The sequence below is a fragment of the Flavobacterium laiguense genome (genome assembly GCF_003097655.1).
GTDB classification, from domain to species: Bacteria; Bacteroidota; Bacteroidia; order Flavobacteriales; family Flavobacteriaceae; genus Flavobacterium; species Flavobacterium laiguense.
This window is the reverse complement of record NZ_QCZH01000011.1, coordinates 1-57671: the sequence shown is the minus strand read 5'-3', so window position 1 is coordinate 57671 and position 57671 is coordinate 1. Positions and strand designations below refer to the sequence as shown.

47 protein-coding genes and 1 other RNA gene are annotated in these 57671 nt (G+C 35.0%); 30 read left to right on the top strand and 18 right to left on the bottom strand.

Annotated elements, in window-relative coordinates; genetic code table 11:
• Positions 1 to 93: 93 nt before the first annotated feature.
• From DB891_RS10840 to DB891_RS10805, 8 genes are all read left to right on the top strand, one after another.
• Entirely contained in the window at positions 94 to 399 is a 306-nt protein-coding gene (locus tag DB891_RS10840) for a rhodanese-like domain-containing protein (protein WP_116763413.1), read from the top strand.
• Between the two features lie 85 nt (positions 400 to 484).
• Positions 485 to 2065, top strand: coding sequence for an NADP-dependent glyceraldehyde-3-phosphate dehydrogenase (locus DB891_RS10835; RefSeq protein WP_116763411.1), 1581 nt, complete (start codon positions 485 to 487; stop codon positions 2063 to 2065).
• Positions 2066 to 2545: 480 nt separating this feature from the next.
• Positions 2546 to 3103 carry a hypothetical protein gene (locus DB891_RS10830; RefSeq protein ID WP_116763409.1) on the top strand — a complete coding sequence of 186 codons (558 nt, stop codon included), beginning with the start codon at positions 2546 to 2548 and terminating at the stop codon, positions 3101 to 3103.
• Positions 3104 to 4289: 1186 nt separating this feature from the next.
• Positions 4290 to 4691: a c-type cytochrome gene (locus DB891_RS10825; protein WP_116763407.1), complete on the top strand. Its 402-nt coding sequence runs from the start codon at positions 4290 to 4292 to the stop codon at positions 4689 to 4691.
• Positions 4692 to 5078: 387 nt separating this feature from the next.
• The gene (locus DB891_RS10820; protein ID WP_116763405.1) at positions 5079 to 8399 is read left to right on the top strand and encodes a sensor histidine kinase; all 3321 of its coding nucleotides are present in this window, start codon (positions 5079 to 5081) and stop codon (positions 8397 to 8399) included.
• A 415-nt stretch (positions 8400 to 8814) separates the two neighbouring features.
• The gene (locus DB891_RS10815; RefSeq protein WP_116763489.1) at positions 8815 to 10164 is read left to right on the top strand and encodes a sensor histidine kinase; all 1350 of its coding nucleotides are present in this window, start codon (positions 8815 to 8817) and stop codon (positions 10162 to 10164) included.
• A 100-nt stretch (positions 10165 to 10264) separates the two neighbouring features.
• On the top strand, positions 10265 to 10648 hold the full coding sequence (locus tag DB891_RS10810) for a response regulator (protein WP_116763403.1): 384 nt from the start codon (positions 10265 to 10267) through the stop codon (positions 10646 to 10648).
• Positions 10641 to 11684 carry an adenylate/guanylate cyclase domain-containing protein gene (locus DB891_RS10805; RefSeq protein WP_116763401.1) on the top strand — a complete coding sequence of 348 codons (1044 nt, stop codon included), beginning with the start codon at positions 10641 to 10643 and terminating at the stop codon, positions 11682 to 11684. The genes DB891_RS10810 and DB891_RS10805 overlap by 8 nt, the downstream gene beginning before the upstream one ends.
• Before the next feature lie 160 nt (positions 11685 to 11844).
• On the opposite strand, the gene DB891_RS10800 is transcribed toward DB891_RS10805, so the two are convergent.
• From DB891_RS10800 to DB891_RS10790, 3 genes are all read right to left on the bottom strand, one after another.
• Complete coding sequence (locus DB891_RS10800) at positions 11845 to 12405, bottom strand: 2'-5' RNA ligase family protein (RefSeq protein ID WP_116763399.1); 561 nt, start codon at positions 12403 to 12405, stop codon at positions 11845 to 11847.
• A gap of 143 nt (positions 12406 to 12548) precedes the next feature.
• Positions 12549 to 12945, bottom strand: a transfer-messenger RNA (tmRNA) gene (ssrA, locus tag DB891_RS10795).
• A 199-nt stretch (positions 12946 to 13144) separates the two neighbouring features.
• On the bottom strand, positions 13145 to 14350 hold the full coding sequence (locus DB891_RS10790; RefSeq protein WP_116763397.1) for a serine hydrolase domain-containing protein: 1206 nt from the start codon (positions 14348 to 14350) through the stop codon (positions 13145 to 13147).
• Between the two features lie 242 nt (positions 14351 to 14592).
• Here DB891_RS10790 and DB891_RS10785 point away from each other — a divergent pair, with 242 nt between their 5' ends.
• Positions 14593 to 15795 (top strand): NAD(P)-dependent oxidoreductase, encoded by a 1203-nt coding sequence (locus DB891_RS10785; RefSeq protein ID WP_116763395.1) that lies wholly within the window; start codon positions 14593 to 14595, stop codon positions 15793 to 15795.
• A 421-nt stretch (positions 15796 to 16216) separates the two neighbouring features.
• Here the strand turns inward: DB891_RS10785 and fumC are convergent, their stop codons facing one another.
• The 3 genes from fumC to DB891_RS10770 all read right to left on the bottom strand — a co-directional run bounded on the left by fumC (position 16217) and on the right by DB891_RS10770 (position 21707).
• Positions 16217 to 17602: a class II fumarate hydratase gene (gene fumC / locus DB891_RS10780; protein WP_116763487.1), complete on the bottom strand. Its 1386-nt coding sequence runs from the start codon at positions 17600 to 17602 to the stop codon at positions 16217 to 16219.
• A gap of 207 nt (positions 17603 to 17809) precedes the next feature.
• Positions 17810 to 18217 (bottom strand): hypothetical protein, encoded by a 408-nt coding sequence (locus DB891_RS10775; protein ID WP_116763393.1) that lies wholly within the window; start codon positions 18215 to 18217, stop codon positions 17810 to 17812.
• Between the two features lie 778 nt (positions 18218 to 18995).
• Positions 18996 to 21707 carry a M16 family metallopeptidase gene (locus DB891_RS10770; protein WP_116763391.1) on the bottom strand — a complete coding sequence of 904 codons (2712 nt, stop codon included), beginning with the start codon at positions 21705 to 21707 and terminating at the stop codon, positions 18996 to 18998.
• 212 nt (positions 21708 to 21919) lie between these two features.
• On the opposite strand from DB891_RS10770, the gene DB891_RS10765 reads away from it, so the two are divergent.
• The 16 genes from DB891_RS10765 to DB891_RS10690 all read left to right on the top strand — a co-directional run bounded on the left by DB891_RS10765 (position 21920) and on the right by DB891_RS10690 (position 43061).
• Complete coding sequence (locus DB891_RS10765) at positions 21920 to 24562, top strand: patatin-like phospholipase family protein (RefSeq protein ID WP_116763389.1); 2643 nt, start codon at positions 21920 to 21922, stop codon at positions 24560 to 24562.
• Positions 24563 to 25152: 590 nt separating this feature from the next.
• Positions 25153 to 27600 carry a phosphoenolpyruvate synthase gene (gene ppsA, locus DB891_RS10760; RefSeq protein ID WP_116763387.1) on the top strand — a complete coding sequence of 816 codons (2448 nt, stop codon included), beginning with the start codon at positions 25153 to 25155 and terminating at the stop codon, positions 27598 to 27600.
• Between the two features lie 243 nt (positions 27601 to 27843).
• Positions 27844 to 28692, top strand: a complete 849-nt coding sequence (locus DB891_RS10755) for a formate/nitrite transporter family protein (protein ID WP_116763385.1) — start codon at positions 27844 to 27846, stop codon at positions 28690 to 28692.
• A 19-nt stretch (positions 28693 to 28711) separates the two neighbouring features.
• On the top strand, positions 28712 to 31381 hold the full coding sequence (gene fdhF / locus DB891_RS10750) for a formate dehydrogenase subunit alpha (protein WP_116763485.1): 2670 nt from the start codon (positions 28712 to 28714) through the stop codon (positions 31379 to 31381).
• Between the two features lie 162 nt (positions 31382 to 31543).
• Positions 31544 to 33277, top strand: a complete 1734-nt coding sequence (gene acsA, locus DB891_RS10745; RefSeq protein ID WP_116763383.1) for an acetate--CoA ligase — start codon at positions 31544 to 31546, stop codon at positions 33275 to 33277.
• Positions 33278 to 33405: 128 nt separating this feature from the next.
• Entirely contained in the window at positions 33406 to 34395 is a 990-nt protein-coding gene (gene pdhA, locus DB891_RS10740) for a pyruvate dehydrogenase (acetyl-transferring) E1 component subunit alpha (RefSeq protein ID WP_116763381.1), read from the top strand.
• 12 nt (positions 34396 to 34407) lie between these two features.
• Entirely contained in the window at positions 34408 to 35406 is a 999-nt protein-coding gene (locus tag DB891_RS10735) for an alpha-ketoacid dehydrogenase subunit beta (protein WP_223256089.1), read from the top strand.
• Positions 35399 to 36574 carry a dihydrolipoamide acetyltransferase family protein gene (locus DB891_RS10730; RefSeq protein ID WP_116763379.1) on the top strand — a complete coding sequence of 392 codons (1176 nt, stop codon included), beginning with the start codon at positions 35399 to 35401 and terminating at the stop codon, positions 36572 to 36574. Before DB891_RS10735 ends, DB891_RS10730 begins: the two co-directional genes overlap by 8 nt.
• On the top strand, positions 36571 to 36816 hold the full coding sequence (locus DB891_RS10725) for an acyl carrier protein (RefSeq protein WP_116763377.1): 246 nt from the start codon (positions 36571 to 36573) through the stop codon (positions 36814 to 36816). Before DB891_RS10730 ends, DB891_RS10725 begins: the two co-directional genes overlap by 4 nt.
• A 6-nt stretch (positions 36817 to 36822) precedes the next feature.
• Positions 36823 to 37929 carry a site-2 protease family protein gene (locus DB891_RS10720; protein WP_116763375.1) on the top strand — a complete coding sequence of 369 codons (1107 nt, stop codon included), beginning with the start codon at positions 36823 to 36825 and terminating at the stop codon, positions 37927 to 37929.
• Complete coding sequence (locus tag DB891_RS10715) at positions 37919 to 39055, top strand: phospholipase D-like domain-containing protein (RefSeq protein ID WP_116763373.1); 1137 nt, start codon at positions 37919 to 37921, stop codon at positions 39053 to 39055. The genes DB891_RS10720 and DB891_RS10715 overlap by 11 nt, the downstream gene beginning before the upstream one ends.
• A gap of 186 nt (positions 39056 to 39241) precedes the next feature.
• Positions 39242 to 40147 carry a DnaJ C-terminal domain-containing protein gene (locus tag DB891_RS10710; protein ID WP_116763371.1) on the top strand — a complete coding sequence of 302 codons (906 nt, stop codon included), beginning with the start codon at positions 39242 to 39244 and terminating at the stop codon, positions 40145 to 40147.
• Positions 40144 to 40437: a chaperone modulator CbpM gene (locus DB891_RS10705; RefSeq protein ID WP_116763369.1), complete on the top strand. Its 294-nt coding sequence runs from the start codon at positions 40144 to 40146 to the stop codon at positions 40435 to 40437. The genes DB891_RS10710 and DB891_RS10705 overlap by 4 nt, the downstream gene beginning before the upstream one ends.
• Before the next feature lie 101 nt (positions 40438 to 40538).
• Entirely contained in the window at positions 40539 to 41321 is a 783-nt protein-coding gene (locus DB891_RS10700) for an MlaE family ABC transporter permease (protein ID WP_116763367.1), read from the top strand.
• 7 nt (positions 41322 to 41328) lie between these two features.
• Positions 41329 to 42081, top strand: a complete 753-nt coding sequence (locus DB891_RS10695) for an ABC transporter ATP-binding protein (protein ID WP_116763365.1) — start codon at positions 41329 to 41331, stop codon at positions 42079 to 42081.
• 8 nt (positions 42082 to 42089) lie between these two features.
• Complete coding sequence (locus DB891_RS10690) at positions 42090 to 43061, top strand: MlaD family protein (protein WP_116763363.1); 972 nt, start codon at positions 42090 to 42092, stop codon at positions 43059 to 43061.
• Between the two features lies 1 nt (position 43062).
• Here the strand turns inward: DB891_RS10690 and DB891_RS10685 are convergent, their stop codons facing one another.
• Entirely contained in the window at positions 43063 to 44184 is a 1122-nt protein-coding gene (locus DB891_RS10685) for a cysteine desulfurase family protein (protein WP_116763361.1), read from the bottom strand.
• Positions 44185 to 44187: 3 nt separating this feature from the next.
• Entirely contained in the window at positions 44188 to 45111 is a 924-nt protein-coding gene (locus tag DB891_RS10680) for an EamA family transporter (protein WP_116763359.1), read from the bottom strand.
• Between the two features lie 301 nt (positions 45112 to 45412).
• Here DB891_RS10680 and DB891_RS10675 point away from each other — a divergent pair, with 301 nt between their 5' ends.
• Positions 45413 to 46360 (top strand): hypothetical protein, encoded by a 948-nt coding sequence (locus DB891_RS10675; protein ID WP_116763357.1) that lies wholly within the window; start codon positions 45413 to 45415, stop codon positions 46358 to 46360.
• 91 nt (positions 46361 to 46451) lie between these two features.
• On the opposite strand, the gene DB891_RS10670 is transcribed toward DB891_RS10675, so the two are convergent.
• Together DB891_RS10670 and DB891_RS10665 are read right to left on the bottom strand one after the other, a co-directional pair.
• Positions 46452 to 47003 carry a Smr/MutS family protein gene (locus tag DB891_RS10670; RefSeq protein ID WP_116763355.1) on the bottom strand — a complete coding sequence of 184 codons (552 nt, stop codon included), beginning with the start codon at positions 47001 to 47003 and terminating at the stop codon, positions 46452 to 46454.
• Positions 46993 to 47166: a hypothetical protein gene (locus DB891_RS10665; RefSeq protein ID WP_317046004.1), complete on the bottom strand. Its 174-nt coding sequence runs from the start codon at positions 47164 to 47166 to the stop codon at positions 46993 to 46995. Before DB891_RS10665 ends, DB891_RS10670 begins: the two co-directional genes overlap by 11 nt.
• A gap of 423 nt (positions 47167 to 47589) precedes the next feature.
• Here DB891_RS10665 and DB891_RS10660 point away from each other — a divergent pair, with 423 nt between their 5' ends.
• Positions 47590 to 48849 carry a tetratricopeptide repeat protein gene (locus tag DB891_RS10660; RefSeq protein ID WP_116763353.1) on the top strand — a complete coding sequence of 420 codons (1260 nt, stop codon included), beginning with the start codon at positions 47590 to 47592 and terminating at the stop codon, positions 48847 to 48849.
• 209 nt (positions 48850 to 49058) lie between these two features.
• Here the strand turns inward: DB891_RS10660 and DB891_RS10655 are convergent, their stop codons facing one another.
• Positions 49059 to 49730, bottom strand: coding sequence for a YiiX family permuted papain-like enzyme (locus DB891_RS10655; RefSeq protein ID WP_116763351.1), 672 nt, complete (start codon positions 49728 to 49730; stop codon positions 49059 to 49061).
• 74 nt (positions 49731 to 49804) lie between these two features.
• Between DB891_RS10655 and DB891_RS10650 the strand changes: the two genes are divergently transcribed.
• Positions 49805 to 50155: a DUF1801 domain-containing protein gene (locus tag DB891_RS10650; protein WP_116763349.1), complete on the top strand. Its 351-nt coding sequence runs from the start codon at positions 49805 to 49807 to the stop codon at positions 50153 to 50155.
• Positions 50156 to 50198: 43 nt separating this feature from the next.
• Here DB891_RS10650 and DB891_RS10645 read toward each other — a convergent pair whose 3' ends face one another.
• The 3 genes from DB891_RS10645 to DB891_RS10635 all read right to left on the bottom strand — a co-directional run bounded on the left by DB891_RS10645 (position 50199) and on the right by DB891_RS10635 (position 52541).
• Positions 50199 to 51059, bottom strand: coding sequence for a hypothetical protein (locus DB891_RS10645; protein WP_116763347.1), 861 nt, complete (start codon positions 51057 to 51059; stop codon positions 50199 to 50201).
• Positions 51060 to 51074: 15 nt separating this feature from the next.
• Positions 51075 to 51893, bottom strand: coding sequence for a 3-deoxy-8-phosphooctulonate synthase (gene kdsA, locus DB891_RS10640; RefSeq protein WP_116763345.1), 819 nt, complete (start codon positions 51891 to 51893; stop codon positions 51075 to 51077).
• Positions 51894 to 52088: 195 nt separating this feature from the next.
• Positions 52089 to 52541, bottom strand: a complete 453-nt coding sequence (locus tag DB891_RS10635; protein WP_116763343.1) for a 2-dehydro-3-deoxyphosphooctonate aldolase — start codon at positions 52539 to 52541, stop codon at positions 52089 to 52091.
• A 180-nt stretch (positions 52542 to 52721) separates the two neighbouring features.
• On the opposite strand from DB891_RS10635, the gene DB891_RS10630 reads away from it, so the two are divergent.
• Both DB891_RS10630 and DB891_RS10625 read left to right on the top strand, forming a co-directional pair.
• Positions 52722 to 53279: a YeeE/YedE family protein gene (locus tag DB891_RS10630; RefSeq protein WP_116763341.1), complete on the top strand. Its 558-nt coding sequence runs from the start codon at positions 52722 to 52724 to the stop codon at positions 53277 to 53279.
• 3 nt (positions 53280 to 53282) lie between these two features.
• Positions 53283 to 53696: a DUF6691 family protein gene (locus DB891_RS10625; protein ID WP_116763339.1), complete on the top strand. Its 414-nt coding sequence runs from the start codon at positions 53283 to 53285 to the stop codon at positions 53694 to 53696.
• A 322-nt stretch (positions 53697 to 54018) separates the two neighbouring features.
• On the opposite strand, the gene DB891_RS10620 is transcribed toward DB891_RS10625, so the two are convergent.
• From DB891_RS10620 to prmA, 4 genes are all read right to left on the bottom strand, one after another.
• Positions 54019 to 54690 carry a lysoplasmalogenase gene (locus DB891_RS10620; protein WP_116763337.1) on the bottom strand — a complete coding sequence of 224 codons (672 nt, stop codon included), beginning with the start codon at positions 54688 to 54690 and terminating at the stop codon, positions 54019 to 54021.
• Positions 54691 to 54698: 8 nt separating this feature from the next.
• A complete protein-coding gene (locus DB891_RS10615) occupies positions 54699 to 55970 on the bottom strand; it encodes a sterol desaturase family protein (protein WP_116763335.1) in 1272 nt (423 codons plus the stop codon).
• A gap of 313 nt (positions 55971 to 56283) precedes the next feature.
• Positions 56284 to 56559 carry an ATP-dependent Clp protease adaptor ClpS gene (locus DB891_RS10610; RefSeq protein WP_116763333.1) on the bottom strand — a complete coding sequence of 92 codons (276 nt, stop codon included), beginning with the start codon at positions 56557 to 56559 and terminating at the stop codon, positions 56284 to 56286.
• Between the two features lie 43 nt (positions 56560 to 56602).
• Entirely contained in the window at positions 56603 to 57436 is an 834-nt protein-coding gene (prmA, locus tag DB891_RS10605; protein ID WP_116763331.1) for a 50S ribosomal protein L11 methyltransferase, read from the bottom strand.
• Positions 57437 to 57671: the final 235 nt, after the last annotated feature.

The following is a 57671-nucleotide window of genomic DNA, read 5'->3' as shown; positions in this document are numbered from 1 at the left end:
ACGAAAACGTTTTCTTTGATTTATTGAGTAATTCGTAATAAAGAGCGGTGTTGTTTAAAGAAAACCTTGTATTTTTACAAAAAAATAAATATTATGAATTTAACACAAGAAGATTGGGTTTCGCAATTTGAAGCCGATGAAAAAGGAGTAATGCTAGATGTGAGATCTGAAGATGAATGTGATCAAGGTATAATAGAAGGATCTATCAATATTGATTTTCATAAAGGTCAGGCTTTTATAGATGAAATTGCTGCATTAGATAAAAGTAAAAATTATTATATCTATTGTCGTTCTGGAGCTAGAAGCGGAAAAACATGTGAAATCATGAATGAGTTGGGGTTTGAAAATGCCTACAATTTGTTAGGTGGAATTATAGAATGGAATGGTGATATAGTTTAACCATATACTAAAAGAGGCTTTTGCCTCTTTTTTGCATTTAAAGCACAAATAACCAAAAATTGAAATAACCAAAATAACCAAAAGAATGAATACAATACCTCAAGAATTTCAAATTACAAAGCCTCTTATACAAGATACTTATTTAGTAGATGGGGAATTAAAAAAATGGACTGGAAAAACAACTGAAGTTTATTCTACTATTTCGTCAACAGAAAATTATGCCCCTACTTTATTAGGATCTATTCCATTTATGGGAGAAACAGAAGCTATTGAAGTAGCAGAGTCAGCTCAAAAGGCATTCAATAATGGTCAAGGTTTATGGCCAACCATGAAAGTGGTGGATCGTATTAAATGTATGGAGCATTTTGTGACTCAAATGAAAACAACCCGTACCGAAGTAGTTAAACTTTTGATGTGGGAAATTGGAAAAACATTAGGAGATTCTGAAAAAGAATTTGACAGAACTGTTGAATATATAAATGATACAATAGAAAGTTATAAAGAATTAAACAGTCGTTCGGCTCATTTCTCAAAAGTGCAAGGAATTAATGCCATGGTTCGAAGAGGACCACTAGGAGTAGTATTGTGTCTTGGACCTTACAACTATCCTTTAAATGAAACGTTTACCTTGCTTATTCCCGCCTTAATTATGGGGAACCCTGTGATTTTCAAACCGGCTAAGCACGGAGTGTTATTGATTTCACCATTATTAGAAGCATTCAAAAGTAGTTTTCCAAAAGGGGTTATCAGCATCGTTTATGGAAGAGGACGTGAAATTGCTTCGCCAATAATGAGATCGGGAATGGTCGATATTTTGGCATTAATAGGTAATAGTAAATCGGCAATTGCTTTGCAAGACCAACACCCGAACAAAAATAGATTGCGTTTGGTACTAGGGTTAGAAGCCAAAAATCCAGCGATAATACTTCCAGATGCCGATTTGGATTTGGCCATCCAAGAATGTATTGCGGGTTCTTTGTCTTTTAATGGGCAACGTTGTACGGCATTGAAAATTATTTATGTACACGAAAATATAGCTGCAGAGTTTAACAAACGTTTTGCTGAAAAAGTAGATGCTCTAGTATTCGGAAATCCTTGGGAAAAAGGAGTTTCATTGACACCGCTTCCTGAAACCGAAAAACCGGCCTATATTCAGGAATTGATTGATGATGCCACCAGCAAAGGTGCCAAAGTGATCAATGCAAAAGGAGGGGAGCATTCAGAGAATTTTATATTTCCAGCTGTTTTGTTTCCAATAAATAAAGAAATGCGTGTGTATCATGAAGAGCAATTTGGACCAGTAGTACCTATTATAACATTCAAAGACATTCAAGAGCCTTTGAATGACATGGCCGAATCTAATTACGGACAACAAGTGAGTCTGTTTGGAAAAAACATCAAAACTATTGCACCACTTATTGATACTTTGGTAAATCTGGTTTGTAGAGTAAACTTGAATAGTTCTTGCCAAAGAGGACCAGACGTTTTTCCTTTTACAGGAAGAAAGGATTCTGCTTTTGGAACTTTAAGTATCGAAGATGCCTTGCGTTCGTTTTCAATTAGAACTTTTGTAGCTTCGAAAGACAATGCTTATAACAATGAAATTTTGCAAGAATTGTTGAATAGCAAAGAATCCAATTTTATCAATACAGATTATATTTTGTAGTTTTTAAGAAATGATTGCAGTTCTGCTTTTTTTAGGTGAGAAATCTAAAATCTGCATTCTAAAATTAAAAAAGCCATCTCATTTTTTGGAATGAGGTGGCTTTTTTGTTGATAATTTTTAGAAGTAAAATCTATGGGGCAATTTGGGTATTAAAAAGGATGTAATATTACGTGTAATTTTAAACTTACAATACTATTTTTTAATTGTATTTTGTCGAAAAAAAAAGAATTTAATCTGTTGTGTTGATTTATTTTTTTACTTTTAATATATAAAATTAGAATATTTTACTTTTTAATCTAAATAATGGAGTAGGTAGTCTATCTATATTAATGTCAGTTATTTAAGGTAATGTTTTTTGTGTATTTGAAGTAAATGATCGGTAGTATTTAATAAGGGTTACAAAATACTTCCAATACATCAACAGGGCAATAATAATCTTAATATTGAGATAGAATTATTTAAAAACAAATAATATTACAGATGAAAAAAAATGTACCCATCGTATTAATTGTAGTTGGATTAATTGTGTCTGTATACTTTTCTTCTAAAGAGAATGCAGAGTCTATCAATAATTTAAGGTTTAACAATGCCACTACGTCAATTGTTAAAACCAAGTATAAGGTAAATTTGGATAGTATATTACATATTTATAAAGCAATAGATAATAAAAAAGAAGCAACTGTTTTTCTTGATAAACTAGAAAAGTATACTAATGAATTAAATCAAAAATACCAAGCTTCCGAAAATCATAAAAAAGTAGTTGCCTTTGAAAAAGAAAATATTCAGTTTATGAAAACCAAAGCAGGAAGTATTAAGAAATTACATCCTGAATGGAGCAAAGAAGACTGCGAGAAACTAGCCAATAATTTTATATGGAAAGGAATGCACATTGATATGGTGAAATACAGTAAAGGTGATCCCGATGATGTAAACATATCTAACAAAGGATTTTCGAGCGAATACGAGTACATTTGGAAGGACGAAGGTGTCTCCCATTTTTATACAGGAAAAGAAAGTATTGTTGTTGATTATGATTAATACCAATTAGCTGAAAATAAATTCTATTTCCAAAACGATCCCCATTTGTTTGTTTTTGAGGAAAACCCCGATACTGACTCAATTTTGAGCAATATCGGGGTTTTTTATTTTCAAATTTGGCGTTTTTATATGGAATAGAATCGGCAGTTGTCTCCTCTTCGGTCACTCTTAAACCCAGAATCCGCATTAGAATCATAGAAGTTTGTATTCTGTACCCCATTCTTCGAACAGATTTTCTAACTATTTAAGATAGTTTTAGGTTCAGATTATGTCCGAACTTCATTATTCAAATTTATTGACTTTAAAAATTAAAATCGATAACTTCGCAAGCATAGGAGAAACATAGAATTTATTTAAAAAAGAATTTGAGTATCCGTGATTAATACCAAACCAATAAAATTGGCCACTCCTGATAGCTATCGGGATAAAAAGATTCACACAGGTTTCTCTAATAATGTGAATAAAATCTGTGCGAATCTGTGAAATCAGTGGCAAAAAAAAATATACATGGTACACTTTGCGGACTTTCATAAAAAAAATACAAAAAAAAGAAATACATTTATTTCACATAGAGAACTATGTGTATTTTGAATAAGTGAAACACCTACTTTTGAGCTTACAAAATCTATGTATTGAAAATAATTACACCCAAAAGGTTAAAAAATATAAAAAGTATCAAATAAATCTTAAATTGGTATAGAATTAATTAAAGCAAATAAGTATCAAAAAGAAAATAAAAATAGCCGCCAAAAAGATGCATGAGCGTTTACATCGTGAGCCTTATTATGTGCATCCCAAACTGAAATTTATTCCCAATATAGTTATTAATGTCATTAGCTTTATTATTGCTTTTGCTTTAATCGTTACCATTTTATATCTATTGATTCGTTTTTTAATAGATGAGTTTTACCATTTAAAATGACAGGAAGTCTATAGTTATGGGCAAAAAATGATTTTAACCTTTAGATCAAAAAAATATTAAAAGCAGTAATTCTGGAAAATGGTGTTTGTATGAATGTTATGTTATTAAATAAAATGTGTGGAATAATCAGTAAATCTTGTTTTTACTTGTTATTTGTAGATATTTTGTAAATTTTATTTAAAAAAGTGGAATTTTATGATAAGTGTCAGTTTTATTACTATAACGTTTTCTTAAATTTGATGTATTAATTTAAATAATAGCGCCATGAAAGTAAAGTTCAGATTTTTAATAGTATTTGTGTTGTTTTTGTTCTGTGGTACTGAAAGTTTTTCCCAAGAAATAAGTTGGGTTGCCCCAGAGTATTCTAATTCATTAAAAAACCCTTTTTTAGGCAATCAGAAAGCAACCGATAAAGGAAAAGAGACGTTCAATCAAATGTGTGTGCTGTGCCACGGTTTAAAAGGAGAAGGGAACGGAGAAGCTGGTCTTACCTTAGAACGGCATCCTGCCAATTTTTTGGCTTTAAATGTGAAAAGCCAAACCGATGGAGCCATTTTTTGGAAAATCACTAACGGGAAACCACCAATGGCTTCTTATTTTGAACTATTAACTGACAACCAGCGTTGGGAATTGGTCAATTATATTAGAGAATTAGGAAAAAAATAAAGTAGCATTAAAGGTAAAGGTTAGTTCTTAATTATTGAAAAACCGTTATTACTTATAAATTTAAGTAATAACGGTTTTTTTGTGGAGTTCATAAGGTTTAATATTGATGTTTAAAGAAGTAACTCGAATAATTTATTTGCATTTAAATTAAGAATAGGCTAATCAGTTTGTTAGTTTTTATGTAATTTTAATACATGTAATTGACTGGTATTGTTTTAGTTAAGTTTTCTTTGTTTTGCCACCCAATCTACCCAATAAGTTATCGGTTTTCGAATGTCTTTGGCTTACGCTATTGTAAAAGAACATGAAGATAATCGAAAGAAGAAATCAAGGAAGGTTAGGAAAGAAAGATTGTTGTTCAAATACATTAATAAAAATAGCTGAACTATGAAAAAGTACTTTTTGGTTATCCTATTAGTCAGTTTTCAGGTGTTTTTTTCCTCGGTTAACGCGCAACTCAAATTCAGTAATTTTACTACTTATCCTGATTTAGAAGGCAATTTTATCCTTGATATTATCACTGATAGTCGTGGGGTTGTCTGGATAGCAACCAGTAATGGGCTTGTGCAATATGATGGGTATGAATACAAACATTATGATGTTGATCCCAAAGATTCAAAAAAAATGGGAAGTATTTTGACCCAGAAACTTTTTGAAGCTCGGAATGGTCATATTTGGATTGGCTGTACAGATGTAGTCAGTGAATACAATCCCATAACAAAAAGATTCAAGAATTATATTGTATCTAAACTCGCCGATTTTCCTTTGGGAATACAAATCATAATAACAACCATAAATGAGGATTCCAGAGGAAGGATTTATTTTGGAGCGGTTTCTTATAATGATAGTAAGGATTCCCATGCTCTTTTTTATAAGGATGAAAACAGTACTAAACTCAAACGTTTTGATTCTCCCAATTCTATTGAAGTGAAAAATGTTTATAAAGCCACTACAGACCCTTTGGGCCATGTTTGGATAGTGGCTAATAATGGTTTTTTCAGGATTGATAAAAATAATGCTATTGATAATAAGAAATGGCCAATCCCTGAATTCCCGACTAATAAATACTATAGCACAATCAAAAGTGATGCTAGAGGCAATATATGGATTACTTCAAGCAATGATGTTCGTTCAGTTCTCAGTGTATGGAATCCCAATTCCGATAAAGTAAAAACTTATCCATTGAAACAATCATTCACTGAAAAGAACAGTGCGTTTTGGATTACTGGAATGGAGTTTGATTCAAAAGGAAATATCTGGCTTGCTACCACTTTTGGTTTACTGTGTTTTGACCTGAAAAAAGAGCAATTTGAAGTGTTGAATGAAAATAAAAATCAAGGATCGGTAAGAAATGCTCTTACTTGCCTTTATTTGGATTCCTTTGATAATTTTTGGATTGGCACAGAATCTCAGGGGATATTTAGATATAGTAATCGAACCGTATTGAAATCCTTTGTTAACAAAAAAGAAGATAAAAATTCTATCACTTCTGGCTGGCTCAGTAAAATGTTTGAAAGTGGTGATGGTAAAATTTGGATGATTACCGAAACAGGTCTTGATGTTTTTGATCCGGTTAAGAATTCTGTAACACCTTATCCGATTGCAAAAGGAGTACCTGGGGCATTTTGGTCTAATGGAATCGGTTTATATTCTCCTGAGGAAATTCTCTTCCAAACGAACCTTGGTCGGTTTCTTTTTAATATCAATAATAAGACTTTTAAAAAAATTACTCTCGATCCCATACTGGCTAAACTCCATATTTTCAATCTGATTACAGACAGTCGAGACAATCAATGGTATTGCACATCTAATGGGGCTTTTTTAAAAATTAAAAATAAAGAAACACTTCGTCATTTTGATTTGAAGAAGATTTCGGGTTCAAATATTACCAGTAATGAAATAATCAATATTTACGAAAGCCCTAAATACGGAATATGGTTACTCACTAATAACGGATTGTTTCTGTATAATTATGAGAGCGATAAAGTGGTAAGGTATGGATTTGACAAGAAAAAAGGGGATATTCTAAAATCGCAAGACATCAACTCGCTGCATGTGGATAAAGAAGGAATAGTTTGGGTTGGGACCTGGGATGGTGGTCTTGGTAAATACAATATCAAAACAGGAAAAATCATAACGTATACAACTAAGGATGGTTTGCCTTCTATGGGGATTCAGGGTATTTTGGCAGACGAAAAAAACAATGCACTTTGGCTCAGTACTTTTGAAGGAATCAGCAGATTCAGTATAAAAGAGGGGCAGTTTAATAATTTTTCGATGGAAGATGGTATTCATGGACGATTGTTTGCCGATGGAGCTTACCTCAAGACATCGGGAGGAATTATGGTTTTTGGAGGCAATAATGGGATCACGGTATTTAATCCAAATACTATTTCGAAAAATTCAACCCCACCAATAGTATTTATTACCGATTTTAAAATTGGTGATAATTCAATATATTATGGCATCGATTCTATTAAAAAATATAAAAAAGCACAGCCAAAAGATTTTGTTCTAAAGTACAATCAAAACAGTATATCCATCAATTACACAGGAATACATTATGCAAATCCCCCTAGAAATAAATTTGCCTACAAACTGTTAAACTATGATAACAACTGGCGAGAAGTAGGGAATATTCGAACCGCATATTATTATGATCTGCCTCCCGGGGAATATATATTCAAAGTAAAAGCGGCTAATAGTAATGGTGTTTGGAATATAACAGGAGCTTCTGTCGCGTTTCGTATTACTCCTCCTTGGTGGCGTACCTGGTGGGCATATACACTATACGGAATCCTCTTTATACTTGGTGTATTTTTGGTAGACCGTTTCCAGCGAAAAAGACTGCTTGAAAAAGAACATGCTTTGGCCAAAGAAAAAGAGCTTGCCCATGCCCGAGAAATTGAGAAGGCCTTTAATACACTCAAGACTACTCAACTCCAACTCATTCAATCCGAAAAAATGGCATCACTTGGTGAACTCACTGCTGGGATTGCCCATGAAATACAAAATCCATTGAACTTTGTGAATAATTTCAGTGAAGTGAGCAGTGAATTGTTGGAAGAGATGAATGTAGAAATTGAAAAAGGAGACTTTGAAGAAGTTAAAAATTTAGCTTTAGACATTAAACAAAATTTAGAAAAAATAAACCATCACGGCAAACGTGCAGATGCGATTGTAAAGGGTATGTTGCAGCATTCCCGCATTAGCTCGGGACAAAAAGAACCAACAAATATCAATGCGCTTGCCGATGAGTATTTACGATTAGCCTATCATGGTTTGCGTGCCAAGGACAAAAGCTTCAATGCTGAACTGGAAACTCATTTTGATGCAACCCTTCCAAAGATTAATGTAATCCCACAAGATATAGGCCGGGTTTTTCTCAACCTGTTTACCAATGCTTTTTATGCAACACACCAAAAGCAAAAAACCGCAAACCAAGAATACAAGCCTGTTTTATGCGTGACAACAACTCAAAAAGAAAATTTTGTTGAGATTACAGTAAAAGACAATGGAACAGGAATTCCAGATGGAATTAAAGACAAAATAATGCAACCGTTTTTCACTACAAAACCGGCAGGAGAGGGAACTGGTTTGGGGTTGTCACTGAGTTATGATATTGTGGTGAAATCACATGGAGGTACTATCAATATAGAAACGGAAGAAGGCAAGGGTTCTGTTTTTATTATAACCTTGCCTAAGTAATGCGAATAATTTAATAACGTATTTTGTTTTTTCGGTATTGAAAATGAGAACTGTTTTTTACAGTCGATAAAAAAATTCGTTTTTATCAGTGTCCTCGCTTTAGCGATTCCGTGTCATCCGCGTTCTATTGAAATTACGTTATACGACAAAAAAAATGTTCCGTTTATTTAGATGATTTAATACTATTTAATAACTCGTTGGTTGTAATTCTGTTTAAATAAAAAACAAACCACATAGATTTACAACTAATAATTAAAGAAAGAATAGAAAATAGCGCTATTTTTCACATAGATTGACTATGTGAAAAGTGAAACATCTATCAAACTCTTTTCAAAAACTATAAATTCTATGCTTCTATGTGGTAAAAAACAATTACACCCAACGGGTTATTTAATACTATTTAATGCAATTAAATATGAACTTTGATTATATTCTACTGATAATTGTTTTTAGTTATTTGCGGAAAAAACTGCAAAGCAAAATCCTATTGCCTCAAATTGACAAGTATTTGTTTATGGGTTTTTGGCTTTCGATTGCGCTTTTAATTACTCAAGTAATTGTAGATTCTAGGAAAGGCATTACCGCTTGGATAGCACATGTGCTTTTATTTGCTGTAATATACTTTTGCCTTACTCTAAAAGAATTTAAATCTCTTAAGTCTTTTATTTATTCCATGTTGCCCTTTGTAGTCGTAAATTTTATAGAAGATTTTACAGAACTCATCAGTTCTTCCTTTCATAAAGAGTGGGATAATTATTTTGATACGGCAATTGTATTTTCAATCATTTGGTTTTTTGCCATGTTTTTCATCACTAGAAAACAACGCAAAGACATGGAAAGGGAACAATTAAAAGCTGTAGAATTAGAAAAAGAATTCCAACAGTCCGAAATTTTAAAGGCAAAATTAGAAATACAGGTAGCAGAACGCACAGCTGAAATCCTTGGTCAAAAAGAGGAGTTGCAAAAAGCACTTGATGAACTCAAAACGACACAAAACCAGTTAATACAATCTGAAAAAATGGCCTCACTTGGTGAACTCACCGCCGGAATTGCCCATGAAATTCAGAATCCATTAAACTTTGTCAATAATTTTAGCGAAGTGAGTGTTGAGCTTTTGGATGAAATGAATGAAGAAATAGTTAAAGGTGATTTTGAAGAAGTAAAAAACATTGCAAGTGACATCAAAAAAAACTTGGAAAAAATAAATTATCACGGTAAGCGTGCCGATAGTATTGTAAAAGGAATGTTGCAACACAGTCGAACTGGAAATACAACTAAAGAAGCTACAGATATAAACAAATTGGCCGATGAATACCTGCGGCTTGCCTATCATGGACTTCGTGCCAAAGACAAAAGTTTTAATGCCGACCTAGTTGTTGATTTTGATGAAAATTTGCCAAAAATAAATGTGTTTACGCAAGAAATTGGACGTGTTTTACTGAATTTATTCACCAATGCCTTCTATGCCACACATCAAATGCAGAAAAAATCAGATGAAGCATACAAACCAATGGTTAGTGTGAAGACCGTATTAAAAGAGAATGGGATCGAAATAACAGTTAGGGACAATGGTATAGGAATTCCAGAAGCCATTAAAGACAAAGTCATGCAACCTTTCTTTACCACTAAACCAACTGGTGAGGGTACAGGTTTGGGCCTGTCACTAAGTTATGATATAGTGGTAAAAGGTCATGGAGGCACCATTGCCATTGATAGCAAAGAAAATGACCATACTGTTTTTACAATATTACTTCCAATTGAATAAAAGCATAGTATTCAAATAATAAAATTCGTAAATTTAACAATATGTAAATAATTAAAAATCAATGGTTATTTGATTGTAATAGCCAAAAAAACAGTTAAATATGAAGATACTGGTAGTAGATGATGAAGCTGATGTACAGCCACTTTTCTTGCAACATTTTCGTAAAGAATTACGTCGTCACGATTTTGAATTTGATTTTGCCCTTTCGGGTGAGGAAGCATTAGAATATCTTAAAGGTAAAGCTTCTGAAGTGGTGCTGATTCTATCGGATATTAATATGCCAGGAATGAGCGGAATCGAACTTTTGTCAAAAATACGTCATGATTTTAATGGACCACAGCCAGTGGTAATGATGATTACTGCTTATGGGGATGATGAAAATTATAAACAATCGATGGAGAATGGAGCAAATGATTTTTTAACAAAACCGTTAGATTTTAATGTATTAAAAGAGAAACTAAAAAAAATCATGGACAATGGCTAAGATACTTGTAGTTGATGATGAAGCAGATTTAGAAATTTTGGTAAAGCAAAAGTTCAGAAAAAAGATTCGGGAAAATGTCTATCAGTTCATTTTTGCCCAGAATGGGGAAGAGGCATTGCAGAAAATTTTGGAACATTCAGACTTGGATATCATACTCAGTGATATTAATATGCCGATAATGGATGGATTAACTTTATTAAGCAAGTTGCCTGAGGTCAATCCGATATTGAAAGCGGTTATGGTATCCGCCTATGGGGACATGCACAATATACGGTTGGCTATGAATAGAGGTGCATTTGATTTTGTCTGTAAGCCCGTTGATTTCGATGATCTGGATTTGACTATGGAAAAAACGATATTGCATGTCAAACAATTGCAGGAAACCATTAAAGCAATCAAGGAGAATAATATTCTTAAGATGTATGTTGATGAAAATGTAATTAATTTTATGACGAACAAGGAGTTCGAAAGTAGTCTCCTTAAAAATGAAATGTTAGAAGCCACCGTGCTTTTTATAGATGTATGTGGTTTTACTTCAATAACCGAACAAATTCCAGCAAATACAATAGTGAATTTGCTTAACGGACTATTTGATACAATTGTAAAAGAAATCATAGCTCAAGATGGGCATGTAGATAAATTTATGGGTGATGCTGTTATGGCTGTTTTTAGAGGGGACTATCATTTGGATAGAGCTATTGATGCGGGACTCGCTATAAGAAATCAAATCAAGAACAGCGAGGAAATAATGTTTGGGGATAAAATCTATAAACCACAAATTTCAATTGGCATTAACTCCGGGGAAATGGTGTCCGGGAATATTGGTTCGGCATCCTTAAAGCGATTTGATTACACCGTTATTGGCGATGCGGTAAATACGGCTCAAAGATTACAAAGTGTTGCCAAACCAGGGCAAATCCTTATTTCGGAGGCAGTTTTTCATATTGCTAAAGAATCATTTAAGTGTGAATTAAATGGGGAATATGTATTGAAAAATAAATCGGTACCGGTAAATACCTATGAGGTAATTGAGTAATAGACAAGGAGTGATATAAATAAAAAACTGAACTATTCAAAACTAATACCAACCCATTTATATTTACAACTCTCGATAGTTACAAAAGGGGAAAGATGTTTTTTTTTTAATCAATATGCCCTGATGAAAATGAATGTCCTAGCCCAAATGTAAAAAATAACTAAAAAAGTGTTCCCTGTATCAATCTAGGTTGTGGATTATCTTTGAATTCGAAGGTGTCCGTTACAAAAAACTGTTTTATGTTTTCGTCAAATTGTCGTAAAACAACACTGTCACAAACAAAATTCAGGTCTATTGTAGTGAATAAATGATTGGCTTTTATTAGATTTTCTGGAGTAAGTCTTCGAGCAATAGAGAGATGCGGATTATCACTTTTTAGCATATTGGGAATACGAAGCGATTGATTGAACCGTTTCATGATGTGCTTCAAGTTGGTTTTGGAATCTTTGTCTGGTGCTATAAAAAAAGCACCATTGGGAAAAGCGCCGAATTCATTTAAAAGTATTTCAACTGGAGACAACGTTTCGCACAATCTATTGATTTGAATTTTAATCTTTTCAATTGCTGCATCCGTTGCCTTGAATTCGCAGATTGTAATATGTCCTACAGAATTTTTACTGTTGAACCAGCCCACTTCAGTCGCTAACTGTTCTTTCATGGACTTCACCAAAATTAGAATGGCCTCTGGAGGATGAATGACAAGGGAATATAGCTTTTCCATAGGTAGTACTTTTTAATACCGTAAAAGTAAAGATTTAGTTATGATGAGCAGTATTGTAAATGTCTTTGTAGGTTGTGGTAACTCGGAATTTTGGAGAGTAGTGTAAATAAAAAAGCCTTACAATCAGTCAATTGCAAGGCTTTTTGTGGAATCGCCGGGAATCGAACCCGGGTCCAAACAAGCAACTAAAGAGCTTTCTACACGCTTATTCTCTGAATGGATTTTCGTCTCGGAGTTAGGTCAGAAACAACCTCTCTTTGCTTATCTTCTTTAGTTTCAATACTCACCCGAAGCGTATGAATATCTAGGTTTAAATTTACGATTCATCTTTATCGACCGCTATAAACCAAAGCTTTCGAGATGAATCCTGCTTTCCTACCTGGTAGGACGAGGCTAATCTTACTATAATTCAGATTATGCAGCAAGAGCGTAGTTTCCTTCGCCGTGTAAAATGTTTGAGACCTTTTATTTACGAGAATTGTCCCAGTTCTCGACGTGCTTACTTTCCAATTCGACTTGCTGTCAAAACCAGTCGACCCCATTTAATTAGTGTTCAGTGTTCCGTTTTTAAGTATTCAGTTTATTAACTGAATGATTCAGATGCTGTCGACTTTTATATTGCAAAGGTACATCAATTTATATCAATATCAAAAATCAATATCTGGAGAATTTATACTATAAACGAATTATTTCAAACTGCTTTACTGAATACTAAAAACTGATCACTGTCTACTTGTAGCTACTCGTCTGCTACTTTAAAAGGATAATCGCCAAACAAAACCGATAGTTTTCGAACCGCATAAGTGCTTCTGTTGAATTTATTGGACAAGGCAATTATGGTAACATTCTCGTCTTTTAATGTTATATAAGAGGAAGTGAAACCATGCCACCAACCGTTATGGAAATAGAAATTTTTACCGGTTTCCCAATTGACCATACGAATGCCCAGTCCGTAATTTTTAGTTCCTTTTCGTTCGTTGCTGTGTCCGGTGTAAACTTGGGCTAACAATTCGGGTTCCAAAAAGGATGGGGAATTTCTGGCTCTGTCAAATTTCAATAAATCTCTGGGAGTAGAGTAAATGTTTTTGTCTCCATAAACTTTATCCAGATAATCAATACCTATTTCAACTTTGTTTGCTTTATAGGATGGAGCTACTTTCTTTTTGTCATTGTCAAAATCTAAAACAAAAGTGTTTTTCATCCCCAAGGGTTTAAAAATGATTTGGTTCATTGCTTCTCTGTACGAAAGCTTGGTTACTTTTTCGATAATTAAAGCCAACATCGCATAATTAGTATTACAGTAGGCGAATCGGGTACCTGTTCTTTGTTCCAAAGCGATATTTTTGGTTCCCATAATGGTCAAAATGTCCAGATTGGTCAGTGTATTATGCCTGTCCCAAACATTTTTATCCCGATCTGTAAAATAAGCATAACTGCGCATCCCGCTTCTATGAGAAAGCAGCATTCTTACGGTAACATCCGGATAAGGAAACTCTTTTAAAAAGTCAGTCACTTTTTGGTCCAAGCCAATTCTTTTAGCGTTTATTAATTTTAAAACTGCCGTTGCGGTAAGAACTTTAGTGACAGAAGCAATATGAATAGGAGTGGTACTCGTTATAGGTGTTTTATCTCTAAGGTTGGCATAGCCTTCGTATTTTTCGTAGATAATTTGACCGTTTTTAGCAACAAGAAATGCCCCGTTCATGCTGTTGTTAGGCCAGTTTTTATTGTAAAAAGAATCTATTTTTCGTTGCTTTTCTGCAATGTAAGAAGCCGTAAGTTTTGGTTCATTGGTCAAAGGCTTCATTTTTGGTAAAACGTTTTTTGGAAGATCGGCATCTTTTATTTCTGTTTTTGAAATGTCTTTGGCTTCATTTTTACAAGAACTGGCTACTACAATTACGAGCAGTAAATGTAGTATATTTGCTTTTTTTATAAAATTCATTTTTGTGGTACTTAAAAAGCAAATATATAGAATCGATTGGATTTGTTTTTGTTTTTTTTAAATTTTAAGACTCTTTTATAAAAGTCAATTAGTGGTTCTAATGATACTCAACTAATTAGTACTGTTTTATGCGTATTCCACAACAATTTTTTTATAAAAAAAGTAAAAACAAAAATAAATTGTTATATTTGTAACAAATACCACGAATTAAGTTATATTTTTATAAATTTAAAATAATAAAAATGAAGTTTGGAATCATAAAAGAAAGAAAAAATCCACCAGATAGAAGAGTCGTTTTCTCTCCTAATGAATTGGCTAAAATAAAGCAGCTGTATCATGACTGTACCGTAAAAGTAGAAAGTTCCGATATTCGTATTTTCCCCGATGTTCAATACCAAAGTATGGGAATTGATGTGACCAATGATGTTAGTGATTGCGACGTGCTGTTTGGAGTGAAAGAAGTTCCCGTAGAGAATTTGATTCCAAATAAGGGGTATTTCTTTTTTTCGCATACCATAAAAAAACAACCTTACAACAGAAAGCTGTTGCAAGCCATACTAGATAAAAATATCGATTTGTATGATCATGAAACCATTGTCGATGCCCATAATCGACGTTTAATCGGTTTTGGTCGTTATGCTGGTATTGTGGGAGCCTACAATGCTTTTAGAGCTTTTGGAATAAAATTCGAATTGTTTAAAATGCCAAAAGCGGAAACCCTTTCGGGAAAAGAGGCGCTGATTACCCATTTAAAAAGATTGATTCTACCTCCGCTAAAGATTGTGGTTTCGGGAACCGGAAAAGTTGGGAATGGCGCCAAAGAAATTTTGGATGCCATGAAAATTAAAGAAGTTACAGTTGAAAATTATTTGACCAAGACTTATACGCAACCCGTGTACACACAGATCGATGTTTTGGATTATAACAAAAGGTTAGATGGACAAGTGTTGGATTTCACCGATTTTTATCACAATCCAAAAGAATATACTTCAGATTTTGAAAAATTCACAAAAGTTTCGGATATGTTTATTACGGGTCATTTTCATGCCAATGAATCCCCAGCAATTTTAACCCGTGAAATGCTTCAGGCCAATGATTGCATGATAAAAGTGGTTGCCGATGTCTCTTGTGACGTCAATGGACCTATTGCCTGTACCTTGCGTTCCTCAACCATAGCAGAACCTTTGTACGGCTATTTGCCTAGCGAACACAAAGAAGTAGATGTCTTTCATCCTGCCGCAATTGTAGTTATGGCGGTCGATAATTTGCCATGTGAATTGCCTAAAGATGCGAGCGAAGGATTTGGAGAAATGTTTTCGCAACATGTGATCCCCGCTTTTTTTAACGGAGACAAAGATGGGATTCTTAAAAGAGCCAAAATGACTGAAAATGGGAAATTGACCGAGCGTTTCAGTTATTTACAGGATTATGTGGATGGGAAATAAAATTCCAATATAAGGATTGAAAATAAGAAAACCTGCAAGTCATTGATTTGCAGGTTTTTTAGTTTTAAAGCCAATTGCTTTCAAGATTTAGTGAAGTAATCAATCACGTATACACACCCCTAACCCCTCTCAAGAGGGGAATGTGACCCTGCAAACATAAAATCTTTAGTTTTTATAAGAAATTACAAAATTTACTTATATATTTTTTTGACCTAGTAGATGTCGTTTAATCACTCACTCCTTTTATGCACTCCTAACTCTCCTCTTGAGAGGGGTTGGGGGTGTGTTTTTCTTTAAGTAAGTAACTCAAAAAAATAAAAATAGAAAACCTGCAAATTATCGATTTACAGGTTTTTCGGTTATATCAAAATCTATATTCTCTTCTCTATGTTCTCTTTTCTAAAAATCTAAAATCTAAAATCTAAACCATATCTTCCGGTTTCACCCAATCATCAAAATCTTCGGGAGTTACGTAGCCCAATCTAACAGCTTCTTCTTTGAGTGTGGTTCCGTTTTTGTGGGCGGTTTGAGCAATTTCCGCCGATTTATAATACCCAATTTTGGTGTTCAAAGCGGTAACCAACATCAGCGAATTGTCAACCAATTCCTTGATGCGTTTGTAGTTGGGCGTTATGCCTTGTGCGCAATGCTCATCAAAGGATTGGCAAGCATCACCCAACAACTGAGCCGATTGCAAAAAATTGGCTGCCATCATGGGTTTAAAAACATTCAATTCATAATGCCCTTGCATACCACCAATAGTTATGGCTACGTCATTTCCCATAACTTGTGCACAAACCATGGTAAGCGCTTCGCATTGCGTTGGATTGACTTTTCCCGGCATGATAGAAGAACCTGGTTCGTTCTCAGGAATCAAGAGTTCTCCAATTCCGGAACGGGGCCCCGAAGCCAGCATTCTGATGTCATGGGCTATTTTATGTAAAGAAACGGCCAATTGCTTTAATGCGCCATGCGTTTCCACAATAGCATCGTGTGCTGCCAAAGCTTCAAATTTGTTTGGGGCAGTTACAAAAGGATGACCTGTAAATTGGGCAATGTATTCCGCTACTTTTATGTCGTATCCTGCTGGAGTGTTGAGTCCTGTCCCTACTGCAGTTCCGCCCAAAGCGATTTCGGATAAGTGTTCCAATGTATTTCTGAGGGCTTTTAATCCGTGATTTAATTGTGCCACATAACCCGAAATTTCCTGACCTAAGGTTAGGGGAGTGGCATCCATCAAATGGGTACGGCCTATTTTGACCACTGAGGCAAATTCGGTTGATTTTCCTTGGAGTGTATCCCTTAATTTTTCAATGCTTGGAATGGTGTTTTCGACCACCACTTTATAAGCGGCAATGTGCATTGCCGTTGGGAAAGTATCATTGGAGGATTGCGATTTGTTGACATCGTCATTGGCTTTGATAAAAGGTTCGCCTTCGCCAACAGTACGCCCTTTCAAAACCTGGGCACGATTGGCAATAACTTCATTGACGTTCATATTACTTTGTGTTCCCGAACCCGTTTGCCATATCACAAGAGGAAACTGATCCTTAAGTTCTCCCGCAAGTATTTCATCACATGCCTCTGCGATGGCATCACGCTTGTCAATAGATAAAACACCCAAATCGCAGTTGGTATAGGCAGCCGCTTTTTTGAGATAGGCAAAACCTTCTATAATGGCGGAGGGCATTGACGAAGGTGGTCCAATTTTAAAATTGTTTCGGGAACGTTCGGTTTGTGCTCCCCAGTATTTATCTGCTGGAACAGGAACTTCTCCCATGGTGTCTTTTTCGATTCTAAATTTCATGTTTTGAATTTGATTAGGTTTTAGAATAACGTGACTGTCTGTGATGAGTATTAATTTTCCACAAATTTTATTCATTATGCCCTTTGCTACTCTGCGCCTTTGCGAGCCAAATTTCACGCAAAGGCGCTGAGGCGCAAAAGCATATTTTCAAGATTTAGATTCTTTTTATGAATGCAAGCAGTCTTGTTAATTTGAGCACCTTATTTTCTAATGATAAAATTTCTTCACTTTGGCCACAATTTGATTGGTGGTCATACTCTCTGCCGATTCGACCATTTTTAGTTTGCTGGAATCAAATGATTTATCGGTATTTATTTTTTGTTCTAATTTTATTTTTGCCTCAGCAGGTCCAAAAATATATAGTTCATCGGCTAATTTGATATGAGACAGAATATTTTTGAGGAAATGATTGGTTTCATTTTTTCTTCGTTCTTCAAATTTGTTTTCGTTATTGCTGTGATGACTACCGCTAAAGGTTCCTTTGTTTCCTTCTTTTTCGTGGTACATTTTATTTTCTAAATCAGATTCGATTTCAGAGATTCTTTCTTTTCCACCATCAAGAGTAACAATAATAGCTTTTGATGAATCAATCCAGATGCCAGTTTGTCTTTTCATGTCTTTATGTTTTAAAATTAACTTAAGTTGAATCGTTATGTGAGTTTTTTTGAAAGCAATGTTAGATTTACTTATGAATTAGAAATAGCGCTGTTTGTAATAAATTTAGCTTTTAGAGAATTAAAAACCATTTTGAGAAAATAAATAAATAGTGTTTTTTAATATAACGGATTGGGATTCATAAAATTACAAAATACTAATGAATTGGAATCAAATATTTAGGTTTGTTTTGTGCTTAAATTTTTCATTGTCAATTTATTATGAAAACCCGTTGGGTGTAATTCCACATATTTACGCCTAAAATTGACTCCTTCAGCTAACGGAAGAAAGTAAAAATTTAGATGAATATTATAAAATATAAAAAAATGATTTTCAAAACATTAAAAAAAAAACATTAGTTATAATTGTTTTTTTACCACATAGAAACATAGAATTTATAGTTTTTGAAAAGAGTTTGATAGATGTTTTACTTTTCACATAGTCAATCTATGTGAAAAATAGTGCTATTTTCTATTCTTTCTTAGTTATAAATCTATGTATCTATGTGGTTTATTTTTTATTTAAACAGAATTACACCCAACGGGTTATGGAAATAATGATGAATGTTTTAATCCCAAATGTTTTGAGTTGTTTGAAGGGATCTTTAGTTAGGACTAGGCATTTATTTTATAAAAGCAAAAAAGGTATCGATTGCTCAATACCTTTTTAGTAGCAATTTATATGCTAAAGTTTGTCTTTTTTAATTCTTAACCCCTTAGTAACTTAGTCTCTACTGGAATCACTTTTTAGTAAAGTCTCCAGAATTAATAATTACTAGTTTCTTTGGGTCAAAATATTTTACAAGTGCAGCATTTACTTTTTGTACATTCAATGCTTTTACTTTTGCCTCATAGTCTTCATAATCTTTGAAGCTTTTTCCCAGATCTAAATTTTCTCTAAGTTTATAAACCAGATACTCATCCATTCCTAGCATGGTTTGTCTGTTTTGCAACCATGATTTTAATGAACTGTCAAATTCTTCTTTGGTAAAACCTTTGGTCAAAGCTTTTTGAATTTCTTCATTAAGGGCATTACCTAATTTTTCTTTCATGGTAGGATTGTAAAAGGCATAAATTCCCCAATCTGTTGTAGGGTCTATAGCGTTTGCCTGTAAATAGGATCCGGCTCCATAACTAAGACCTTCAGCCTCACGCAAACGTTGCGGTATTCTAGAGGATAAGAAAGAACCACCACCCAATAATTCATTTGCCATATCTACTGCAGGATAATCGGCGTTGGTCTCTCCTATGTTCAAATTGATTTTAGCCATCAATGCCGCATTTGTTTTATCATTGATTTGAATTGTTTTTTCCTGGGCTTTTGTGTCAAAAAATTGAGTTGGAATTCTTGTGTATTTATTTTTCGGACTCCAATTATCAAAAGTTGAGGTTAAGAATTTTTTGATTACTGGTTTATCTATCCCACCAACAAATGATGAAATACTATTTGATCCTCCATAAAATTCTTGGTAGAAATTCTTGATATCGTCAATCGTAGTTTTGTTTAGGCTGGCTAAACTCTCGTCTACAGATTCTGTGTAATAGGGATGGTCTTTAGGATACAACTGGGTCGTTTTTGTCAACGCTTCACTCGATACAAATTGAGGATCATTCCTATTGGATTCCAATTCGCTTTTGGCTTCCAGTTTTACTTTTTCAAATTCTGCTGGATCAAATGATGGGTTTCTTAAAATATCTTGAACCAAGTTTAAAGCATTGCTTAAATTAGGTTTATCGGCACTCACTCTCACAAAAAGCCCGTCAACCGATCCAGAAAACGTTAGGTTTATTTTGTATTGATCGAGTTGGTCGTTAATGTCTTTTTTGCTTCTGGTTTTAGTCCCCATTTTAAGCATACGTGCGGTTAAGTCAGCGATCATTGATTTTTGGCTCAATGATTTTTCATCTCCCATTCTCAAAATCAATCGCGCTTCAATTTTATTTCCTTTGGCAGGTTTTTCCAGTAAGGCATATTTTCCTCCTGATGCTAATTTTCCTTCCTCGGTCGATTTTATAATATTGGCTACAGAGGTCTCAAAGGTAGTGGTATTGGCTTCCATAGCTTTTCCTTTATATCCTTTTACCTGTGCAGCAATATCTTTGGCAGGATTTACTTTTGTTCTTTCACTTGTTGTTTCCGGAATAAATCGTCCCCAAGTTCTATTGCTTTGCAAGTAATACTTTTTGGCTGCATTTTGAATATCTGCAACTGTCAAGGCTTCGACATTATCTCTGTCTATAAAAAACAAACGCCAATCGCCAGCTCCAACATATTCAGTCATGGCTACCGATAAATTAATCGTTTTATTGTAAGTATTTTCAAATTGTTTTAGCAATTCATTTTTGGCACGTTTAAGATCGTCTTCGGTAAAAGTCATTTTTGGAACAGCATTCATGGTTTCCAAAAATGTTTTTTGAACGACATTGATGTCTGTGTCTTTAGCAATTTCACAAGAGTAAAAACTAAATCCAGGATCTTTGAAAGTGGGAGTATAGCAAGATAAATTGGTAGCCAATTTTGTTTCTACTAATGATTTATATAAAACTCCTGAGGGATTATTGGTCAAAATAGCTGTAAGGGCATTATTGGCAGCATATTCTTTATCAGAATAACAGGGTGTATGATAAGCCATGGCCAGATATTGAATGTCTCCATTTCTTTTGAGCTCCACAAATCGTTCTCCGTCTTGAGCTGGTTCTACAGTATAGGTTTGTTCAATTTCCGTTTTAGATTTTGGAATTGGAGCAAAATATTGAGAAATCCAAGAAAGCGTTTTCTTTTCATCAAATTTTCCTCCTATGATAAGAGTGGCATTATTGGGTTGGTAATATTTTTGATAAAAAAGTTTAAGTCTGCTTGCAGGAACTAGCTCAATATCTTCTTTACTACCAATGGTTGATTTTCCGTAGTTGTGCCATAAATAGGCAGCAGAAAGAACACGGTCAAATAAAACTCCCGAAGGATAATTTTCGCCTATTTCAAATTCATTTCGCACCACACTAAATTCGGTATCCAGATCGGTTTGAAGAATTGCCGACGTTACCATTCTGTCGGCCTCCATTTCAAGCGCCCATTTTAGATTTTCCTCTGTAGCAGGCAGAATCTCGTAATAATTGGTACGATCGGCATAAGTTGTTCCATTGGCTTGCGCTCCTTTATCTGCAATGGTTTTCTTGATATCCGTAAATTTAGAGGAACGTTTAAAGAGCATGTGTTCCAGTAAATGTGCCATTCCAGATTCGCCATACCCTTCATGACGGGAACCAACCCCATATACAATATTGACAATCACATTGGATTGTGCAGCATCGGGAATTAATAAAACTTTCATCCCATTGGTTAAGCTATATTCTTTTATTCCTTCAACCGAAGTGACAAAAGTAGCTTCTTGAGCATGGGAATTAGTTACCAATGCAGTAACTAATGTCATAGCGAAAATCATTTTTTTCATTCAAATGTATTTTTGTAAGTTAATATTGTAAAAATACATTTTATTTTGAATACTATTTGATTTTATTAGCAATAATATTACATTTAAAATAGAGTTTGGTATTTATAATTGTTACTGTTCTATTATTTTCTTTAAATTTATAGAATGTTTTCGCAAAGAAAAAAGCGTAAATAGTGTAGTCATTTGTATCTCGATGATAAATTTTTTAAAATATGGAAAGTAAAAAGCAAGCGATAGAATTTGCTAAAAATTATTTAAGAGGTGAAGACATTTCAAATTCTATTCATTTTGAGGATTTGTATTCAAAATTGATTCAATATGAGCAATTTGGATATGCCACAGAGATTTTATTGGAAAAAATAGCCGATAATGAGGCAGATGGCGTTGAAATCAAACTTTCGAATTATCAAGATTTAGCAGAGAATATATACAAAGACACCACACTATCTTCCTATTTTAAATTTGAAAAAGCGATAAATATTCTAAAGTCTTTTTGCGATTTAGAACACACCAAAAATTGCAAAACACTAAGTTTGGCGGGAGAAGTGTATAAACATAAATGGAAATTTGACCATCAGTTTCATAATTTATTGCAATCTAGGGCTTATTATAAAAAAGGCTACCTAATTTGGAAAAGCAAATCACATAAATCGATTCATGCCGAAACCGATTGCATCAATACCGCAGTAAATTATGCGCACATCAATGAGTTAATTGTTATAGAGAATTTAGAACGGCTCTCTGAAACTTCAGAAATTACCAGTGAAACCATCAAAAGATTTGAAACAGCCCAAGATATTAGAAGGGAAATTATTCATGCCTATTTAGATGATACAGGTACGGGTAAGCCTTTATTTAGAGCCGAAATTGAAGCCAAAGAAAAATTGTATCCTGCATTAGCCGAAGCTTTTTTTGGTCTTAGGAAATACAAGGAAGCCCTTTATTTTATTATGCTGCACACTGCAGGCAAAAAGGAAAATTGGCAAATTAAATCGTTTAGCAAGCAAATTTATAATCTGTCCTATTATCAAAGAATTGAAAAAAATCAATTGGCTACAAACATTGATCCATTCCAGAAAGAGGAAATTATAGAGGAAGATCTAAATCGTTGTTTAATGGCTTTAAATCTCCGATCGGATACTGTCCACTCCAAGCAAAAAAAGCAAAGCAAAGTGGGATTAGGTTTGTCCGGCGGTGGTTTTAGGGCGGCTTTATTTCATATTGGTGTTTTGGCCGCATTGGCAGATAAAGGCAAATTAAAAGATATTGAGGTAATTTCCTGTGTCTCTGGAGGTTCTATAATCGGGGCTTTTTATTACTTGAAAATTAAGCAATTGTTTGAAAACAAAGCCGATAAAGATATAGTTCATGAGGATTATGTTAAACTGGTAAAAGAAATTGAAAAAGAATTTTTGGATGCGGTTCAAAGGAACATCCGAATGCGTTTACTGACTAGTTTTTCCAAAAATATTGAAATGCTGAAAGAAGGATCCTATTCTCGGTCCAATAGGTTGGGGGAACTGTACGAACAGTATTTTTATAAGCCATTAATGGCTAAAAGTTTAAAATTTAAAAATACGGATTCGATATACTTGAGTGATTTACTCATTACTCCTTTTAACAATGATAAATTTGATTTTAGCAATGATAATTGGAAGAGAACGAATAAAGTACCACAGTTAATTCTAAATGCAACATCAGTAAATACAGGACACAACTGGCAGTTTACGGCCTCCTGGATGGGAGAGCCACCCACTTACATTTCGGATGATTTTGATGTGAAACCACGTTTAAGAAGGATGTATTATGATAATGCACCCGATGGATATAAAAAATTCAGCTTAGGTTATGCCGTTGCGGCTTCTTCCTGTGTTCCTGTCTTATTCGAACCCCTGGTGCTAAAAGGATTGTATAAAAATTTTGATTTAGAATTAATAGATGGAGGCGTGCATGACAATCAGGGTATTGCGTCTATACTGGAGCAGGAATGCAATGAGATTATTATAAGTGACGGTAGTGCTCAAATGAAAAACAATGACAAAAACACAGCTAATCCAGTGTCCTTGTTTTTTAGAGTGGATACTATTTTGCAAGAACGCTTGCGAGAGATTCAATTACAGGATTTAAAAGCCCGAAAATACTCTTCTATTGTCAATAAGTTGAATATTATACATTTGAAGAACGGATTGTCTCAACTCCCGGTTAGTTGGATAGATTGCACCGATGTTAACAGAAGTCTTTTGTATGATAAAGAAATTGAGGACGAAAATTCGCTTTTGAAATATGGAGTAATGACGAAAATTCAAAAAGGACTTAGCGAAGTGAGAACCGATTTGGATTCATTCAATGACATAGAAGCCTATGCTTTAATGTATAGCGGATACCAGCAAGTAATGCACGACCATAGTGGAGACAACTTAAAAAAAACAAATTGGAAATTCTTAAAAGTAGCCGACAGTTGTGCGCTTCCCGCAAAAGATAAACAACTCGTTAAACAATTAAAAGTAAGTTGTTTTGTTCCTTTCAAAATAATCAGGCTATCAAAAGCATTCAATTATTCCGTATTAGGTCTTGGCGGTGTACTCTTGTTGTACATTTTGTTTGTATTGATTGTGAATTGGCATAATGCGACTCCGATATGGCAATTTGCGATTTCGTATAATTTTATCGGAATAACGCTTATCGTTTTTTTGGTTGGGTTTTTATCTAAATTTCTAGCCAAAGTAATCAATATCGAAAGTATCATAAAGAGAAAAGTGGCTTTGTTTTTTGCACTAACCTTTGGGTGGTTGTTTTCTCAAATGTATATCCTACTTATAAATCCTTTGTATAATAAATTGGGAAAAATAAAATAAGAATTATAAAGCAGAAATTCTGAAAGCGTAACAATATATAATTTGCAATTGCAATGATTTAAAACAAGCTAAAATTTATATCTGGTGCATAAAAAGGATCCAATGATTTAATAATTGATTTTCTTATTCCCTCTCATAAGAGCTTAAGATTTTATATTTTGTTAAGTGTTTGTTTAATAGTTGTTTAATCAGGTTTTTTAAAATAAAAAAAGGAGTTTTTATTTTAAAAGCAATTATATTTTATTAAATTTACAAGTAATTAGCAGCTAAAATACAATGTTACTTAAGAGTTGCCTTTCATTAAATCCGAAGTATGCTAAAACGCCATAATTGTTTTTTAGTATTGTCGTTAGAATTTTTTTTATAATAAAACTGGTTCTATTAAGGAGGTTTCCTATTTGAAGCTTCTGGTTATGGTGTGCAAATGGTTGATAAAAATACTAAAAGTCATTTATATAGATATCCTCACTTTTTAGTGTTTAGAAAACTTAAAAAATAGATTTACTCATTAAATTAAATGTAAAGCAAAATACATTTACAATTAGAATTCTTTTTCTCTAATGTCATTCTAACATTAAAAGCGATAAGATATGTTAAACTACAAGCATATACTTTTCTTCGATCAAATTGGTATTACTGCAATTGGTAAAGTTGGCGGGAAAAACGCTTCACTTGGAGAAATGTACACCCAGCTTAATCCCATAGGCGTTGCTATTCCCAATGGTTTTGCCCTTACGGCAGATGGATATTGCTTATTTACTAAAACCAATCATTTAGTTAAACCACTTGAAGATTTATTGATTCAATTAGACACAAAAAATTACACTAACCTTTCTGCCATTGGTGAACAAGCACGAGCTCTGATTTTATCAGCTGTAATTCCAGAAGAAATTAGAGAAGAAATAGAGAATGCTTATCGGTCTCTTTGTGAACAATGTGAAAAAGACAATCTTGATGTGGCGGTACGTAGCAGTGCAACTTCTGAAGATTTGCCTACAGCGAGTTTTGCAGGGCAAATGCAATCTTTTTTGAATATCAGTGGATCAGAACAATTAGTGGCAGCCGTACACCGCTGTTTTGTTTCTTTATATACAGATCGAGCCATAAAATACCGAATTGATATGGGTTTTGACAAACTGGACATTGCCATTTCAGTAGGAGTTCAGCAAATGGTACGTAGCGATAAAGCATCCTCCGGTGTGGCGTTTACAATTGATCCCGATTCTGGTTTCGAAAACACAATCATCATTAATGGTTCTTGGGGACTAGGCGAAAATATTGTGCAAGGTAGTATTACACCAGATGAATGGATGGTTTTTAAACCGACTTTAGAAAACCAAAATTTGAATCCCATTTTAAAAAGACATTGCGGAAGGAAAGAATTCACCATGATTTACGCTGATAAATCCGAAAGTTTATCTGTTGATAATACGATTGCAAATACCGAAACCTCATTAGATAAACAAAATCAATTTACGCTAAGCGATAAAGAAGTGATTCAGCTTTCTCAATGGTGTTATAAAATTGAAAAACATTATAAAAAAGCTATGGATATTGAATGGGCCAAAGACGGATTCAATAATAAACTCTATATCGTTCAGGCGCGCCCGGAAACTATTCACGGAAAAATAAATAAACAAGTTCGGGAAATTTACAAACTAAAAGAAAAAGGGACACTTTTAGTAAAAGGAATAGCATTGGGCGACAAAATAATTTCGGGAAAAGCACGAATCCTAAACAGCCCACAAGAGGGAAATTTATTGTTAGATCGCGAAATTATTATAACCGATTTGACCAATCCAGATTGGGATCCCATAATGAAAAGAGCTGCGGCGATTATTACCAATAAAGGAGGCCGCACAAGTCATGCCGCCATTGTTGCCCGGGAATTGGGAACTGTTGCAGTAGTAGGATGTGGTAATGCCACCTCTACCATAAAAAACGGTCAGGAAATTACAGTCTCCTGTGCCGAAGGTAAAGATGGTAATGTTTATGATGGATTATTGAAATGGGAAGTAAAAGAGCAAGATTTCAGTAAACTTGAAATGCCAAAAACAGAACCCATGTTGATATTGGCTGATCCAGAAAGGGCTTTCGAGTTGAGTTACTACCCCAATCAAGGTGTTGGCCTTATGCGAATGGAATTTGCGATTTCGAATACCATAAAAATTCATCCGCTGGCTTTGTGTGAACCTGAAAAAGTGATTGATGAAAAAGTGATCTCAACCATAAAAGAATTGACCAAAGACTATTCGGATTGCAAAAAATATTTTGTGGATGAATTAGCCAAAGCAGTATCTATAGTGGCTGCTGCTTTTTATCCGAAGGATGTCATCGTACGAATGAGCGATTTCAAAAGCAATGAATACAGAAATCTCATCGGCGGACAATACTTTGAACCAGATGAAGAAAACCCAATGATTGGTTTTCGGGGAGCTTCCCGTTATTACAGCGATTTTTATCGAAAAGGGTTTGCATTAGAATGTGAGGCCATGAAAAAAGTGCGTAACGAAATGGGACTTACCAATGTAAAATTGATGATTCCATTTTGCAGAACGGTTGAAGAAGGAAAAATGGTATTGGCAGAAATGGAAAAAAACGGATTGGTGCAAGGAGTCAACGATTTAGAAGTGTATGTTATGGTCGAAATTCCGAGTAATGTTTTGTTGGCAGAGGAATTTGCAAAATTGTTTGACGGTTTTTCCATCGGTTCCAATGATTTAACGCAACTGACATTAGGCTTGGATCGCGATTCTTCATTGGTCAGTTATTTGTTTAGCGAAGAAAATCCAGCTGTCAAAGCCCTGATAAGACAAACCATTAAAGTAGGCAAAAAAATGGGAATAAAAGTAGGACTCTGTGGTCAGGCACCTAGTGATATTCCTGCTTTTGCGAAATTTTTGGTGGAAGAAGGAATCGACAGTATTTCTTTTAATCCTGATGCGCTGATAAAAGGAATTGAAAATATTTTGGAAGCGGAAAAAACGATCCATGAAAAATTAAATTTAAGTATAGCCGAATTGGATGAACTATTTTAAGGCATTGTTTTTAATATTTAAATAACCCGTTGGGTGTAATTCCGTTTAAATAAAAAATAAACCACATAGATACATAGATTTATAACAAATAATTAAAGAATGAATAGAAAATAGCACTTTTTTTCACATAGATTGACTATGTGAAAAGTAAAACATCTATCAAACTCTTTTTAAAAACTATAAATTCTATGTTTCTATGTGGTAAAAAAACAATTACACCCAACGGGTTTTAAATACTAAAAAATGAATGTAAAAAATGTAGATTCTTTACTTCCTCCCGAAATGGCTCTGCAAGCAGAATTGATAGGCGTTTCAAAAGTGAATATGTCTCTATCAAAAACGCTGGTTCTAGCTATGCTTGCAGGGGCTTTTATTGCTTTTGGTTCTATTTTTTTTACAACGGTTACGGCAGGTTCAACTATGTCTTATGGGATGACAAGACTTTTTGGAGGGTTTTCTTTTAGTCTTGGGCTAGTTCTTGTGATTGTAGGTGGTGCGGAATTATTTACGGGCAATAATTTGGTTATTATGGCTTGGGCAAATAAAAAAATAAGCACTTCCCAAATCATAAGGAATTGGTTTTTGGTCTATCTGGGAAACATGATTGGGGCACTATTCATTGCTTTTTTAATGTTTTTTTCCAAGCAATATTCATTTGCTTCGGGCTCAGTGGGAATAAACGCACTCAATATAGCAAAAGCCAAATGTGAATTGGGATTTGTTCAGGCCATAATGTTAGGGATTTTGTGTAATATTTTGGTCTGCTTGGCAGTTTGGTTGTGTTTTAGTTCGCGTTCAATAGCCGGAAAAATTGCATCCATTCTATTTCCCATAACGGCTTTTGTGACTTGTGGTTTTGAACACAGTATTGCAAACATGTATTTCATCCCCGAAGCTATTTTGGTGTTGAATCATGGTGATCTTAAATTTTTGGCACTGGTTCATCAATCGACACTAAATTATGAATCCATTTCATGGTATAATTACCTATTCAATAATTTACTGCCTGTTACTATTGGCAATATTATAGGTGGTGCAGTATTGGTGGGTTTGGTGTATTGGTTTGTTTTTTTAAGAAGAAGTGAAAAATAAATGCCATAAAATTAAAGGAATGCCTTCAGCAAAAATAGATAACCGTCTTTTTTCCTTCGTAGCAGGAACAACCATTCTAGAATTGTTGCAAAACAATGCTATTAAGATCCCTGCGTTATGCCATGATAGAAGACTTTCTTCCTCATCGGTTTGCCGCAGTTGCCTTGTAAAAGTAAATGGAGATCCACATTGGCATCCATCCTGTAGCACTTTGCTTTTGGATGGGATGGAAATTGAAACCGCTTCTCAGGAAATAGAGGTTTACAGAAAAGGAATTCTTGGCATGATGGCCAAAGAATATCCGCAATCTGCCGTAAAAGAATTTCCTGATAAAGAGTTTCATTATTGGTTGAATCATTATGGTATAAAGGGAGAATTATCAATTAAAACCAAATCCCATAAAGACACCTCCCATCCTTATATTCAAGTTGATATGTTACAATGCATTAAGTGTGAGAGATGCATCAGAATATGTGATGAAGTGCAAGGTCAGTTCGTGTGGCACATGTCGAAAAGAGGAGATCAAGAACAAATTGTATCCGACTCAAAGGGCTTGTTTGCCCAAAGTTCCTGTGTTAGCTGTGGTGCATGCGTAGATACTTGTCCAACGGGTGCAATTGAAGATAAAAATGTCATTCAATTTGGGATTGCAGAAAAAACGACTCGTTCCGTTTGTGCTTATTGTGGTGTGGGATGCGAAATAAATGTTGAAACCAAAAACGAAAAAATTATGGGGATTCGTCCTGTAATGGAATCTCCCGTAAGCAAAGGACATCTTTGTGTGAAAGGACGCTATGCCTGGAATTATAATTATGCCGAAGATCGTATAAAACATCCCATGATTCGAAAAAATGGAGAATGGCAAAAGGTTTCATGGGATGAGGCTCTCGCTTTTTGTGCCGAGAAATTTAAAGCAATTTCAGCGCAACACGGTCCTGACAGTATTGGTATTATTGGTTCTGCACGAGCAACAAACGAAGAAAATTATCTGATACAAAAATTTGCAAGAGCCGTTATCGGAACAAATAATGTAGAAAATTGTGCCAGGGTTTGCCATCAGCCCACAGCCAAAGCAATGAGTATGATGCTGGGGACTGGAGCGGCCACCAATTCTTTTGATGATATTGAGAAAGCCAAAACAATTCTGATTTCAGGAAGCAATGCCACGAAAAATCACCCAATAGTCGGGGCAAGAATCAAACAGGCCGTGTTGAATGGCGCCAATTTGATTGTGATAGATCCTCGGAAAATTGAACTCGCAAAATATACCAAATACCATTTGCAGTTAAAGCCAGGTACCAATATTCCGCTGTTTAATGCTATGGCAAATGTTATTATAACAGAAGGTTTGTTTGATGCAAAATTTATAGACAATCGAGTGGAAGGTTGGGAAGCCTTTAAAAAATTTATCAGCGCATGGACACCAGAGCGTGCGGCCAGGATATGTCAGATTTCGGAAGAATTAATTTGGGAAACCGCCCGCTTATATGCTGCCGAATCTCCATCGATGTGTTTTCACGGACTTGGATTAACGGAGCATACCCAAGGAACCGAGTCGGTAATGGCTTTGGTAAATTTGGCACTGATTACGGGGAATATGGGTAAATCCGGATCCGGAATTAATCCTTTGCGAGGACAAAACAATGTACAGGGTGCGGCCGTAATGGGTTGTGAGCCAGGTTCTTATACGGGGCTTGCATCCGTAAAAAAAGATAGGGAGCGGTTTGAAAAACTTTGGAACACCAATTTGCCCAATACAAAAGGACTCACTCTTCCGGAAATGATTGATACTGCAGCATTGGGTCATCTCAAAGCCATGTGGATTGTGGGATTTGATGTTTATTTTACCATGCCCGATTCAAGCCATACCGAAAAAGCTTTCAGCAATCTGGATTTACTCATCGTGCAAGACATGTTCTTGACCGAGACTGCAAAACGATTTGCCAATGTGTTTCTGCCCGTTGCTTCTTCATTCGAAAAAGAGGGTACTTTTATGAATTCCGAAAGAAGAATTCAAAGAATAAGAAAAATGATTCCAGCACCAGAGGAGGTAAAAACCGATTGGGAAATTGTATGCGAATTGGCTGAAAAAATGGATAAAAAAGAGTTGTTCAGTTATACATCAGCCGAAGAAATATGGAATGAAATCAGACAGGTATGGAAGGCCGTTTTCGGAATTACCTATCAGCGTATACAAAATAATGGTTTGCAATGGCCATGTCCAGACGAAAACCATCCCGGTACGGAAATCCTTCATGAAAAAAGCTTCCCAATTGGTGATAAGGCGAATCTCTCTTCAATAGATTTTGTACCTACACTTGAGCAAACCTCAGAATTGTATCCTTTTATACTAGTTACCGGAAGGGAATTGTATCATTTCAATTCGGGGACAATGACTTACAGAACTGCCAATAAAGAAATCCAACCTTCCGATTTTATTCACATTCACCCGGATGATGCCACGCTTATGAAAATGAAAGGAGGGGAAAAGGCTAAAATTTTGAGCAAATACGGAACTGCTTTTTTGAAAGTGAAAATGGATGACAGTGTTCGAAAAGGGGAATGCTTTGCAACATTCAGTAATACAGAAGTGTTTATCAACAAAATAACAGGGCCGTTTAGAGATAATTATGTGCAAACGCCTGAATATAAAATAACTTCGGTACGGATAGAAAAAATAAAACAGTAGTTGAATTCATGCTTATGAAGTGAATTTAAAATTAATTGGCAAAAGAAAAGGAACCTTAAGTCTTCCTGTTTTCTTCAAATTTCATTCCTTGTATATAGTTAATGTACAGTAAATAAGAACGTTTTTAAGATTTTATTTGGTTCCATTTTTATAAAATAAAATATGATTTCCATCAAAAAGAATATTGATCACCATCTTTCGAATTATGACAAAGTACAATCTTCTTTTTCATGGGATGAAATTGCCAAAGAATTAAACGAGCTCCCTGACGGGAAAGGATTGAATATAGCCCATGAAGCCATAGATCGCCATGCACAAACCCATTTAAAAGATACGGTTGCACTTCGTTTTATTCGAAAAGACAGAAGTTTTCAAGATCTCACTTATGGTGAATTGCAAAAACAGACCTCCAAATTTGCGAATGTACTTCAAAAGTTAGGGGTTAAAAAAGGAGAACGCGTTTTTTCCTTTGCCGGAAGAGTCCCTGAATTATATACAACAGCTTTGGGAACATTAAAATATACAGCTGTTTTTTGTCCGTTATTTTCGGTTTTTGGACCAGATCCTGTTTTCCAAAGGTTGAGTAGGGGCGATGCTACAGTTTTGGTGACCACTTCTCTTTTATTTGAAAAAAAAATAAAACCATTATTGGAAAGACTTCCCTCGCTTCGGTTCATTATTCTAACAGACGCTAGCGAACATTTCTCAGCGCAAATAATGTCTTTTCCTAAACTTATGGAACAAGCCAGTGCCGAATTTAGCATACCGGAAACCAATCCCGAAGACGCGGCATTACTGCATTTTACCAGTGGAACAACCGGTATGCCCAAAGGGGTATTGCACGTGCATCAAGCCGTACTTACCCATTATGCCACTGGAAAATATGTGCTTGATTTTCACGAAGGTGATCGCTATTGGTGTACCGCAGACCCAGGTTGGGTAACGGGAACTTCGTATGGAATAATTACTCCTTTGCTTCATGGGGTTACCAGTATTATAGACGAAGAAGAATTTGATGCCATAAGATGGTATTCGATTCTGGAAGAACATAAAATTTCGATTTGGTACACGGCTCCAACGGCCATCAGACGATTAATGCGATTGGAAATTAAACCATGTGAAGAATACCATCTTGAGGACCTTCGACTAATTCTAAGTGTAGGAGAACCACTTCATGCAGAAGCCGTGATCTGGGGTCAGGAAAATTTCGGAATTCCAATTCTCGATAATTGGTGGCAAACCGAAACGGGTGGAATTATGATTGCCAATTACCCATCGATGACAGTAAAACCCGGATCGATGGGAAAACCGCTTCCTGGGGTTGAAATAGCCATTGCCGAAATAAATGATAAAGAATTAAAATTTATTACTGAACCCAATATTCAAGGGCATCTGGTTTTGAAAAAAGGATTTCCCTCTCTTTTTCGGGGGTATTTGCATGAAGAAGAACGGTACAATAAATGTTTTATTGGCGAATGGTATCTAAGCGGTGATTTGGCCAAAAAAGATGCTGATGGATATTTCTGGTTTATCGGTCGTGCCGATGACATTATCAAAACTTCGGGACATATGGTTGGCCCTTTTGAGGTTGAAAGCACGCTAATGCGACATCCAGCAGTTGCCGAAGCTGCTGTTATTGGTAAACCTGACCCTATAATTGGAGAGTTGGTCAAAGCATTCGTGGTTTTGAAAAGCGGTATAGAATCCAATGAGGAAATCCGAATGGATATTATGGGTTTTGCCAGAAAACTAATGGGACCCGCCGTGGCTCCCAAAGAAATTGAATTTGTGGAAAGCATTCCCAAAACCCGAAGCGGAAAAATTTTGCGGAGATTATTGAAAGCGCGTGAACTCGGACTTCCCGAAGGAGATATTTCAACTTTGGAGCAATCTTGAGGTCTTTAGAGATAAAGTGAAAATTAAAATCAATTTCAACCGAAAAGTTGAGTTGTTATGCATTAGGGAAATAGACAAATGACCCTACTTACTATTATTATGCATTTGGACTATAAAAATAAAATAACATGCTACAATCTGATATAAAAACTGTTCAGATAAATGAGAAGAAAGGGCTCTTACTCTTATATCAAATGCTGCTCATAAGACGGTTTGAAGAAAAAGCCGCCGAACAATATTCTAAAGCCAAAATTAGAGGATTTCTTCATTTATATATTGGTGAAGAAGCCGTGGCAGTAGGGGTAATACAAGCTTTAAATGACGATGACAATGTATTGGCTACATATCGGGAACATGGTCATGCTTTGGCTAGAGGAATTGATGCCGATGTTATAATGGCCGAAATGTATGGCAAACTAGAAGGCTGTAGTCGTGGGAGAGGCGGTTCAATGCATTTGTTTGATATCTCAAAAAACTTTTTCGGTGGTAATGCCATTGTTTGTGGTCATCTTCCCATAGCTGTGGGAATGGCATTGGCATCCAAAAAACAAAAGAAAACAAACATTACCTGCTGTTTTTTTGGTGAAGGCGCCGCTGCCGAAGGAGAATTTCATGAAGCCCTAAATCTGGCCGCTCTATGGAAAGTTCCGGTTTTGTTTGTTTGTGAAAATAATTTGTATGCTATGGGCACCGCCTTAAAGTATTCCCATGCGATGACAGATATCGAAAAAAAAGGAACGACTTATGGTATAGAATCTGCTGCGGTGGATGGAATGGATTTGCGGGCTGTTATAGAAGCAGCCAATAAAGCGGTTAAAAAAGTTAGAAGCGAAGAGAAACCATACTTGTTGGTTTGTAATACGTATCGGTTTAGAGCGCACTCTATGTTTGACGCCGAATTATACCGAGAAAAAACCGAAGTGGACGAATGGAAAAAAAGAGATCCCATACCACAATACCAACAATTTCTTTTGCAAAAGGGATGGATTTCAGAAAGTGAAATAGAGCTAATGGAGCAAAAAATAGAGCACAAAATCCAGATGGCAGTAGATTTTGCGGAAGCGGGAACATGGGAGCCATTAGAACAATTGACTAAATTTATTTACAGCGAAAAATAAAAAAAAACATCCATGGAAAATCCTGTTATGAATACAACCCTTACGTACCGTGAAGCTTTAAAACAAGGCATTCGCGAAGCGTTACAAAATGATAAAGACGTTTTTTTGATGGGTGAAGATGTGGGACGTTACGGAGGCGCTTTTGCGGTAAGCAAAGGATTATTACAGGAATTTGGCGAGGAACGCATTATGGATGTACCTCTTTCTGAATCGGGTTTTGTAGGTGCTGGAATTGGTGCTGCTTTGGCTGGAATGAAACCAATTGTTGAGGTAATGACCGTCAATTTCAGTTTGCTGGCCATGGATCAAATTGTAAATAATGCGGCTACTCTACAACACATGTCGGGAGGACAATTGCATGTTCCGCTTGTAATTCGGATGGGTTGTGGCATTAGTAAGCAATTAGGTGCCCAACATTCGCATAGCTGGGAACCTTTTTACGCACATATCCCAGGCTTGGTTGTTTTGTCTGCGGGGACTCATGAAGATGCTCGAGGCATGCTGCGTTTGGCATTGCTAAGTCCAGATCCTGTAGTGCTATTTGAATACACGGGAATGCTCAATTTGGAAAAAGAAGTAGCTGTTGATTCGGATATACTTGATATCAGCAAAGCAAAAGTGCTGAAAAAAGGGAAAGACATTACAATCATAACTTATGGAATCGGAGTCTATAAATGCCTCGATGCCGCTGCCGAATTAGCCACAGTTGGAATTGATGCTGAAGTGATTGATTTGCGGGTTTTAAGACCACTGGACGAGTTTACTTTTCTGGCTTCGGTAGCCAAAACTCATCGGGCAATTATTGTAGAAGATGCTTGGCGCTCGGTAAGTGTTTCTTCAGAAGTTAGCGCGCGTATCATGGAAAAGACTTTCTATGATTTGGATGCTCCAGTATTAAGGTTATGTGGCATTGAAGTGCCTATACCGTACCCGGCACATCTGGAAGAAGCTGCCGTTCCCCAAATACAGGATATTGTAAATGCAGTAAAAAAAATGATACATCATGATTGAGTTTTTAATGCCTAGTTTGGGTGCAGACATGGAAGACGGTACATTGATCGAATGGAAGAAAAGAACAGGAGATTCAGTGAAGCGAGGGGACATTATCGCAGAAGTGGAAACACAGAAAGGACTCATTGAAATTGAAGTTTTCGATGAAGGCATTATCGAAAAATTATTGATTGAGGAAGGCACCAAAGTACCTGTGGGAACTGTATTGGCATTGATTGATCCGATTGAAGTCTCTTTGGAAACCAAAAAAGAAAAACCAATCGAATTGCATCCGATCCAAGAAAAAACAACAGAAGGGATTACACAGGAAGCAGAAAGAGAAATTCATATAAAAGCTTCTCCATTGGCCAAAAAAATGGCAGAAGACCATCATATTGCACTTTTTCAGATAAAAGGTAGCGGATTTGATGGGGCAATTACAAAAGAAGATGTTGAGCATGTCATCGCACAACGGGATGTCATTGATAAAGAAAAAACGGTAATTGAAACAGAGAAAACAGTTGCCTCTTCCGAAGCGATTCGTGCCGCAATAGCCGCAGCAATGAGTAAATCCAATAGGGAGATTCCGCATTATTATCTGGAAAAAAAAATAGATTTGACCAAAGCCTTGACCTGGTTGCAAGAAGCAAATGAACAGCGAAAAGTACAGTCGAGATTGCTTCCTGTTGTTTTGTTTATAAAAGCAATTGCGAAGACATTGTTGGATTTTCCAGATTTGAATGCCATTTGGGACAATGGATTGAAGCCCAAAAAGGATATTAATATTGGTTTTGTGGTGGCATTGCATAATGGTGGAATCATGGTTCCTGCCATTCATCAGGCTGATTTGAAAACCGTTGATGAAATCATGCAAACATTAAATGATATCATTCCTAGAGCAAGAGCCATGAAATTGAGAAGCTCTGAATTGAGTGATGGCACTATAACACTTACCAGTATGGGTGACGGTGGCGCTGATGCTGTTTTTGGGGTAATTTATCCACCACAAGTTGCTATTATAGGTTTTGGTAGTATCTCGGAACAGCCCTTTGCAGAAAACGGAATGTTGGGTGTTCGATCTGTGGTTAATGCCACTTTGGCGGGAGATCATCGTGCCACTGATGGACTTACGGGAAGTCAGTTTTTAAATCTTTTGGCTAGAAATTTACAAAAACCGGAATCATTATGAATGAAGATGAGATTAAAAAAAATATTTTTCAGTTATTAAAAAAAATAGCACCAGATACAGAGCCTTCAGTATTGAAACCCGATGAGAATATTCGGGAAACTCTGGGGATCGATTCCTTTGATGCTTTACAATTTATTATAGCGCTGAACGAAAAGTTGGGAATTGAAATTCCTGAGAAAGATTATGGAAAAACAAATACGTTAAGTGATTTATTGTCCTATATCATGAATAAAATAAAATAAAATAAAATGAAAGGATTATTTAAACTTGGAACCATTGCGGGCATCAGCATATTTATACACTGGACATTTGCCCTACTGATCGCGTTTATTATTTTTATAAATTATAGAAACGGGCAAAATTCTGTGCAAATAGCATGGTCAGTATTATTTATTTTATGCATTTTTATTACCGTTCTCTTGCATGAATTGGGGCATGCCCTGACTGCAAAAAGATACAATATAAAGACCAAGGACATTACACTTTTACCCATTGGGGGAATTGCACGTTTAGAAAGATTACCCGAAAATCCATCAGAAGAATTAATCGTAGCGATCGCAGGACCCATCGTAAATTTTGTTTTGGCATTTATAACGCAACTTTTTATTACCATACCCCAAAATTCAGAGGAATGGTTGGTTCAATTATCTGGAGGTATAAATGCCCATAATTTTTTTTTAAATTTCTACATTGTAAATTTGACATTGGCGGTTTTTAATTTAATTCCTGCTTTTCCTATGGATGGAGGAAGGGTATTAAGGGCATTATTGGCTTTGAAACTAGACCGAAATACAGCTACTAAAATTGCAGCCCGTGTTGGTCAATTTATAGCAGTAGGATTTATTTTTATAGGGTTTTTTTCTAACCCTTTTTTGATTCTCATTGGTTTGTTTGTTATTTTTTCAGCTCAAGTTGAAACCGAATCGGTAGAGTTCAAAAATTTACTCGAAGGATATACCGTAAGAGATGTTGTTATGAAGGAGTATCAAACTATTGGAGCAGATGAAAAAGTTAAAAAAGCGATAGCCATACTTCTGGAAAGTGAACACAGGAAATTTTTGGTAATCCAGAATGGAGGACTCGTGGGGACATTAAACAAAAATCAGATTATTAAAGCTCTTTCTGAAAAAGGAGAAGAGGAGTTTATTTATAATGTGATGGATAAAAGTCTGGCTTACATTGATATAAATACTCCATTAGAAAAAGTAATTGAACAGGTGTATGAAAAAAAGGCAAGTGTTTTAATTGTCAATGAAAACGACCAGCTTACAGGGATTTTGGATGCGGATAATGTTTCTGAATTCATTTTGATCAATTCCATAAAAGCAAAACAAAACCATTCAAATGGATACTGAGTCAATTAATGCTATAGAAAGTATGAGCCTTGTTCATAGCGGTGCCCATTATTTTTCGCGTCTGGAACAGATTATCGCTGATGCTAAAACAGAAATTCATATTCAGATCTATATTTTCGATGAGGATGAAACAGGAAGCAGAATTCTAACCGCTCTAAAGGAAGCCGCACTACGCAATGTCAAAATATACATTGTATTGGATGGTTTTGGTTCTTTTTCGTTTTCTTCAAAAACAATAAGTGAACTGAAAGAAATGGGGATTAACTTTCGTTTTTTTTCGCCCATGTTTTCAGCAAGTTCTTTTTATATCGGCAGGAGATTGCATAATAAAGTAATTGTTTCCGATGCAAAAACGGTGCTGATTGGAGGTATTAATATTGCCAATAAATACAGGGGAACAGAGAGAGAATTGCCTTGGTTGGATTTTGCAGTTGAGCTGAATGGGAAAATAGGAGAACCGTTACAAGAGTTTTGCAGGGCAGTTTATTTAAAAAAGGAAAGGAAAATAATACCAATAGTTTCGATTCCCGAAGAAGGATATGTAGCTTTTCTTCAAAATGATTGGTTAAAAAGAAAAAAGGAAATTACAGGAGCGTATATAAAATCGATCCGTAATGCCGAAAAAGAAATAATTATAGTGGGAAGTTATTTTTTGCCTGGCAGGAAAATAATTCAGGCCTTGAAAATAGCATCCAAAAATAAAGTGCAAATCAAATTGATTTTATCGGGAATATCAGATGTTCCAATGGTTCGACGGGCTACTTGTTATTTATATGCGAAACTTTTTCGATACAATATGGAACTGTATGAATGGAATCATTCTGTTTTGCACGGAAAAGCGATGGTAGTAGATGGAAAATGGACGACCATCGGCTCTTTTAATCTCAATAATTTGAGTTCTTACGCAAGTGTCGAGATGGATGTAGCAATTTATTCGGAACAGTTTTCTAAAGAATTTCAAGTATTGCTCAGCGATATTATTTCGCAATCCCAAAAAATTACTCCCGAAACCCTTAAATTAAAGAGTAGTGTATCTTCAAAACTGATTAATTGGTTTTCGTATCGAATGACAAGAATAATCGAAATTATCGTTACCTATTTGCCTTATCATAGATTCAATAATTAGTAAAAAATAATACTTATTTGTTGCTTAACAACATCCTGCAATAAAACACCCTGTCCGCCTTTTAATATTAAAAAAATGATTAAATTTGAGTGTGCAATTATCTTATTTCCAGTTGATATTTCTGTTTTTTTCTGTTGCCCAAGAAGGGTATTCACATCATAATTCAAATTAGATAAACGAAGTAAAATGGCATTTATAGACTATTATAAAATTTTAGAAGTGGATAAAAGTGCATCGGAAGCCGATATCAAAAAAGCGTACCGAAAATTGGCACGTAAATACCATCCCGATTTAAATCCCAACGACAAAGAAGCCGAAAGAAAATTCAAAGAACTCAACGAAGCCAATGAGGTGTTGAGCAATCCCGAGAATCGTAAAAAATACGATCAGTATGGTGAAAACTGGGAGCATGGGGAAGAATACGAAAAAGCAAGACAACAACAGCAACAATACCAACGAGGAGGACAACAAGGTGGGTTTGGCGGCGGTGGTTTCAGTGGCGGCGGAGACTATTCTGATTTTTTTGAGTCCATGTTTGGTGGAGGAGCACGCAGCCGTAGCCGTCAAACCGCTGCTTTTAAAGGTCAAGATTTGAATGCCGAATTGCACCTTGACTTAAAAGACGTCTATACCACTCACAAACGTACCTTAACAATAAATGGGAAAAATATAAGATTGACCATTCCTGCGGGAGTCGAAAACGGTCAGATCATAAAAATAAGCGGGCAAGGTGGTGAAGGTGCCAATGGTGGGCCCAAAGGTGATTTGTATCTTACCTTTGGCATAGCAAATCATACTAATTTTAAACTCGACAAACACAATCTCTATTCCACAGTTGATATAGATTTATACACAGCCATTTTAGGAGGAGAAATAACAGCCAACACATTTGACGGAAAAGTAAAATTGACCGTTAAGCCGGGAACCCAAAATGGTACCAAAGTAAAACTAAAAGGAAAAGGTTTCCCGATCTATAAAAAAGAAGGGGAATTTGGGGATTTGTACATTTCCTATCAAATTAGGATACCCACAAACCTAACCGAAAAGGAAAAAGAGTTATTTACAGAACTATCAAAGCTTAGAACGATATGAAAACGGATCACTTAATCCTTTTAAAAACGGTTAGCTCTCACTATCAAGTCGAGCTTCCTTTCTTTACCCATCTTAGCGAAATTGGTTTGATTGAAATTGAAATCATTGAGCAATCACCTTATATTCGAGAAGAGCAAATAAAGGATATAGAGCGAATGATACGGTTGCATCATGAATTGGAAGTAAATCCCGAAGGAATTGATGTAGTTTTTAATCTTTTGCAAAAAATAGACCGTTTGGAGAAAGATTTAATTACAATAAAAAATAGACTTAAACTGTATGAGAGCTAAAAAGAAATTCGATTCATTTTGTGACTGTTAATACAAATTAAATCAATATAATATCCGTATATTTGGGTAAGATTCGTATTGAAAATTAATTCATAAACTTCATGAATAGTGTTTTTAGAATTATAGAATTATTCAAAATTTCCCTTCTGGAAATCGGCGAACTGTCTTATTTTGCGGGTCGTTTTTTTAAAGAAGTTTTCAAACCTCCCTTAGAATTCAAAGAATTTCTTAGACAATGCTATAATATGGGTAACCGCTCTTTACTGCTTGTAGGAGTTACCGGTTTTATTATAGGATTGGTTTTCACCTTACAATCCAGACCCACTTTGCAACAATTCGGAGCCGTTTCTTGGATACCGGCTATGGTAAGCGTTTCTATAATTAGGGAAATCGGGCCTATCATTACCGCCTTAATTTGTGCGGGACGTATTGGTTCAGGAATTGGAGCTGAATTAGGCTCTATGCGTGTTACTGAGCAAATAGACGCCATGGAAGTTTCGGGGACAAATCCTTTCAAATATTTAGTGGTTACCCGAATACTAGCCACTACTTTGATGCTTCCTGTTTTGGTTTTTTTTGGCGATGCGGTAGCGCTTTTAGGGTCTTTGATGGTTGAAAACCTAAAAGGGGAGGTGTCGTTTTTATTATATTTTACACAAGTTTTTAATCATTTAGAGTTTTTTGATGTCATTCCGTCAACCATCAAAACGTTCTTTTTCGGGTTTGCCATCGGATTGGTGGGGTGCTTCAAAGGGTATTATTGTAAAAAAGGTACTGCAGGAGTTGGGTTGGCGGCAAATTCTGCGGTTGTTTTTTCTTCGATGCTTCTTTTTATAATTGACTTTATAGCTGTTTTTATTGCCAATATTTTTTATGATGTTTAAATAATTTATGGACTCAATTTCAGAAAATAAAAAACCCATAGTCGTCATCAAAGACTTGAAAAAAAGTTATGGTGATAATCTTGTTTTGGATGGCTTTAACATGGAATTGAATGAAGGAGAGAATTTAGTTATTATGGGAAAATCTGGGTCAGGTAAATCAGTAATGATAAAATGCCTTATCGGATTAGAAGAGCCGGATAGCGGAAGTATAGAAATCATGGGGAAAAATATTAGTGAACTATCTCGAGAAGAGCTAGACGAACTTAGAACCGAAGTAGGTTTCCTTTTTCAGGGAAGTGCACTTTACGATTCGATGTCGGTTCGAGAAAATCTTGAATTTCCTTTGCGGAGACACACCAAAAAATTTGGATTTATAAAAGACACCAAACCTAGAGTTATGGAAGTTTTAGAGAGTGTTGGTTTAGCTCATACCATTGATCTAATGCCCAACGAACTTTCGGGAGGAATGAAGCGTAGAATTGCATTGGCAAGAACATTGATTCTATTGCCGAAAATTATTCTATATGATGAGCCCACAACAGGATTAGATCCTATAACTTCAAAAGAAATACTATTACTGATGATGTCTATTCAAAAAAAATACAACACTTCATCCCTAATTATAACGCATGATGTAGATTGTGCCAGAATGATTTCAAATCGCATGATTTTATTAATAGACGGTATAAATTATGCCGAAGGAACCTTTGAAAGTTTATCTGCATCAACAGATCCAAAAGTGAAAGCTTTCTTTAAATAAGTATAAAAATGGAAAAAACAGCTTCAGAAAAAATAAAATTGGCCATTTTTGTTATCATAGGGCTTATACTCTTTATTCTTGTTGTTTATTTTATAGGGAACAAGCAGAAAATGTTTGGGAAAACCGATCATTTAACCGCTATTTTCGATAATGTAAATGGATTACAATTAGGGAATAACGTTCGGTATTCAGGGATTAATGTGGGCACCGTTCGGGGTATCGAAATGATAAATGATTCGACCATAAGTGTAGATATGATTATTGATAAATCTATTTTTCCGCACATCAAGAAAGACGCTGTTGCCACTATTGGTTCAGATGGATTGGTAGGAAGCATGGTTATTAATATCATTCCAGGAAAAGGAAATCAATCCCATATTGAACCTGGTGATAAAATTAAATCCTCGCGTCGTATTCGTACTGATGATCTGTTGAATACTTTGAGTGTAACCAACAAAAATGCCGCACTTCTCACAGCCGATTTGCTTAAAATCACTAAAGAAATCACACAAGGGAAGGGGACTTTAGGAACTTTGGTTGGAGACACAATCATGGCTTCTGATTTGAAACAAACTATGAATTATCTTAAATTGACAAGTAAAGGAACAACCGAAACTGTTAATAATTTGAATAAAATGGTTGTGGCTTTAGGAAATAAAAACAGTGTGATTGGGGTGTTAAATGACCCCGCTGTAGCTCAAAAAATAAAAACCATCGTAGACAATTTGGATCAATCGAGTCAAGAGATAAACAAAGTGGTTGTAAACTTAAATGGCACTATTTCGAACATCAAAAACGGAAAAGGGGCTATAAACTATTTGTCTAACGATCCTAATTTGGTAAAAAAGATAGACTCAACCATGACAAACTTAAATAAAGCAACAATTCTTCTCAACGAAGATCTTGAAGCCATGAAACATAGTTTTTTATTACGAGGCTATTTTAAAAAGCAGGAAAAGGAAAAAAAGAAAGCCAATTAAATTAAATACTTTTCAACCCCTCGATCAATAAATCAACATCCTCTTTGGTATTGTAATGACTGAAAGAAATACGGATACTTGGTTTTTTTAAATCTTCCTCCGATAACATTTCGGCCAATACATGTGAAGGTCTAATACTTCCGGATTGGCAAGCACTACCTCTCGAAACGGCTATTCCTTTCATGTCTAAATGAAACAAAAGCATAGCGGTTTTATTTTCTTCAATGGGTAAAATAACATTGAGTAGGTTGTGAAAAGTATTTTCTCCGTTGATTTTAAATTCAGGAAAATTCGCTTTTAGTCTTTCGATAGCATAGTCTTTTAATGAAGCAATGTATTGGCTTTCGGCTTCTAGGTTTTGGTATGAAAGCTCTAAAGCCTTGGCCATTCCTGCAATTTGATGTACGGCTTCGGTTCCCGGGCGTTGTCCTTTTTCTTGCTCTCCACCAAAAAATAAAGGTTGTAATCCAGAGTTTTTTCGAACAAAAGCAAAACCAACTCCTTTTGGACCATGAAATTTATGGGCACTCGCCACTATAAAATCAATAGGAATTGTTTGTAAATCAATTTTGGTTTTCCCAACAGATTGTACGGTATCCGAATGGAATAAGACATTATGTTCTTGACAAATCCGGCTCACTCTACCGAGGTCTAAAATGGCTCCGGTTTCATTATTGACATGCATCAACGAAACTAAAGTCTTTTTTTCTTCCGATAATAATTCGACCAAATGCGTTAAATCGAGTTCACCATTGGACTTTACATTTACAAAATCGATTTGTATGGCGTATTCTTTTTGTAATTCCATCGCCGTGTGTAAAACAGCGTGATGCTCTATTTTACTGGTAATGATTCGGGTTACCTTCAAATCTTTTACGGCTGATCGCAGAATCCAGTTATTGGCTTCGGTACCGCATGAAGTGAAAATAATTTCTTGTGCAGTAGCATTCAACTGCTTGGCAATCGATTTTCTGGAAAGTTCAAGGATGCTTTTGGCATTGCGCCCCAAACTATGGGTAGAGGAGGGATTGCCATAATCTTCGGTCAGCACTTTGGTTATTTCCTGTATTACTTCTGGACGAAGAGGAGTCGTAGAGGCATTATCGAGATATACTTTTTTCATATACTATAGAGATTTTGAATCCTCAACGATTGTCTTGGATTTGTTTTTTTTAGCAAAAATTATTTTCTGATTGAAAACAATAATGGAGACCAAAATTAAGGAATAGGAAATCATTTGAAGTAAAGTTACTTGTTCCTTAAAATAAAAAATTGCCAAAGCAAAATTGATGATCGGATTGATGTACATTAAGATTCCCACCGTTGATGAGTTGATTCCTTTTAAAGCATAAAGGTTTAAAAAAAGCGGAACAATGGTAAAAAACACGACGATGCAAAATAAGCAAGCATAAAATAAAGGTTCCGTAGGGATAGCTCCGCTGTATTTTGGATAAAAAGGCAGAATTAATAAAGCAACAAAAAGCAACTGTATGTTCAAAACCAGAAATTTATCGATTTCACTATTCTTGCGCTGACTTACCAAATACAAAGCATAGGTTGAAGCCACAACCAAGCTGTAAAAAATATCGTGTAGATTATTTAAAGACAATAAAGTACAGCTAAAAGCACTTATAGCAACCGCTACCCATTGCCATTTACTTAATTTTTCGTGTAGCAAAAAGAAAGCAAAAACGGTAGTCAAAATGGGGCAAATCAGGTAAGCCAAAGAACCCGCTTTGACATTGATGTGATTGACAACATAAATGAAAATAAACCAATTGGAAGCCAAAATCAAACTTCCAGCTAAGGTCAATACTACAATGGTTCTTTTTCTTTTTTGTGGCATTGCTTTAAAATTATTCCAGTTTTTTCGAATGTTTTTTTGTCTAAAAACGAGATTAATAGCCGTCATGGTCAGTACGCTAAAAAACACGCGATAGAACAGTATGTCCAATGAGGGGTAATTGGATATTGGTTTTAAAGCCAGACTGAAAAACCCCCAGATAAAAAATGCCGTAAAAGCAGCGAAATAGTATTTGTATTTTTTCATTGAAAAGTAGAATTCGGGGCAAAGATAAGGAATTCTATTGCGAATCTATGTCTTTAATAAGTTGCTAAGAATCTGAGAAACTAAGAGGATAAGATTCAAAACACAATAAATTGATTTCAATATCAGGCTTGAAAATGCATGTATTTGGATAGTTATAAAATTTAACATCTATCCACCTCATTATTTCAAAACTTAGAATCTTAGCATCTCAGTATCTATTTCTGAGTTAAAATAGACCTTTTTGGCTCGTAAAGTTTAGGAAACAAATTAAAAATTCTACTTTTGTTCAAAATAATATATAATGAAACGATTTCTAGGGATTTTGATTTGCACAATTGCATTACACAGTTGTGATGATGGTGATTTAGTGGTAGATAAAATTGATTTTTCGGCAGTGCAAACACAAAGTTGTGCAACCAATAATCTACTTTATAAGCTCAACGAAAATGAATCTTTAATTCTTAAAGTTCCAGCTGCTACTTTTGTCAACAACCCAACGGATCCAAATGCACCAATTATTCTGGATGTAAACGGAACGAATCAGGTAGTATATAGTTTTTATAACGGGAAAGTGGTTTCTGGAAATATTTGTGACGTAATTCCTCCTGCAACGCCAAATGTAAACAGCCAGTGGAAAGCATCATCGGGTAAGATAGAAATTGTCACAACCGATATTAAGAAACTGGATGAAACCAATAACAGTACTAGAATAACAGGGTATAATAACAATATAGTTTTCAAAAACATCACTTTCGATAAAGGAGATGGAACCAGTCAGTTTTATGAAACCTTTGCTTTTGGCGATTACACAAAACCAGCTGATCCTTTACCATTTGCTTTCAGCGGACTTTTAAACATTTGCAGTAATGGTCAGGTCTATGGTTTTAGTGCTAGCGAATCATTTACATTAAATATTGATTCAGCATTAATCGCTAACGAAGTAACAGCTCCAAATGCCCCTAGAACAGGAGTAATAGGAGCAACCGTAAACAAATTGGTGTACAGTTTGTTTACCAATGGAGTTGTATCACCTGATTATTTTTGTCAAGCTACGGTGCCATTGTTGCCTACCGTTAGTCAGGAATGGTTAGGAAAAGTAGGGGGAATTATAGAAGTGACTACTTCGACCAACGGGCCTAATGTTTTTAAACACGTTATAATCCTTAAAAATGTAACGCTAGTAAAAGGCAATAGTAATTTTCAATTGGGTACCAGTTACAAATACGGGGAATTGCAAACCGTTAAATAATAAAAAAAATAGTGATGATAAAAAAACGTCAATTCTCATAAAAATAGAGAATTGACGTTTTTTTTGCTTTCTTTTTAATGAGAAAGAGAATCTATTTAGTATTCTGCTTAAAATACACCTCGGTTGCACCTGAACCGTATTTTTGATAATTAGCATCTTGAAAAATTACATTGTCATAACGTCCCAATAAAAAATCCAACTCCGATTTCAAAATGCCTTCACCCACACCGTGAATGAAAACAATCTTCGGAATCCGATTGCGAATTGCAAATTCAATATGGCGTTTGGCTGTTTCCGACTGTAAAGTCAAGATATCGTAATTGGACATTCCACGCTTGTTGGGTACCAGTTTTTCAATATGCAAATCAAACTCAGGAACAGGCAATTCATGTTTGTCTTTCTTCTCTTTTACAAAACTCCGTGGTTTCGGAATCTCCTTTTCTTTTGATATTTCACTGATGTTAATGCCTTTTATGCCATCCATTAAATTACCGGAATCCCCTATTTTAATGAGTTCATTGGCGGCAAAATTCATCATAAAACCATCTGTCGTTTCAATAGTCACCACTTTGTCTTTTACCGACAAAACCACGCCATCGACCGCTTCATCCAGCACCGAAACTTTATCTCCTTTATTGAACATCGTCTTCTTCTTTATCTTGATTTTTACTTGGTGTTTTGCTACTCAATCGCATCATACACATCATAAAAATTACTATGGCAATCACCATTACATAGATATTTTTATCCTCACTTGTCTGTTCGTATAAAGCAACACCAATGGCGATCACCATTAGCAGAATCATATATTTTTTCATATCCTCATTTTCAGTCTTCAAAAATACTAAACTTTTTGAGTTATTGAGACGAAAATAAATTGTGTTATGGTTGAGCAAAATAATTGTATTCAAAAAAAATATAATAATTATAAGAATTTTATTTATTAAAAAATAAAAAACGTGTATTTTATCGATGATAAATGTATTTAAAGGTTATTTTCCTTAACTTTAACATTAAAGTTGCTAAGTATGTTTCTAGTGATATTTATAGGTTTTTAGAAATGTGTTTCTAAAATTTATAAAAGGCTACAGGTTAGTTGTAACTAAAATTAAAATAGTGCTATTTTAGGCTAGTCCGTAATCAAGAATATTTTTTACGATTCTGGCAAAGCAAACTGGCTAAGTGGTTTTTTTTTGAGGTATCACGACTTTAATTAAAATCTGATAATTATGAAAAATATTTTAAAAAACATTCTCGGTCTGTTATTGTTTATCCCTTCTATTTATGCTCAAAAAGAGCAAATTAAAGAAGCACAAAAGGAATTAAAATCTGGTAATTCTGAACAAGTTATTGCTATTCTATCTCCTGTGGAGTACTTAATTATCAATGCATCTGATGAGGATAAAATTAACTTCTATTATTTAAAAAGCTCCGCTTTAGTTAACTTACTAAACAAAAACGGTAATGACTTTAGAAGTGAGTCTATGGCTGTTACGGCATTGAAAGATTTAATTCGAATGGAGCAAGAAGCATCTATTGATAAGCATACGTCAGAAGCCATTAAAACGTTGAGGAAAATAAAAATGGATCTTGTTAAAAGTGCCGAGGAAGATTTGGTAAGTCAAAATTTTATCGAATCGGGCAATAAATATCGTCAGACATACTTTATAGATGATAAAGATACATTGCAATTATATAATGCAGCAGTTAGCTATAAGAATGCCAATGAAGATGATTTGGCATTGAAATGTTATGAGGAATTAAAAGCGATTAACTATTTGGGTAATACAAATATTTATAGTGCTTATAATAAGAATACACATAAAGAGGAGTATTTTACTTCTATTGAAGAAAGAGACGCTAAAATTAAAAGTGGATTTTACATCAAACCAATGCAAAAGGTAAAGTCCAAAAAAGAAGAAATTTATAAAAGTTTAGCGTTGATTTATGTGAGAAAAGGCTATAAAGAAAAAGCGTTAAAATTTATTGGAATGGCTCGAAATTTGAACGATAATGATGATTCACTAGCCATTCTTGAGGCCAATTTGTATTTGGAAACAAAAGAATATGATTTTTTCGATAAACTAGCCACTATTATTGTAGAGTCAAAAATGAATAATTCCGAAGTTGCTTTTAATTTTGGAGTGAGTTGTCAAAACGAAAAGTATTATCAAGGCGCCGAAAAATATTATAAAAAAGCCATTGAAATTGACCCGAAATATGTACAAGCCTATGTCAGTCTTTCTCAGTTGTTAGTAGATGAAAGTGCTGGTATTGATTTGAAAATAAATCGATTAGGTGGTTCTGTATCCAATAAAGGAGTCTGTTCGGAATTGGAATTACAAAAAGAGCAAATTGTCAAGGAGGCGACTTTTTATATTCAAAAAGCAATAAGTATAGACCCTTTTAACAGCAGTGCAAAACAATTACTGTCGTCTATTAATCATAAGGGTAATAGTCAGACTACCGCAGTTGTTATTGAGGAATAAAATTTTAAAAATTAAAATAGAAACTCTTTCTTCGGAGCGACCAAGCGGTAGCATACATCTGCTGGGTAAGTAAGGCAAATCAAAAACTACAAAGTAATTAGCTATTATTTTGTAGTTTTTTGGTTTGGAGAGAATGTGGTTTTCTATGCTGTTTCAATCATTAGGATAGAATATTTGATGCAGAATAAAAAACCGTAAAAGAGAGGATCTTAGTACGTGTCAATTATGGTAGTCACTATTTTAGAACTTTCAAGGTTTGATGGAGCTACTACATTTTCATCTAGCGGGATATTGTTTCCATATCTTTCGGCTAATATAGCTTGAACTTTGGGATTCTTTAGATTAAAATCTTTTAACTTTTGGAGTGGGCACAATTCAATTCCTGCTCCGTTTTTATATATTTTCCAGATTAATTCGGAACAATATATTTTGTCATCAGACCATTCAAAATACAGATCATAGCTTTTGTTGTTCAATTGGTTTCCGTAAGCCTTCATTTTTTTAATCGTTTCTGGGCTCAAAAGTGTCGATGCATTTTTCAGTCTTGTTACCACAAAACGATTCTCTTTTCCGTGGGTAATCCAGACTTCGAGCGGTGTATATTTTACGGGCTGTACCGCTTCAAAAACATATTTTTTGCCATCCTGAATAAAGACAATGCCGCAATGAGAAAATTTGGAGTTCGTTGCTATTTTAATCGCCTCACATTGCTTGGATTGGGAAGTTTGAAAAATCATATCGCCTTCCTGTATTTTGTCTAATGGATTAACAGCTCGGGTACCAAAAAGAATATTCCCAAACATAGAATTGGCTATGAATAAGGCACACCCAAAACTCATCAGAAAGGTAATTGCGGCAAAAAGATACTTTGTTTTCTTCATTTTATTTTTTTAGATTTATAGTGCTTTGAGTCACAAAGCAAATGATAAAAATTAAGGATTCCAATATTTAATGAATGAAACTCACAGACGAATACATCTACCGCCAACCCGAAAAGTACCAAGTGATGTTATTGCATCTAATTAGCGTGTTTGAACGGGCTATTCCTGAATTGGAATTGCTATTCAAATGGGGAATGCCCTATTTTTATTATAAGAAAAAACCATTTTGTTATTTGGCTCCCAATCATAAAAAAGGTTTTGTAGATGTTGGTTTTGCTCGTGGATTTCAATTAAAAAGAAACCAAGATTGGCTTGTGGATGAAAAGAGAAATACGGTAAAGTCACTTCGGTATTTTAGTTCAGAAGCTATTGATAATGCAGTTTTGGATGATGTGATATTGGAAGCAGTAACTTTGTATAAATAAAAAAATCCCCCGGAGGAGATTTTGTTTATTTAAGATGTGTGAATTACAGTCTGAAGATACCTCCAAAAGAAACGATTGTTCCTCCGTGCCAAAAATGATGTTGAGCGTGATCATCAGTATAAGTAGTCCTAACATCTGTCATGTTAATATAGCCACCTTTTAACTCGGTTAGGATGTAAAAATGTTTGAAGAAAGTAAAATTTAAACCAGCATCAGCAGAAAAACCGTATCCAGATATATGAAACTCATCATGTCTTGGTTTTTGTAAAACTGTAGCGTCTGTTCTAGGAACTAATAATCCCATTCCTAATCCTTGTGTGAAATTTAGTTGAAATATATCGGTATTTGTAATCCCAAAAATTGAAGAGATATCGGTGTAATAAGCTGCTTCTGTAAAGACATAATTTAATCCATTTGTATGTTCAAATTTTAAAAATTTACCGTCAGTTAAATCTATTGGTTCGTTATTGTAAGTTCCGTTAAATTGAGAACCGGCTTCAGTCAAAGGCAAATTAATAGTTCCATTAATCATCGCTGTTTGATTTTGAGTCATCACATATTTCATGTGATCAATCCCAATAGAAACATTAAACTTATCGTGGAAAAAATAACCAACTTTCCAGTTAGTCTGAGATGTTGTTAATTTTCCAGGAGTAATATAATCAATATTCCAGCCTTTAGGTAAATCATGTGATTGTGCATTTTCTACTGTAAAATTGTATCCCTCTCCTTCAAAATGCAAATCGGAAGTAGTGTAATAAGTTCTATTTCCTCCCATGTGTCCAAAGAATTTCCCTTTGTTGTGGGCAGTATATCTTTCAGTAGTTGGTATATTTTCTTGGGCAAAGGTATTAATCGATAAAAAAAGAACTAAAAAGGAGACGTATAAAAAATTTGTTTTCAATGTTTTATTGTTAAATTAAAATTGATTTATGGTTTGTCTAATGGCAACCAACTTTGTCATTAATGCTTCAAAGTAATCTAAATGTAACATGTTGGCACCATCACTTTTGGCATTGGCTGGATCAAAATGGGTTTCTATAAAGATTCCATCTACACCTACAGCGATACCAGCTTTGGCGACTGTCTCAATCATATCGGGTCTTCCGCCAGTTACACCCGCCGTTTGGTTGGGTTGTTGCAAAGAATGGGTAACATCTAGAACTGTTGTTGCATATTGTTGCATGGTTGGGATACCACGGTAATCTACAATCATGTCTTGGTAGCCAAACATCGTACCACGGTCTGTTACCATCACGTTTTGATTGTTGCAATCCAATACTTTTTGTACCGCATGTTTCATGCTTTCAGGACTCATGAATTGTCCTTTTTTCAAGTTGACTACTTTTCCGGTATTGGCAGCAGCCACCACTAAATCCGTTTGACGAACTAGGAACGCTGGAATCTGCAATACATCTACATATTCAGCAGCCATAACCGCATCTTCATTGGTGTGAATGTCAGTAACGGTTGGTACACCAAAAGTTTTAGAAACTTTTTCTAGTATTTTAAGCGCTTTTTCGTCTCCAATTCCAGAGAAACTGTCTATCCTAGAACGATTTGCTTTCTTAAAAGATCCTTTAAAAACATAAGGAATTTGTAATTTATCAGTGATACCAACTAGTTTTTCTGCAATACGCATGGCCATTTCTTCGCCTTCAATTGCGCATGGACCAGCCAATAAAAAAAAGTTACCGCTCTCAGTATGTTTGATTTGAGGAATATGTTGTATGTTCATAATGTGTTTTTTTTGAAAGTGCAAAGGTAGTTTGATTTTGCGATTTCCTAATTACAAATTGAAATTAATTTTAGAATTGTATAAGCTATAATTAGGAGCTATTTCCTGCTATCCGCTTGTATCTTTTTTGTCTCGTGAAAAACGAGTCAAAAAAGAATACCGCTTCTATCAGGGCTAGGACAGTAGCGGTTTCAATTACATTTTCTTCAAACTTAGACCTACCGGAACCATCAATAGACCTCTTTCATAGATGTTCAAATACAAAATAACTGGTTTTTTCAAACCTTCCCAATTCAATTCGTATACATCTAGAAATCCAGCACCCATTTCACTATTTTTGGTCGGGAATGGGCAGCAGTTTTCCATTTTGGTATAGGTTATTTTTTCTCCTTTAGGTCCAGCCAAAGCATTCAAGAAAAATTTCTGGTTGATTGTGTCATTTTTGGTTCCTCTGAAGTAAATATTGATTGGATAGTCTTTATCATAACCATATCTTTTGTCTTTACTGTATGCTGTAATAACAAAGGAATTGTTTTTACCCACAACTGGTACAGGAGCATTGTTGTCTATGTTTTTTATTGATGATTTAATACTTCCGCATGAAGCTAGTAGAAGGAGTGTAGTAATGAATAAGGCTGTTTTTTTCATATTTTTGGAGTTAATTGTTTATTCCAATTTAAAGGTTTTATTACAATTTCAAAAATAATAAAAATGTAATTATCATTTAGTTTGATATTAAATTTTGTAATTGATATTATTTTTACAAATGTAACATTTCTCACATTAGGATTGCTTTATCCTTTTTATCTTTGTTGAAAAAGAAAATTTATGAATATTATTTTTCAAACATGGCCTTGGTACGTTTCGGGTTTTTTAATCGGAATGGTAATGCTTTCTCTAATTTATTTCGGCAAGAATTTTGGTATGTCAACCAATCTTCAGTCATTATGTTCCATGACGGGATTGGGTAAACGGATAGACTATTTTAATTTTGATTGGAAAGCCAATCGCTGGAATTTTCTTGTGGTACTAGGTGCTATGGCTGGAGGTTTTGTGGCGGTTCATTTTATGGGAGATCCTTCAAATGTTGCTATTAATCCCAAAACGATAGCGCAGTTATCCCAAATGGGAATCGAAGCTCCCAACGGTAAATTAATGCCTGATGCATTATTTGGAGACCAAATTTGGCAATCGCCTAAAAGTATTTTCATCCTTCTTATAGGTGGAATCTTAATTGGCTTTGGAGTGCGTTACGCAGGAGGATGCACATCGGGACATGCCATTTCGGGATTAAGTAATTTGCAATTACCTTCCTTGAAAGCGGTTATTGGTTTTTTTATTGGCGGATTGATTATGTCCCATTTTTTATTACCCTTACTTTTTTAGACTATGAACACATTAAAATATTTTTTCGTAGGATTCCTTTTTGGAATTGTTCTCACAAAATCCGAAGCGGTTTCTTGGTACCGTATTTATGAAATGTTTCAATTTCAATCGTTTCACATGTACGGAATAATTGGGGTTGCAGTTGCAACGGGAGTTATTGGGATTCAAATTATCAAAAGAAAAAACATCAAGGATATCAAAGGCTTACCTATTGAGATTCAAGAAAAAGATAACGGTTCTGTCCGGTATTTGGTAGGAGGAATATCCTTTGGATTGGGTTGGGCATTGGTGGGTTCTTGTCCAGGACCTATTTTTATATTGATAGGAGCAGGATTTATGCCTGTAATTATTGTACTTATTGGCGCATTGATTGGTACTGTTATTTATGGTGCTTTAAGAAGTAAATTGCCTCATTAATAGTCAATACTCTTCAAAAAAAAAGCATTTTCTAAATCGGGAAATGCTTTTTTTTAGGATAAATGCCACTTTTCACGAGAACTTTAAAGATAGATACTAATGTTGTTAAGTTAAATATTTTACGCTAGAGTTTTGCAGAAGCTGTTTCTCGCAAAGACGCGAAGACGCAAAAAAAATGGTTTTAAACTTTGCGCCTTCGCGACTTTTCCGAGGCATATTTTACACAAAAAAAGTAATATAAAATAAACATTTTCAGTGTTTTGGGAAAAGCGTTATTACTAGGAACAAATTAATGAGCCAGATCCATGAAATTTAACAAAACTTATTTTTTCGTATTCAATTTTAGAATACCCAAAACGATTAAATATTGCGCCATACAATAGGTTGCCATAATGAAAAATGAAGCGTGTGTTATTGGTGCATAAAACTTATTGAAAGCCAAAATACTATCCGAGCTCACAAATACAATGGCTCCCATTAGAATGTAATTGTTTGCTGGAGTTGCCCATTTTAAACTGCCTTTGAAAGCAAAGAAAAGCATCGTGGTAATCACAACGGCATAAACTAAAACTGGAATTTTTAGAGCACCCAGTTTGGGGAATAAAGTGTCGATCATGATAAAGAAATAGGCTAGTATTGCTAGGCTTCCCAACCAGAATATCTCTTTTTTTTCGTTGATTCGGGTGTTTTGCTGTTTGCTGAAAAGGACAATGTAAATAACATGCGACAGGAGGAAAGCCACTAGTCCGAAGATGAAATAGAGTTCGCCTTTGTCTGTAAATAAAAGTATAATATCTCCTATCCAAGAAAAAGTCAATGCCGTTAAAATGATTTTTTTGGTGGGAAAATTTTCAGCAACAGTAACAGCCACTAGTAAAAGAGGGAGCAAAAGAGGCTTCATATACCAATCGAATCCCTCTAAATTGAGGAAAAGGATAATAAGATAAAGAAGGGTAAAACCAATATACGTTTTGAGAAGTAAAGATGTTTTCATGCAGTTATTTAAGTGATTGTTACGGGAACTTTTTTTGCGTCAAAATTCGTGTTTACAAAGTAAATGGTAACGAACAATGACAAAACGAGGTATCCAATTATAATGGAGCTGGCAAAAGGGAAAAGACCGCTCATCCCAAACCAATCACCAAGAGAGACAATAATGGCGATGCCAAATAGAAAGCGAATTCCCTCCCAGAACAATGAAATTTTTCGGGTATCCATCAATTCGGTATAACTGTAAACGGTTAGAAAAATAAAGGCGCCATATACAAACACATTGGGTAAACCAATAATCGCTATTGAATTGTACATGTAGGTAATGAACAATAAAGTGATTAGGGTTTGAAATATGGACCAATACATTAATTTATTAGAATGCTGTGTGCCGTATTTTTCAAACGCATATACATCGGTGATTTTGTTTACGGGGTATTTTTCTTCAAAGTTTTCGGGTCTCCAACCTGTAGGTTTGAACCAAATGGTGAGTTTGTCTTTCCATTTTTCGGCACGCCAGGCATCGGTAACCAATAACCACAGGTGCTGAAAATTAATCCGGAAGGGATTCCACGTCAGTGCGGGTCTTGTTATGCCGAAAACCGGAGGAACAGCATCTAATTCTTCTTGAAAAGTACCAAAAATTTTATCCCAAATAATGAATATTTGCGAGTGGTTTTTGTCCATATATATGGGGTTGATCGCATGATGTACGCGGTGGTGGGAAGGAGTAACGAGTATTTTTTCCAGAAAGCCCATTTTTTTGATGTGTTTGGTATGGTACCAAAATTGCAAAAATAAATGAATAGGGAGTATGATGGCTATTACTTTTTGTGGCACTCCTAATAGTGCAGCTGGAATCAATAAAAAAGTAAAAAGATTGACAAAGCTCGAAACCGTCTGGCGCAAAGCACAAGCCAAATTAAATTCCTCGCTGCTGTGATGGATGGCGTGTTTGTTCCATAAAAAATTAATTTGGTGAGACAGACGATGACTCCAATAGCCATAAAAATCAATCACTATAAATCCAACGATATAAGCCAAAATGGTGGCTTCAAGATGTATTACGGCAAACTTGGTTTCGAACCATTCATACGATACAAGTGTAATGCTAAGTCCCAAAACATCTTTTACCGAATTGACCATTCCGGAGCTGATGCTCGAAACCGAATCCATGTTTGGAGAAGTGTCTTCTCCTTTATAATGGCCGTAGATTTTTTCGATTACAATTAAGATCAAAAAAACAGGCATAACAAAAATTAAAATTTTACCGTATTCTTCCATTTTGGGGATATTTTTTTTCAAATATAAAATAATTATCGATATTGTTATTGGTTTTACTTGTTATTTGTGTTTTGTTTCGAGTATTCAATAATTAGGATGCAAAACGCTGTAATTGCTTTGCCTATCCACTGTCGCTCGGGTCGTGTTCTATTTTTGGATTTGTACCTATAGGATAGATAATAGTTGGGACCGGAATTTGGATTTCGAAAATAGTTTTCAGTTTTGGGTAATCGACAAAAAAAAACCTACTTAAGATTGGTAATATCTTAAATAGGTTTCGTCAAAAACTCATTTTTGGAATGGTATTGTTAACTTAGATTATTTCGGCGCTTAATCCAGCGGCCAGTAATCTTGTGCATTGTACTTTTAATTTATCGTATTCACCTGTTTTTACGGTGCATTTCCCGTTGTAGTGCACTATTAGCGAACATTGTTCCGCTTGAATAGCAGTGTGACCACAAACTCGAATCAAGGTGTCAATAACGTGGTCAAAAGTATTTACATCATCATTATATACTATTATTTCGTTATTGATAGTAGTTATATCTTCTACTTTAACTCTTTCTCTTATTTTTTCTTTGGTACTCATGTTTTTAGGTTTTGTACTCCGGTTAATAATAAAAAAACTAGGTCTAATTTACGTATTTTATTGATACCCAGTTGTTTTTTTGAAGCTTTTTAACATACGTTAATCCTTTTTCTGTGCATGAAGCATCAATGTACGGTATGTCTTCTTCGTAAAAACCACTAAATAGTATTGTCCCTTTAGGATTTAGGCAATCTACATAACTTTGCATATCGTTCAGCAAAATGTTTCTGTTGATGTTGGCAATGATTAAATCGTATTTTTTGTCTTTCAGTAAAGCGGCATCACCTTCGTAAACGGTAATGTGTTTGCAGTTGTTACGTTCGGCATTTTCTATAGAGTTCAAATAACACCAGTTATCAATATCAATAGCGTCTATAGGTTGAGCTCCTTTCATTTCGGCAAGAATCGCGAGAATCGCTGTTCCGCAACCCATGTCTAATGTTTTCATACCGGTAACATCTATTTCTAATAAATGCTGAATCATCATGTGTGTGGTTTCATGATGTCCTGTTCCAAAACTCATTTTAGGTTCGATCACAATATCAAATTCGGCATCGGTTTTCGGGTGAAAAGGGGCGCGTACATGACAATTTCCCTCTACATCTATCGGTTCAAAGTTTTTTTCCCATTCTTCATTCCAATTCACTTGCTCAATTTCTTCAAAAGTATAATCGATTTTGAATTCCTCAGATTCTAAAATTTGAATATCATCTAATATCGTTTCGTCCCAAAGGTCTTTTTGTACAAAGGCAGAAACTCCTGTCTCGGTTTCGGTAAAGCTTTCAAAGGCTTTTTCGCCCAATTCCGCAATTAATATTTCCGACCCCAACTCTTTTGGTGCTATGGTAAAATGATACCCTATATAAATGTTTGACATGTTTAATTTTTTTTGCAAAGGTAACAATAGGGTGCAATCCTTTTTTGAATTTTTTCAACTATTTTAGGACTGTTTGTAATGGGCTTTGAAATGTGAGGGATATATTATGTTTATTTTGAGAGATCATGCTCGCAAGAGGGATAGAAGCTAGCTACCTTGTAGCGCATTCTATGATAAAAAACAATTAAATTTAAAAGATTAACTGGCAAATTTATATGTATTTATATATGGCGTT

Coding starts and splice junctions, on each gene's coding strand:
- DB891_RS10840 (WP_116763413.1), top strand. CDS start 94: ATGAATTTAACACAAGAAGATTGGGTTTCGCAATTTGAAGCCGATGAA.
- DB891_RS10835 (WP_116763411.1), top strand. CDS start 485: ATGAATACAATACCTCAAGAATTTCAAATTACAAAGCCTCTTATACAA.
- DB891_RS10830 (WP_116763409.1), top strand. CDS start 2,546: ATGAAAAAAAATGTACCCATCGTATTAATTGTAGTTGGATTAATTGTG.
- DB891_RS10825 (WP_116763407.1), top strand. CDS start 4,290: ATGAAAGTAAAGTTCAGATTTTTAATAGTATTTGTGTTGTTTTTGTTC.
- DB891_RS10820 (WP_116763405.1), top strand. CDS start 5,079: ATGAAAAAGTACTTTTTGGTTATCCTATTAGTCAGTTTTCAGGTGTTT.
- DB891_RS10815 (WP_116763489.1), top strand. CDS start 8,815: ATGAACTTTGATTATATTCTACTGATAATTGTTTTTAGTTATTTGCGG.
- DB891_RS10810 (WP_116763403.1), top strand. CDS start 10,265: ATGAAGATACTGGTAGTAGATGATGAAGCTGATGTACAGCCACTTTTC.
- DB891_RS10805 (WP_116763401.1), top strand. CDS start 10,641: ATGGCTAAGATACTTGTAGTTGATGATGAAGCAGATTTAGAAATTTTG.
- DB891_RS10800 (WP_116763399.1), bottom strand. CDS start 12,405: ATGGAAAAGCTATATTCCCTTGTCATTCATCCTCCAGAGGCCATTCTA.
- DB891_RS10790 (WP_116763397.1), bottom strand. CDS start 14,350: ATGAATTTTATAAAAAAAGCAAATATACTACATTTACTGCTCGTAATT.
- DB891_RS10785 (WP_116763395.1), top strand. CDS start 14,593: ATGAAGTTTGGAATCATAAAAGAAAGAAAAAATCCACCAGATAGAAGA.
- fumC (WP_116763487.1), bottom strand. CDS start 17,602: ATGAAATTTAGAATCGAAAAAGACACCATGGGAGAAGTTCCTGTTCCA.
- DB891_RS10775 (WP_116763393.1), bottom strand. CDS start 18,217: ATGAAAAGACAAACTGGCATCTGGATTGATTCATCAAAAGCTATTATT.
- DB891_RS10770 (WP_116763391.1), bottom strand. CDS start 21,707: ATGAAAAAAATGATTTTCGCTATGACATTAGTTACTGCATTGGTAACT.
- DB891_RS10765 (WP_116763389.1), top strand. CDS start 21,920: ATGGAAAGTAAAAAGCAAGCGATAGAATTTGCTAAAAATTATTTAAGA.
- ppsA (WP_116763387.1), top strand. CDS start 25,153: ATGTTAAACTACAAGCATATACTTTTCTTCGATCAAATTGGTATTACT.
- DB891_RS10755 (WP_116763385.1), top strand. CDS start 27,844: ATGAATGTAAAAAATGTAGATTCTTTACTTCCTCCCGAAATGGCTCTG.
- fdhF (WP_116763485.1), top strand. CDS start 28,712: ATGCCTTCAGCAAAAATAGATAACCGTCTTTTTTCCTTCGTAGCAGGA.
- acsA (WP_116763383.1), top strand. CDS start 31,544: ATGATTTCCATCAAAAAGAATATTGATCACCATCTTTCGAATTATGAC.
- pdhA (WP_116763381.1), top strand. CDS start 33,406: ATGCTACAATCTGATATAAAAACTGTTCAGATAAATGAGAAGAAAGGG.
- DB891_RS10735 (WP_223256089.1), top strand. CDS start 34,408: ATGGAAAATCCTGTTATGAATACAACCCTTACGTACCGTGAAGCTTTA.
- DB891_RS10730 (WP_116763379.1), top strand. CDS start 35,399: ATGATTGAGTTTTTAATGCCTAGTTTGGGTGCAGACATGGAAGACGGT.
- DB891_RS10725 (WP_116763377.1), top strand. CDS start 36,571: ATGAATGAAGATGAGATTAAAAAAAATATTTTTCAGTTATTAAAAAAA.
- DB891_RS10720 (WP_116763375.1), top strand. CDS start 36,823: ATGAAAGGATTATTTAAACTTGGAACCATTGCGGGCATCAGCATATTT.
- DB891_RS10715 (WP_116763373.1), top strand. CDS start 37,919: ATGGATACTGAGTCAATTAATGCTATAGAAAGTATGAGCCTTGTTCAT.
- DB891_RS10710 (WP_116763371.1), top strand. CDS start 39,242: ATGGCATTTATAGACTATTATAAAATTTTAGAAGTGGATAAAAGTGCA.
- DB891_RS10705 (WP_116763369.1), top strand. CDS start 40,144: ATGAAAACGGATCACTTAATCCTTTTAAAAACGGTTAGCTCTCACTAT.
- DB891_RS10700 (WP_116763367.1), top strand. CDS start 40,539: ATGAATAGTGTTTTTAGAATTATAGAATTATTCAAAATTTCCCTTCTG.
- DB891_RS10695 (WP_116763365.1), top strand. CDS start 41,329: ATGGACTCAATTTCAGAAAATAAAAAACCCATAGTCGTCATCAAAGAC.
- DB891_RS10690 (WP_116763363.1), top strand. CDS start 42,090: ATGGAAAAAACAGCTTCAGAAAAAATAAAATTGGCCATTTTTGTTATC.
- DB891_RS10685 (WP_116763361.1), bottom strand. CDS start 44,184: ATGAAAAAAGTATATCTCGATAATGCCTCTACGACTCCTCTTCGTCCA.
- DB891_RS10680 (WP_116763359.1), bottom strand. CDS start 45,111: ATGAAAAAATACAAATACTATTTCGCTGCTTTTACGGCATTTTTTATC.
- DB891_RS10675 (WP_116763357.1), top strand. CDS start 45,413: ATGAAACGATTTCTAGGGATTTTGATTTGCACAATTGCATTACACAGT.
- DB891_RS10670 (WP_116763355.1), bottom strand. CDS start 47,003: ATGTTCAATAAAGGAGATAAAGTTTCGGTGCTGGATGAAGCGGTCGAT.
- DB891_RS10665 (WP_317046004.1), bottom strand. CDS start 47,166: ATGATTCTGCTAATGGTGATCGCCATTGGTGTTGCTTTATACGAACAG.
- DB891_RS10660 (WP_116763353.1), top strand. CDS start 47,590: ATGAAAAATATTTTAAAAAACATTCTCGGTCTGTTATTGTTTATCCCT.
- DB891_RS10655 (WP_116763351.1), bottom strand. CDS start 49,730: ATGAAGAAAACAAAGTATCTTTTTGCCGCAATTACCTTTCTGATGAGT.
- DB891_RS10650 (WP_116763349.1), top strand. CDS start 49,805: ATGAAACTCACAGACGAATACATCTACCGCCAACCCGAAAAGTACCAA.
- kdsA (WP_116763345.1), bottom strand. CDS start 51,893: ATGAACATACAACATATTCCTCAAATCAAACATACTGAGAGCGGTAAC.
- DB891_RS10635 (WP_116763343.1), bottom strand. CDS start 52,541: ATGAAAAAAACAGCCTTATTCATTACTACACTCCTTCTACTAGCTTCA.
- DB891_RS10630 (WP_116763341.1), top strand. CDS start 52,722: ATGAATATTATTTTTCAAACATGGCCTTGGTACGTTTCGGGTTTTTTA.
- DB891_RS10625 (WP_116763339.1), top strand. CDS start 53,283: ATGAACACATTAAAATATTTTTTCGTAGGATTCCTTTTTGGAATTGTT.
- DB891_RS10620 (WP_116763337.1), bottom strand. CDS start 54,690: ATGAAAACATCTTTACTTCTCAAAACGTATATTGGTTTTACCCTTCTT.
- DB891_RS10615 (WP_116763335.1), bottom strand. CDS start 55,970: ATGGAAGAATACGGTAAAATTTTAATTTTTGTTATGCCTGTTTTTTTG.
- DB891_RS10610 (WP_116763333.1), bottom strand. CDS start 56,559: ATGAGTACCAAAGAAAAAATAAGAGAAAGAGTTAAAGTAGAAGATATA.
- prmA (WP_116763331.1), bottom strand. CDS start 57,436: ATGTCAAACATTTATATAGGGTATCATTTTACCATAGCACCAAAAGAG.